Annotated in this window: 53 protein-coding genes, 1 pseudogene and 1 riboswitch (2 of these 55 only partly in view); of the genes and pseudogenes, 29 read left to right on the top strand and 25 right to left on the bottom strand. The window is 71.4% G+C overall.

Annotation, left to right across the window (positions count from 1 at the left end):
• On the bottom strand, window positions 1–95 hold the beginning of the coding sequence (locus ACH4SI_RS10270) for a TetR/AcrR family transcriptional regulator (RefSeq protein ID WP_398294749.1). Its footprint begins 559 nt before the window's first position; the window shows 95 of its 654 coding nt (coding positions 1–95); it begins with the start codon at window positions 93–95; its stop codon lies beyond the left edge, outside the window.
• Window positions 96–248: 153 nt separating this feature from the next.
• Here ACH4SI_RS10270 and ACH4SI_RS10265 point away from each other — a divergent pair, with 153 nt between their 5' ends.
• On the top strand, window positions 249–869 hold the full coding sequence (locus ACH4SI_RS10265) for a malonic semialdehyde reductase (RefSeq protein WP_398294747.1): 621 nt from the start codon (window positions 249–251) through the stop codon (window positions 867–869).
• 111 nt (window positions 870–980) lie between these two features.
• On the opposite strand, the gene ACH4SI_RS10260 is transcribed toward ACH4SI_RS10265, so the two are convergent.
• Genes ACH4SI_RS10260 through ACH4SI_RS10250 form a run of 3 tightly spaced genes read right to left on the bottom strand, consistent with a single transcriptional unit; the run spans window position 981 to window position 5,217 of the window.
• Window positions 981–1,388: a nuclear transport factor 2 family protein gene (locus ACH4SI_RS10260; RefSeq protein WP_398294745.1), complete on the bottom strand. Its 408-nt coding sequence runs from the start codon at window positions 1,386–1,388 to the stop codon at window positions 981–983.
• Between the two features lie 26 nt (window positions 1,389–1,414).
• A complete protein-coding gene (locus tag ACH4SI_RS10255; protein WP_398294743.1) occupies window positions 1,415–2,398 on the bottom strand; it encodes an NAD-dependent epimerase/dehydratase family protein in 984 nt (327 codons plus the stop codon).
• Window positions 2,395–5,217, bottom strand: coding sequence for an AMP-binding protein (locus ACH4SI_RS10250; RefSeq protein ID WP_398294741.1), 2,823 nt, complete (start codon window positions 5,215–5,217; stop codon window positions 2,395–2,397). The genes ACH4SI_RS10255 and ACH4SI_RS10250 overlap by 4 nt, the downstream gene beginning before the upstream one ends.
• A 348-nt stretch (window positions 5,218–5,565) precedes the next feature.
• On the opposite strand from ACH4SI_RS10250, the gene ACH4SI_RS10245 reads away from it, so the two are divergent.
• From ACH4SI_RS10245 to ACH4SI_RS10235, 3 genes are all read left to right on the top strand, one after another.
• Complete coding sequence (locus ACH4SI_RS10245) at window positions 5,566–6,501, top strand: DUF4097 family beta strand repeat-containing protein (protein ID WP_398294739.1); 936 nt, start codon at window positions 5,566–5,568, stop codon at window positions 6,499–6,501.
• Complete coding sequence (locus tag ACH4SI_RS10240; RefSeq protein WP_398294737.1) at window positions 6,501–7,583, top strand: helix-turn-helix transcriptional regulator; 1,083 nt, start codon at window positions 6,501–6,503, stop codon at window positions 7,581–7,583. The genes ACH4SI_RS10245 and ACH4SI_RS10240 overlap by 1 nt, the downstream gene beginning before the upstream one ends.
• Before the next feature lie 62 nt (window positions 7,584–7,645).
• Window positions 7,646–8,125 carry a TIGR03668 family PPOX class F420-dependent oxidoreductase gene (locus ACH4SI_RS10235; protein WP_398294735.1) on the top strand — a complete coding sequence of 160 codons (480 nt, stop codon included), beginning with the start codon at window positions 7,646–7,648 and terminating at the stop codon, window positions 8,123–8,125.
• Here the strand turns inward: ACH4SI_RS10235 and ACH4SI_RS10230 are convergent, their stop codons facing one another.
• From ACH4SI_RS10230 to ACH4SI_RS10220, 3 genes are all read right to left on the bottom strand, one after another.
• Complete coding sequence (locus ACH4SI_RS10230; protein ID WP_398294733.1) at window positions 8,126–10,657, bottom strand: hypothetical protein; 2,532 nt, start codon at window positions 10,655–10,657, stop codon at window positions 8,126–8,128.
• 397 nt (window positions 10,658–11,054) lie between these two features.
• A complete protein-coding gene (locus tag ACH4SI_RS10225) occupies window positions 11,055–12,017 on the bottom strand; it encodes a zinc-binding dehydrogenase (RefSeq protein WP_398294731.1) in 963 nt (320 codons plus the stop codon).
• Window positions 12,018–12,168: 151 nt separating this feature from the next.
• Window positions 12,169–13,401: an NADP-dependent malic enzyme gene (locus ACH4SI_RS10220; RefSeq protein ID WP_398294729.1), complete on the bottom strand. Its 1,233-nt coding sequence runs from the start codon at window positions 13,399–13,401 to the stop codon at window positions 12,169–12,171.
• 514 nt (window positions 13,402–13,915) lie between these two features.
• Here ACH4SI_RS10220 and ACH4SI_RS10215 point away from each other — a divergent pair.
• Genes ACH4SI_RS10215 through ACH4SI_RS10205 form a run of 3 tightly spaced genes read left to right on the top strand, consistent with a single transcriptional unit; the run spans window position 13,916 to window position 16,623 of the window.
• Complete coding sequence (locus ACH4SI_RS10215) at window positions 13,916–14,878, top strand: ABC transporter substrate-binding protein (protein WP_398294727.1); 963 nt, start codon at window positions 13,916–13,918, stop codon at window positions 14,876–14,878.
• A 48-nt stretch (window positions 14,879–14,926) separates the two neighbouring features.
• Window positions 14,927–15,865 (top strand): amino acid ABC transporter permease, encoded by a 939-nt coding sequence (locus tag ACH4SI_RS10210; RefSeq protein ID WP_398294725.1) that lies wholly within the window; start codon window positions 14,927–14,929, stop codon window positions 15,863–15,865.
• Window positions 15,862–16,623, top strand: a complete 762-nt coding sequence (locus tag ACH4SI_RS10205; RefSeq protein ID WP_123108195.1) for an amino acid ABC transporter ATP-binding protein — start codon at window positions 15,862–15,864, stop codon at window positions 16,621–16,623. Before ACH4SI_RS10210 ends, ACH4SI_RS10205 begins: the two co-directional genes overlap by 4 nt.
• Window positions 16,624–16,692: 69 nt before the next feature.
• On the opposite strand, the gene ACH4SI_RS10200 is transcribed toward ACH4SI_RS10205, so the two are convergent.
• Window positions 16,693–17,469: a class I SAM-dependent methyltransferase gene (locus ACH4SI_RS10200; RefSeq protein ID WP_398294722.1), complete on the bottom strand. Its 777-nt coding sequence runs from the start codon at window positions 17,467–17,469 to the stop codon at window positions 16,693–16,695.
• Between the two features lie 100 nt (window positions 17,470–17,569).
• On the opposite strand from ACH4SI_RS10200, the gene ACH4SI_RS10195 reads away from it, so the two are divergent.
• Window positions 17,570–18,247, top strand: a complete 678-nt coding sequence (locus tag ACH4SI_RS10195) for a CGNR zinc finger domain-containing protein (protein ID WP_398294720.1) — start codon at window positions 17,570–17,572, stop codon at window positions 18,245–18,247.
• On the opposite strand, the pseudogene sodX reads toward ACH4SI_RS10195, so the two are convergent.
• A pseudogene (sodX, locus tag ACH4SI_RS10190) lies at window positions 18,172–18,615 on the bottom strand (nickel-type superoxide dismutase maturation protease); the annotation flags it as partial. The gene ACH4SI_RS10195 and the pseudogene sodX sit on opposite strands and share 76 nt — an antisense overlap.
• 176 nt (window positions 18,616–18,791) lie before the next feature.
• On the opposite strand from sodX, the gene sodN reads away from it, so the two are divergent.
• The 3 genes from sodN to ACH4SI_RS10175 all read left to right on the top strand — a co-directional run bounded on the left by sodN (window position 18,792) and on the right by ACH4SI_RS10175 (window position 22,962).
• Window positions 18,792–19,187 carry a superoxide dismutase, Ni gene (gene sodN, locus ACH4SI_RS10185; RefSeq protein ID WP_398294718.1) on the top strand — a complete coding sequence of 132 codons (396 nt, stop codon included), beginning with the start codon at window positions 18,792–18,794 and terminating at the stop codon, window positions 19,185–19,187.
• 87 nt (window positions 19,188–19,274) lie between these two features.
• A complete protein-coding gene (locus tag ACH4SI_RS10180; protein ID WP_398295228.1) occupies window positions 19,275–21,656 on the top strand; it encodes a SpoIIE family protein phosphatase in 2,382 nt (793 codons plus the stop codon).
• A gap of 91 nt (window positions 21,657–21,747) precedes the next feature.
• Window positions 21,748–22,962, top strand: a complete 1,215-nt coding sequence (locus tag ACH4SI_RS10175; protein ID WP_398294716.1) for a serine hydrolase domain-containing protein — start codon at window positions 21,748–21,750, stop codon at window positions 22,960–22,962.
• Between the two features lie 12 nt (window positions 22,963–22,974).
• Here the strand turns inward: ACH4SI_RS10175 and ACH4SI_RS10170 are convergent, their stop codons facing one another.
• Entirely contained in the window at window positions 22,975–24,006 is a 1,032-nt protein-coding gene (locus ACH4SI_RS10170; protein ID WP_398294714.1) for a LysR family transcriptional regulator, read from the bottom strand.
• A 282-nt stretch (window positions 24,007–24,288) separates the two neighbouring features.
• Between ACH4SI_RS10170 and snpA the strand changes: the two genes are divergently transcribed.
• Window positions 24,289–24,954: a snapalysin gene (gene snpA / locus ACH4SI_RS10165; protein WP_398294712.1), complete on the top strand. Its 666-nt coding sequence runs from the start codon at window positions 24,289–24,291 to the stop codon at window positions 24,952–24,954.
• A 258-nt stretch (window positions 24,955–25,212) separates the two neighbouring features.
• Window positions 25,213–25,416, top strand: coding sequence for a hypothetical protein (locus tag ACH4SI_RS10160; RefSeq protein ID WP_398294710.1), 204 nt, complete (start codon window positions 25,213–25,215; stop codon window positions 25,414–25,416).
• A 40-nt stretch (window positions 25,417–25,456) separates the two neighbouring features.
• Here ACH4SI_RS10160 and ACH4SI_RS10155 read toward each other — a convergent pair whose 3' ends face one another.
• Complete coding sequence (locus ACH4SI_RS10155) at window positions 25,457–25,876, bottom strand: STAS domain-containing protein (RefSeq protein WP_398294708.1); 420 nt, start codon at window positions 25,874–25,876, stop codon at window positions 25,457–25,459.
• Between the two features lie 294 nt (window positions 25,877–26,170).
• Window positions 26,171–26,563 carry an STAS domain-containing protein gene (locus ACH4SI_RS10150; protein WP_398294706.1) on the bottom strand — a complete coding sequence of 131 codons (393 nt, stop codon included), beginning with the start codon at window positions 26,561–26,563 and terminating at the stop codon, window positions 26,171–26,173.
• A 472-nt stretch (window positions 26,564–27,035) separates the two neighbouring features.
• Here ACH4SI_RS10150 and ACH4SI_RS10145 point away from each other — a divergent pair, with 472 nt between their 5' ends.
• Entirely contained in the window at window positions 27,036–27,974 is a 939-nt protein-coding gene (locus tag ACH4SI_RS10145) for a beta-ketoacyl-ACP synthase III (RefSeq protein WP_398294704.1), read from the top strand.
• A 76-nt stretch (window positions 27,975–28,050) separates the two neighbouring features.
• Window positions 28,051–28,422: a VOC family protein gene (locus ACH4SI_RS10140; protein WP_398294702.1), complete on the top strand. Its 372-nt coding sequence runs from the start codon at window positions 28,051–28,053 to the stop codon at window positions 28,420–28,422.
• Here the strand turns inward: ACH4SI_RS10140 and ACH4SI_RS10135 are convergent.
• The 3 genes from ACH4SI_RS10135 to ACH4SI_RS10125 form a co-directional block, all read right to left on the bottom strand.
• Complete coding sequence (locus tag ACH4SI_RS10135; protein ID WP_398294700.1) at window positions 28,359–29,153, bottom strand: helix-turn-helix domain-containing protein; 795 nt, start codon at window positions 29,151–29,153, stop codon at window positions 28,359–28,361. The two genes, ACH4SI_RS10140 and ACH4SI_RS10135, sit on opposite strands and share 64 nt — an antisense overlap.
• Window positions 29,150–29,374, bottom strand: coding sequence for a hypothetical protein (locus ACH4SI_RS10130; protein ID WP_398294698.1), 225 nt, complete (start codon window positions 29,372–29,374; stop codon window positions 29,150–29,152). Before ACH4SI_RS10130 ends, ACH4SI_RS10135 begins: the two co-directional genes overlap by 4 nt.
• Before the next feature lie 68 nt (window positions 29,375–29,442).
• A complete protein-coding gene (locus ACH4SI_RS10125; protein WP_398294696.1) occupies window positions 29,443–30,354 on the bottom strand; it encodes a glutaminase in 912 nt (303 codons plus the stop codon).
• Between the two features lie 170 nt (window positions 30,355–30,524).
• Between ACH4SI_RS10125 and ACH4SI_RS10120 the strand changes: the two genes are divergently transcribed.
• Window positions 30,525–31,115, top strand: a complete 591-nt coding sequence (locus ACH4SI_RS10120; protein ID WP_398294694.1) for an N-acetylmuramoyl-L-alanine amidase — start codon at window positions 30,525–30,527, stop codon at window positions 31,113–31,115.
• A 38-nt stretch (window positions 31,116–31,153) separates the two neighbouring features.
• On the opposite strand, the gene ACH4SI_RS10115 is transcribed toward ACH4SI_RS10120, so the two are convergent.
• Window positions 31,154–32,764 carry a Na+/H+ antiporter gene (locus ACH4SI_RS10115; RefSeq protein WP_398294692.1) on the bottom strand — a complete coding sequence of 537 codons (1,611 nt, stop codon included), beginning with the start codon at window positions 32,762–32,764 and terminating at the stop codon, window positions 31,154–31,156.
• A 49-nt stretch (window positions 32,765–32,813) separates the two neighbouring features.
• Between ACH4SI_RS10115 and ACH4SI_RS10110 the strand changes: the two genes are divergently transcribed.
• The 4 genes from ACH4SI_RS10110 (at window position 32,814) to ACH4SI_RS10095 (ending at window position 35,304) form a co-directional block, all read left to right on the top strand.
• Window positions 32,814–33,074, top strand: coding sequence for a UBP-type zinc finger domain-containing protein (locus ACH4SI_RS10110; protein ID WP_398294690.1), 261 nt, complete (start codon window positions 32,814–32,816; stop codon window positions 33,072–33,074).
• Between the two features lie 101 nt (window positions 33,075–33,175).
• Complete coding sequence (locus tag ACH4SI_RS10105) at window positions 33,176–33,715, top strand: GNAT family N-acetyltransferase (RefSeq protein ID WP_398294688.1); 540 nt, start codon at window positions 33,176–33,178, stop codon at window positions 33,713–33,715.
• A gap of 246 nt (window positions 33,716–33,961) precedes the next feature.
• Window positions 33,962–34,375 carry an anti-sigma regulatory factor gene (locus tag ACH4SI_RS10100; protein ID WP_176180706.1) on the top strand — a complete coding sequence of 138 codons (414 nt, stop codon included), beginning with the start codon at window positions 33,962–33,964 and terminating at the stop codon, window positions 34,373–34,375.
• Window positions 34,372–35,304: an RNA polymerase sigma factor SigF gene (locus tag ACH4SI_RS10095; RefSeq protein WP_398294685.1), complete on the top strand. Its 933-nt coding sequence runs from the start codon at window positions 34,372–34,374 to the stop codon at window positions 35,302–35,304. Before ACH4SI_RS10100 ends, ACH4SI_RS10095 begins: the two co-directional genes overlap by 4 nt.
• A 37-nt stretch (window positions 35,305–35,341) precedes the next feature.
• Here the strand turns inward: ACH4SI_RS10095 and ACH4SI_RS10090 are convergent, their stop codons facing one another.
• A complete protein-coding gene (locus ACH4SI_RS10090; RefSeq protein ID WP_398294683.1) occupies window positions 35,342–35,854 on the bottom strand; it encodes a hypothetical protein in 513 nt (170 codons plus the stop codon).
• A gap of 83 nt (window positions 35,855–35,937) precedes the next feature.
• Here ACH4SI_RS10090 and ACH4SI_RS10085 point away from each other — a divergent pair, with 83 nt between their 5' ends.
• Together ACH4SI_RS10085 and ACH4SI_RS10080 are read left to right on the top strand one after the other, a co-directional pair.
• Complete coding sequence (locus tag ACH4SI_RS10085) at window positions 35,938–36,906, top strand: diacylglycerol/lipid kinase family protein (RefSeq protein WP_398294681.1); 969 nt, start codon at window positions 35,938–35,940, stop codon at window positions 36,904–36,906.
• 320 nt (window positions 36,907–37,226) lie between these two features.
• Window positions 37,227–37,484, top strand: coding sequence for a WhiB family transcriptional regulator (locus ACH4SI_RS10080; RefSeq protein WP_003953983.1), 258 nt, complete (start codon window positions 37,227–37,229; stop codon window positions 37,482–37,484).
• A gap of 150 nt (window positions 37,485–37,634) precedes the next feature.
• Here ACH4SI_RS10080 and ACH4SI_RS10075 read toward each other — a convergent pair whose 3' ends face one another.
• The 3 genes from ACH4SI_RS10075 to ACH4SI_RS10065 all read right to left on the bottom strand — a co-directional run bounded on the left by ACH4SI_RS10075 (window position 37,635) and on the right by ACH4SI_RS10065 (window position 42,101).
• Entirely contained in the window at window positions 37,635–39,107 is a 1,473-nt protein-coding gene (locus ACH4SI_RS10075) for a sensor histidine kinase (protein ID WP_398294679.1), read from the bottom strand.
• Between the two features lie 294 nt (window positions 39,108–39,401).
• Window positions 39,402–40,472 (bottom strand): SIS domain-containing protein, encoded by a 1,071-nt coding sequence (locus ACH4SI_RS10070; protein ID WP_398294677.1) that lies wholly within the window; start codon window positions 40,470–40,472, stop codon window positions 39,402–39,404.
• A 42-nt stretch (window positions 40,473–40,514) separates the two neighbouring features.
• Window positions 40,515–42,101 (bottom strand): glycoside hydrolase family 3 protein, encoded by a 1,587-nt coding sequence (locus tag ACH4SI_RS10065; RefSeq protein ID WP_398294675.1) that lies wholly within the window; start codon window positions 42,099–42,101, stop codon window positions 40,515–40,517.
• A gap of 355 nt (window positions 42,102–42,456) precedes the next feature.
• Between ACH4SI_RS10065 and ACH4SI_RS10060 the strand changes: the two genes are divergently transcribed.
• The 3 genes from ACH4SI_RS10060 to mctP all read left to right on the top strand — a co-directional run bounded on the left by ACH4SI_RS10060 (window position 42,457) and on the right by mctP (window position 45,297).
• On the top strand, window positions 42,457–43,230 hold the full coding sequence (locus ACH4SI_RS10060; protein ID WP_398295226.1) for a GntR family transcriptional regulator: 774 nt from the start codon (window positions 42,457–42,459) through the stop codon (window positions 43,228–43,230).
• A 184-nt stretch (window positions 43,231–43,414) separates the two neighbouring features.
• Window positions 43,415–43,669 carry a DUF3311 domain-containing protein gene (locus tag ACH4SI_RS10055; RefSeq protein ID WP_398294673.1) on the top strand — a complete coding sequence of 85 codons (255 nt, stop codon included), beginning with the start codon at window positions 43,415–43,417 and terminating at the stop codon, window positions 43,667–43,669.
• Window positions 43,666–45,297, top strand: coding sequence for a monocarboxylate uptake permease MctP (gene mctP, locus ACH4SI_RS10050; protein WP_398294671.1), 1,632 nt, complete (start codon window positions 43,666–43,668; stop codon window positions 45,295–45,297). The genes ACH4SI_RS10055 and mctP overlap by 4 nt, the downstream gene beginning before the upstream one ends.
• 65 nt (window positions 45,298–45,362) lie before the next feature.
• On the opposite strand, the gene ACH4SI_RS10045 is transcribed toward mctP, so the two are convergent.
• Window positions 45,363–45,677, bottom strand: coding sequence for a DMT family transporter (locus ACH4SI_RS10045; RefSeq protein ID WP_398294669.1), 315 nt, complete (start codon window positions 45,675–45,677; stop codon window positions 45,363–45,365).
• Window positions 45,678–45,708: 31 nt separating this feature from the next.
• Window positions 45,709–45,774, bottom strand: a riboswitch (guanidine-III (ykkC-III) riboswitch).
• A gap of 112 nt (window positions 45,775–45,886) precedes the next feature.
• Here ACH4SI_RS10045 and ACH4SI_RS10040 point away from each other — a divergent pair.
• Both ACH4SI_RS10040 and phsA read left to right on the top strand, forming a co-directional pair.
• Window positions 45,887–46,420: a hypothetical protein gene (locus ACH4SI_RS10040; protein WP_398294667.1), complete on the top strand. Its 534-nt coding sequence runs from the start codon at window positions 45,887–45,889 to the stop codon at window positions 46,418–46,420.
• A 362-nt stretch (window positions 46,421–46,782) separates the two neighbouring features.
• Window positions 46,783–48,669 (top strand): O-aminophenol oxidase PhsA, encoded by a 1,887-nt coding sequence (phsA, locus tag ACH4SI_RS10035; RefSeq protein WP_398294665.1) that lies wholly within the window; start codon window positions 46,783–46,785, stop codon window positions 48,667–48,669.
• Window positions 48,670–48,719: 50 nt separating this feature from the next.
• Here the strand turns inward: phsA and ACH4SI_RS10030 are convergent, their stop codons facing one another.
• The gene (locus ACH4SI_RS10030; protein ID WP_398294663.1) at window positions 48,720–49,565 is read right to left on the bottom strand and encodes an IPT/TIG domain-containing protein; all 846 of its coding nucleotides are present in this window, start codon (window positions 49,563–49,565) and stop codon (window positions 48,720–48,722) included.
• A 377-nt stretch (window positions 49,566–49,942) separates the two neighbouring features.
• Here ACH4SI_RS10030 and ACH4SI_RS10025 point away from each other — a divergent pair, with 377 nt between their 5' ends.
• Both ACH4SI_RS10025 and ACH4SI_RS10020 read left to right on the top strand, forming a co-directional pair.
• Window positions 49,943–50,230: a hypothetical protein gene (locus ACH4SI_RS10025; RefSeq protein ID WP_398294661.1), complete on the top strand. Its 288-nt coding sequence runs from the start codon at window positions 49,943–49,945 to the stop codon at window positions 50,228–50,230.
• A 228-nt stretch (window positions 50,231–50,458) separates the two neighbouring features.
• On the top strand, window positions 50,459–50,959 hold the full coding sequence (locus tag ACH4SI_RS10020) for a GNAT family N-acetyltransferase (RefSeq protein WP_398294659.1): 501 nt from the start codon (window positions 50,459–50,461) through the stop codon (window positions 50,957–50,959).
• Window positions 50,960–50,977: 18 nt separating this feature from the next.
• Here ACH4SI_RS10020 and ACH4SI_RS10015 read toward each other — a convergent pair whose 3' ends face one another.
• The 3 genes in view from ACH4SI_RS10015 to ACH4SI_RS10005 are tightly spaced (at most 47 nt apart) and all read right to left on the bottom strand, a layout consistent with a single transcriptional unit that may run on beyond the window.
• Window positions 50,978–52,456, bottom strand: coding sequence for an FGGY-family carbohydrate kinase (locus ACH4SI_RS10015; RefSeq protein WP_398294657.1), 1,479 nt, complete (start codon window positions 52,454–52,456; stop codon window positions 50,978–50,980).
• Window positions 52,457–52,503: 47 nt separating this feature from the next.
• Window positions 52,504–53,283 carry a DeoR/GlpR family DNA-binding transcription regulator gene (locus tag ACH4SI_RS10010; RefSeq protein ID WP_398294655.1) on the bottom strand — a complete coding sequence of 260 codons (780 nt, stop codon included), beginning with the start codon at window positions 53,281–53,283 and terminating at the stop codon, window positions 52,504–52,506.
• A protein-coding gene (locus tag ACH4SI_RS10005) for a histidine phosphatase family protein (RefSeq protein WP_398294653.1) crosses the window boundary here: on the bottom strand, window positions 53,280–53,658 show its 3' portion. The gene runs 254 nt beyond the window's last position; 379 of the gene's 633 nt are visible here — the last part of the coding sequence; its start codon lies beyond the right edge, outside the window; it ends in the stop codon at window positions 53,280–53,282. The genes ACH4SI_RS10010 and ACH4SI_RS10005 overlap by 4 nt, the downstream gene beginning before the upstream one ends.

Genomic DNA, 53,658 nt, shown 5'->3' with positions numbered 1-53,658 from the left:
GCGACGGCCGCCTCCAGTATCGCCTGGCGCTTGGCGGGCTGCGGGCCCGCCGGCCGTCCCGCGGCAGCGCGCCGCGGACCGTCGTCCGTCCGCAACGGTCCAACCTCCTCGCTTCGAACCGGCCTTGCCCTCGATGGACCTGTGAGTCTAGCCTTCCCTCACCACGGTGGACTAGCCCGTCCAGTCCATTTAATTCACCATCGCGTACGCGTCCACGGACCGCGTACGAGTCATGAGGAGAGAGCTCCATGAGCGCACCGGAGAACAGCGATGCCCTGCGGCACCTCACCCTCGCGCCGGAGGCGCAGAACCAGCTGTTCCTGGAGGCCCGTACGGCCAACACCTTCACCGACGAGCCGGTGACCGAGGAACAGGTCCGCGCCATCTACGAGCTGGTGAAGTACGCGCCCACCTCGATGAACCAGCAGCCGCTGCGCATCGTCATGGTGCGGTCGGAGGAGGCCCGCGGCCGGCTGGTGGCACACATGACGGGGCGTAACCAGGAGAAGACGGCGAAGGCGCCGCTGGTGGCGGTCCTCGCCGCGGACCTGGACTTCCACGACGAGTTGCCCCGGCTCGTTCCGTTCATGGAGAACGCGCGGGACGTCTTCGCGGATCCGGGCATGCGGGAGAACTCCGCGCGGTTCAACACCGCCATCCAGGTGGGCTACTTCATCATGGGCGTGCGCGCCGCCGGACTGGCCGCCGGACCGATGATCGGCTTCGATCACGCCGCCGTGTCGAAGGAGTTCTTCAGCGACGGCCGCCACCAGGCGATCTGCGTCGTCAACATCGGCAAGCCGGGCCCGGACGCCTGGATGGGCCGGCTGCCGCGGCTGGCGTACGACGAGGTCGTCACGACCGTCTGACCCGGCGTCTGACCCGGGCCGTCCCAGGACCCCCACAGGCGGGCCGCCCACCCTCGCGGGAGCGGGGGCGGGCGGCCTGGGGTCCGCGCCGATGGCGGGGGGGCTTCGGGGTCAGCTTTCGATCAGTTCGTGGAACGCCACGGTGTCGAAGATGTCCTCCATCCGCGTGGCCCTGCCGTCCCGCATCGTCCACGAGTGGACGAAGTCGAGGGTCACGGTTCTGCCGCCGCGCGACGTCACCTCACGGGTGCCGAACACCACGACCCGGTCGCCCTGCTCGATGAACTCCTCCGGCGCGAGTCTCATCCCGCCCAGCACGCTCGGGACGTGCGCCAGGAACTCCTTGATGCCCGTGTGGCCCAGCTTGGTGCCGCCGAGGCCGTACTTCGCCATCCCCTCCGGGTGGACCCACTCGACGTCCGGGTGCATGGCCGACAGGATCCCCTCGATGTCGCGGTCCCGGAATCCCGCGTAAGCGGCGCGGATGGTCTCGATGTTGCGTGATGCCACGGTCTTCATCCCTCCTCAGGTCTCCTCAGGTGTCCTCAGCGGGCGTGCTGCGGCTTGATGTGCTCGGGGTACATGGCCTGGAGCGTGCGGCGTACGCCTTCGCGCCACGGCACCCGGCAGGGCCCGGTGATCTCCCGGCGGCGCGTGGGGGAGAACTGGTACGTCTCCCTCGTCACCTCACTCGGTACGAGCCGCGCCGCCACCCCGCTCAGCTCCTCCAGGTACCGCACCAGGTCGGTTATCCCGACCGGCTCGTCGCCGCCCCAGTTGACCAGGGTGGCGGGGGATGCCGCTGCCGCCCACAGCGCGGGCACCTGGGCGATCAGGTCGTCGGTGTACAGCAGCGAGCACCAGTTCTGGCCCTCGACGGGCACCGGGATCGGCTCGCCCGCGAGCATCCGCTTGAAGTACAGCATCGGCACCCCGCCGTAACCGCCCGGGCCGTACGCGATGTTGAGCCGGGCGATGGTGGTCGGCAGGTTCAGCACCCCGGCGAACGCCCGCGCCGCGCCCTCGGCGGCGATCTTGCCCACGGGGTAGCAGGGCAGCCAGTCGGCCACGCCGTCGATGGGGTCGTCCTCGGCGTACGGATGGTCGAGGGTCTGCCGCTTGTAGAGCGCGCCGGTCGAGACGAACAGGAACGATTCGGCGGTGCGGCAGTGGGTCATCAGCCGTCCGCAGGCGAGGGAGTTGACCTCGACGGCGGCGTTGAAGTCGCCGTCCTCGCCGCGCCGCACCGCCGAGTGGAGGACATGGGTGAAGTCGTCCGGCAGCCCCTCGTATCCCGAGGCCCCCAGGTCGTTCATGTCCCAGCGGAAGGTGGTGATGCCGCGGCCGCGCAGCTCCTCCTCGACGCCGGGGGTGCCGAACCGGCCCAGGCACCACACCTCGTTGTCCGCCGCCAGCGCTTCCGCCACCGGCCGGGCGACCTGCCCGGTGCCGCCGGTGACCAGGATCTTCTTGCCTTGCACCGTGCTCTTCTCCTCTGCCGTGCGGCGTTCTTCGGTCGTGCGGGTCATCCGTCGCCCAGCGCGCGGTCCAGCTCCTTGCGGAGGATGGCCTGGAAGGCCGCGACGTGCTGGGGGCCCATCAGGGTGTAGTGCTCACCTGGTACGTCGATGTACCGGTTCGGCTCCGTGGTGTGCTCGTCCCATCTGCGGAGTTCGTTGTTCAGCCAATCCTCCTTGGTGCCGCGCAGCGGGATGGCGTAGAAGACCGTCATGGAGCGGGTGGTGCCGCCGGGCTGGTAGGTGCGGCCCAGGCTGGTGAGCCCGTGGGCCAGCTCCGCCCAGGCGGTGAACTTCTCCATGTCCAGGTCGAGTTCGGCCAGCCGGCGCTGCGGTGCGATCCGCAGCAGATGCGCGAGCTGTTCGCGCCGGGGCAGGGCGCGCAGCTCGCCCGGGAGGTCGAGGGACTGCTTCTTGTTGATCAGGTCGAGGAAGAAGGCGAGATTGACGGCGGTCTCGATGAAGTCGAGTTCGTCCATGCGGTACTTGATGTGCGGTGGCAGGTTGAAGCTGCCGACGAAGTCGACGCGCTCGCCCTCCGCCTCCAGCGCCTTGGCGATCTCGAAGGCCACGGCGCCGCCGTACGAATACCCGGCGACCGCGTACGGGCCGTGCGGCTGCTTGGCGCGGATGGCCCGTACGTAGCAGTCCACCATCTCCTCGAAGCTCTCGAAGGGCTTCTCCCCCTCGTTGAACCCGCGGGCGCGCAGCGCGTAGAACGGCCGGTCGCCGACGAAGTACTTGGCGAGGTTGACGAAGACCAGGACCTCACCGACGCCCGGGTGCACACAGAACAGCGGGGTCTTCGCGCCGCCCGTCTGCAGCGGCACGATCGGGTCGTACGCCTCGGCGGCGGGCGTGCCGCCCCCGGTCAGCCGGGCGGCGAGCTGCCGCACCGAGGGCGCGGTGAGCACGGTGATGATCGGCAGGTCCGCCACTCCGAGCCGCCGGGTGACCTGGCGCCGCAGCCGCAGGATGTCCAGTGAGGTGCCGCCGAGGTCGAAGAAGCTCGCCGTCGCGCTGATCCGCTCCGGGGCGGTGTCGAACATCTCGGCGTAGATCTCGGCGAGGATACGTTCCGTCTCGCCCTCCGGCGGGGTGTGGCCGCCCAGCCGCCGGGTGGTCAGCTCCGCCACCCGCTCGATGACGTCGTCGAAGCCGCCGGCCTCCAGCCGGTTCCGCATCCGCCGGCGCAGCGTCTTGCCCAGGCTGGTCTTGGGGAAGGCGTCCTTGGGCAGCGGCAGGATGAGGGACGGCCGGAAGCCCCAGTGGATCACCACGGTGGAGCGCACCGCTGTGATCAGACGGTGCAGTCCGGGCTCGTCGTCGTCCGCGAGTTCGGGGTGGACGGCGATCACCAGCTGTTCGGTGTCGCTGCCCGGGCGCCGGGTGGGGAACGCCGCGACATAGCCGCCCGCCACCCCGTCGAGCTGCTCCAGCGCGGCCTCCAGCTCATGGCTGAAGTAGTTGACGCCGTTGACGATGATGCTGTCCTTGCTGCGTCCGACGAGGGTCAGCCGACCGTCGTCGATGCGGCCGAGGTCACCGCTGCGGAACCAGCCGTCAGGGGTGAAGGCCTCCTTGGTGGCGGCCTCGTCGTGGTAGTAACCGCCGGTGATCATTGGCCCGCTGAGCTGGAGTTCCCCGACCTCGCCCGGGGGCAGCGGCCGGTGGTCGTCGTCGGCGACCCGGATGCTCAGCCCCTCGACGGGGGTGCCGAGGTTGGCGAACTCCTGGCCCACGTCGGTGACGGGAAAGGCACGGTTGTAGATGGACCCGGCGCAGGTCTCGGTCATCCCGAAGGCGGGCCAGAGCGCGGAGGCCCGCAGACCGTACGGGGCGTAGTGGGCGAGGAACGCCTCGCCGGTGGCGACGACGTTGGCCTCGCCGCCGCTCACGATATGCCGCAGGGAGCTGAGGTCGAGCGCCTCGCCGCCGGCCGATATCTCCTCGGAAAGATCACGCACCGATGCATTCAGCGGGCCGAGGAGGAAATTCGGAGTGAAGGTCATCGTGACCTTGTGGCGGGAGATGATACGGAGGAAATTCAGCGGCTCCTCAAGGACGACCGGCGCCTCCGTATGCAATTGTTCGGCGCCGACGTACAGCGGCAGCATATGCGCTTCCAGTAGCGCGGCGACATGGTCGTAGGAAATCCAGTTGAAGGTGGTGTCGGCCGCCGTGAGCTGCTGCTTTTCGGCCTTTCCCGCCATGGACGCGAGAAGGTTTCCATGGGTGAGCATGACCGCTTTGGAATTCCCGGTGGAGCCGGAGGTCAGCACCAGCAGGGCAAGGTCCTCCGGTGCGGCGATGTGCACCTCGGGGGACGCCGCTCCGCCGTCCGCGCCGGGTGCGCCGCCCGCGTCCCGCAGGCGCTCCGCCGTGGCCACGGCGAGCCCGGGCACGTCGGGCAGCTCGGCGGCCATCGCCTCGGTGGTGACCAGCAGCGGGCGGTCCAACAGCTGGTTGACGTGGGAAAGCTGGGCGGCCCAGCGGGCCGGGTCACCGGGGACCGGCACCATCGGGCACGGTACATACCCGCCCAGCAGGCAGGCCCAGAAGACCGTCAGGAATTCCCGCTGGCCGTCCAGCAGCAGGGCCACATTGTCGCCCGGCCGCAGCCCGTACCCGCGCAGCGGCGCGAGGAGTCGCAGCGCGGAACTCAGAAGTTCCGGATAGGGCTGGCGTGTTGCGTCGCGCCCTGCCTCGGCGGTCACGTACCGTACCCCGGAATCGGGGTGCTGGTGCGCTGCCCGCAAGAGCAGCTGGGCAACGGAGCTCAGGTCTTGAGAATCGTTTGGTACCGAGTATTTCAAGGGTTGTGACGCCATTACCTTCACTGCCCTCTTTCTTCCCGATTCTTGAAGGCACGAAGGTAACAGCCTCGAACATTCGTACTCCATGACACTCTACCAGCGCTCTAGCGATTCTCTAGTGGAAATCCCTGGAGCAGCATTGGCTCTGGCGGCAGGCGATTTATGTCACAGGGAAACCATCGCCGCGCCGCGCTCCGGATACATACACGCGGTAAAGACATTCCGGACCCGGGCCGCCCCCGCGCGGCCCGGGTCCGGCCCGCGCACGGACCGGCGAGGGGCTTGACTCCCGTCATCCACGATATAGCGTGTGTAGTCAGACGCGATATGTTGCGTGACCGCATCCAGCCAGGGAGGCCAGGGATGTCAGCCCGGTCAGAGTGGTCGTTCGGCGAACCACAGAAGCTCACCTTCGACGAGCCCGTCTCCACGCTCCACGTACGCATCGTGGACGGCACGGTCAACGTGGTCGGAACCGACGGCGGCCCGGCCCGGCTGGAGCTGTCCGAGATCGAGGGCCCACCGCTGAAGGTGACCCTGGAGGATGGCACCCTGAGCGTCGCGTACGACGACCTCCCCTGGAAGGGCCTGCTCAAATGGCTCGACCGCAAGGGCTTCCACCGCACGGCCCATGTCACCCTCGCCGTGCCCACCGGCACCGCCGCCTCGATCGGGGTCGTCAGCGCCTCCACCGTCGCCTCCGGGCTGGGCGGCCGGACGGAACTGCGCGGTGTGTCGGGCGACGCCACCCTCGTCGGGCTGACCGGCCCGGTGCGTGCGGACACCGTCTCCGGCCGGGTCGCGGCCCAGGCCGTCACCGGCGACCTGCGCTTCAACTCCGTCTCCGGCGACCTCACCGTCATCGAGGGCTCGGGCCCGGTCGTCAAGGCCGACTCCGTCAGCGGCAACATGGTGCTCGACCTCGCCCCCACCGCGGAGCGCGCGGACATCAGCCTCACCACCGTCTCCGGTGAGATCGCCATCCGGCTGCCGCACCCCGCCGACGCCAGGATCGAGGCCAACACCGCGAGCGGATCCGTCTCCAACGCCTTCGAGGACCTGCGCGTCACCGGCCAGTGGGGCGCCAAGCGGATCACCGGGAACCTGGGCTCGGGCCGGGGCAGCCTCAAGGCCACCACCGTCTCCGGCGCGATAGCGCTCTTGCGCCGCCCGCCCGCCGACGAGGACGGCGACGGCTTCGGTGACGGACCGCCCGGCGGCGGCACCGGCACCGAAACCGACACCACGGCAGACAGCCCGGCCGGCGGCACCGGCGGCTCCCAGGGAAAGGTCCTCTGATGCCCCCCGTATTCGCCCACGGCCGACTCCGCCTGTACCTGCTCAAGCTGCTCGACGAGGCCCCACGCCACGGCTACGAGGTCATCCGGTTGCTGGAGGAGCGCTTCCAGGGGCTGTACGCGCCCTCCGCCGGCACCGTCTACCCGCGCCTGGCCAAGCTGGAGGCCGAGGGCCTGGTCACCCACGCCACCGAGGGCGGCCGCAAGGTCTACTCCATCACCGACGCCGGACGCGCCGAACTCGCCGACCGCAGTGGGGAGCTGGCCGACCTGGAGCTGGAGATCCGCGAGTCGATGGCCGAACTCGCCGCCGAGATCCGCGAGGACGTGCGCGGCTCCGCCGACGACCTGCGGCGGGAGATGCGGGAGGCCGCCCAGCAGGCCCGCACCTCCGGCACCGGCGAGGGCAAGAACGCCCCCTGGGAGGGCCCGTGGGACAACAACGAGGGCTGGCGGCAGGCGAAGGAGGAGCTGCGGCGCGCGAAGGACGAGTGGAAGGAGCAGGCCCGCCGCGCGAAGGAGGAGAGCCGCCGCGCCCGGCAGGACGCCCAGCGCGCCCGCAAGCAGGCCAAGGACGCCCAGGAGTTCGCGATCGAGGAGGTCCAGCGGGTCGCCCGGCGCGTGCAGGAGCAGACCCAGGAGCACATCCGGGCCGGCGACTGGCAGCGGGCGGTGCGGGAGGGGCTGTCCGAGGTGTCGCGCAGCATGGGCCGGATCTCCCGGCAGGACACGTCCCCGTCCGGGTGGACGGACCCGGACGACGGTACGAAGACCGCCCCTCCGCGCACAGACGTACCGGAACCGGCGCCCGGCGCCGCCCAGCCGAACGACGACGGCACCGACGGTGACAGCGGTGACGGCGGCGGTGGCGCGCCGGCCGAGCCCGCATGGGCCGGGGAATTCACCCCGTCGGGCAACCCCACCCGCGATCTGGACCGGCTGCTCGACCGCTTCCGCGACGACATCCGCGACACCGCCCGGGACCACGGGGTGACCGACGCCCAACTGGCGGACGCCCACCGCCGACTGGCGGCGACGGCGGCCCGGATCACCAGCCTGCTGCGCGGCCCGGCCAAGGAGTAGCGGGCGCGTGCGACGGCGCTTCGTCGGGGCAGGGGCCGAAGCGCCGCAGTAGCCTCGCCGGTATGCGACTGGAGACCCCCGAGGCGCGGCGGCGCTTCGCCCGCGCCCGGGTGCTGCGGCTGGCCACCACCGACGAGGCCGGCCGGCCGCATCTCGTGCCCGCCACCTTCGCGCTCACCACCCCGGACGGCGCGGACGGCGCGGACGGCGCGGACGGTATGGACACCGTGGTCACCGCCGTGGACCACAAGCCCAAGCGCCACCAGGACCTGAAGCGGCTGCGCAACATCCACACCAACCCGGCGGTCTCCCTCCTGGTCGACCACTACGACGAGGACTGGCGCCAGCTGTGGTGGGTGCGGGCCGACGGCCGGGCGCGGATCGTCCCGGCCGAGGCGGCGGCCGAACGGGCGGACCCGGTGCGACGGCTGGTCGACAAGTACCCGCAGTACGCCGACCGACCGCCGCGCGGACCGGTGATCGCGATCGAGGTCACCCGCTGGTCGGGCTGGGCGTTCGCCGAGGAGCAGGCGGACCGCTGATCAGCCGTCACCCCCTTCGTCGTCTCCCCCGTCGTCATCCTGGTCGCGCGGACAGTCGAACGCGCTCCTGGGCCCCCAGGTCTTCGCCTCGTCGCCGCTGTCGCGTATTCCGCACTCCAGCGCGATCTCCGGCGGCGCATCCCTGGTGTCGTGCAGGATGAGCAGCCGCTTGTTGACGGGCACCTTGGCGCCCTCGCCGAAGATCAGCGAACCGGTGGCCCCGCGCAGCCCCTCCGCTCCGCCCACCCCTTGTTCCAGCGCCGACTGCACCCCGCCCCGCCCGAAGGGCGCCGTGCCCGCGCTCTGGTACGCCGCGTTGATCCCCTCGGACAGCACATCGAGCGCGTCCGAGGCGAGCGGCACCCGGGCATCGTTGCTCCACAGGTCACTCCCATAGGCGGCGGCATACCTCCGGCGGAACTCGTCGCCCTTCACATTGGGCGGGCTGTCCTTCACCAGGGCCTGCGCCGCGTAGTACAGCCGGAGCTTGAGGTGCTTCTCGCTGGGGCGCTGCTGCTCGACCACCGCATTGTCGAGGTCGTTGCCGCCGAGCACGGTCGATTGGCCGTTGCAGCCCGTACGGCTGTCGAAGTCGTCGAGGAAATTCTCGAATTCATGGGCGCGGGCCGCCCAATACACCACCGTGCGCGGTTCCTCCTTGAGCCTCCGGCATATGCTGTCGGCCATCTGGGAGGTATGGGAGACCCATTCGTCCCCCTGGCCTTTGCGTTTCGGGGGTGGCGCGGCGGAGGGGCGCTGGACCGGATACCAGATGCGGTGGACGTCTCCGAATGCCTCCGCGAACCGGTCGCTCAGATTCGCGCTGTAGATGTCGGTCGGATCCCCGATCACCACCGCCTTCCTGGCGGGGGCGCAGGTCCCGGGCGCGGTCTGCACGATATTGGCGTGCCGCGCGAAGTTCGCCGCGACGCGCGCCTCCCGGTGGTTGTCGGGGGCGACCTGGCGGTACATCGGCGAGCGCTGCATCTCTTCGGCGGTCGCGGCGGTGCCGATCATGGGCAGCCCGGCCCCCGCGAGGATGTCCCGGGCGCTGAGCGTGCCCGGGCGGCTCTGGCCGAGGCCGACCACGCCCAGGAACTCCTCGCCGCCCCCGGCGCGCCCGGCGGCCCTGACCTCCTTCGCGAGTGCCCTGGCCGCCGCGGGCGCCCGTGTGAAGCCTTCGCCCGCGTCCATCAGGCGAACCCTCAGCCAGACCTTGCTGTTCTTCTGCTGGTCCGCCTGTTCGTTGATCTCCTCCTGCGCCAGGGCGATGCCGCGCACCTCGGGGATGGCGCCGCTGTACTTGGCCTCGCCCCAGTTGTCGGCGGTCACCGGCACACCCAGATAGCCGACCGTCCGGACCACGGCACCGGACCGGGCCGCCTTGTCGGCCTCCTTGTTCTGCTGGGTGATGGCCTTCACCACATCGCCGTAGACGGCCCGCGGACTCCGGTCCGGCGGGCGGCTCCGCCCGCCGCCGTCGTCACCGGCCCCGGGCGAGGCGCCGGACGACGAGGCGCTGCCACCGAGGCAGGAGGTGTCGCTGCTCGCCGTCACCACCGTCACGACGTAGCCGCCGAGCAGTCCCAGCGCGGTGACGCCCGCCACCGCCGCGACGGCGGCCTCCACTCGCGGCGCCACGTCGGAACGGCCCCGGCCGACGGCGATCTCCGGATAGCGGCTGAGCCAGCGGGCCGCGTCCTCATCGTCCGCATGCGGTTCGACGCCCACCCGGACCACCCGGGCGCCGGCCGCGCCGGTGGTCCCGATCCAGGACTTCAGCGTGATGGCGGCCTCGGCGAAGCTCTCCGTGCGCTCCCGGCCCGGGCGCACCGCGGCCACCAGCATCACCCCGGTGCACCCCGTCTGCTCGACCGCCCGGGGGAACTGCTCCAGCAGCCAACCGGTGTCGTCGTCGCCGACCGGGGGCTGCGGGAAGACGAGCACGACGCGATGGCGGCGGCGCCGCCCCCACGGCGAGAGCCGGGGGTGGCGGAAGGCACGCTCGAGGTCGGCGAGCAGCGCCCGCAGCAGCACATCCACGATCGGCTTGCGCCGCGCGGCGCCGGGCGCGCCCACGGTCAGCCGGCAGGCGTTGGCGAAGAAGTCGGTCCCGCCCTCGGGCAGTTCGGCCCAGGCGCGGTACCAGCTGCCCTTGCGGGTCATCCGGCGGCGGTGGCGCCACCCGTACCACCAGCGCGGCAGCAGGCCGAACAGCGGTCGCCGCAGCCAGTACCAAACGGCGCCCGGGACGCCCGGCGGCGACTCCTCCCCACCGCTCACGGCCTGCAGGGCGCGCAGGAAGACCGAGCGGGCGCAGTGCGCCTCGTAGCTCTTGTTGCGCAACTCCGTGGCCTGTGCGCCGGCCGGGCATCCGGCGAGGTCGGCCTCGACGATGTCGCACATCAGCCGGAACTGCGGCAGCCGGAGTCTGCCGAAGCCACCGGGCCGGTTGCGCAGCAGCTCCTCCTCGATCTTCTGGAACGTCGCCCCCACCTGCTCCCGGCGCGGGGCCTCGGCCTCGCCCGCCACCTGGGCGAACGGAACGCGGGCGCGGCCGCCCGCGCTGAAGCGCGCGCACAGGCCGTCCGCGATCCGCCCGGCCTCGGGCCCCTCGGTCAGCTGGGTGAGCAGGATCTACGGCGCCGGACCGCGGCGACCCTGCGGCAGGGTGACGAGCTGTTCGAGCGCGTCGATCAGCAACTCGATTTTCGGCAACGGCGGTACTGAAGCAGTCATGATGCATCCCCCCGGCACGATTATCCGCGCCGACTCCGGAGGGCGCCAGACCCTTCACCGAGAGTGATGGCAATCCATCACTCTCGACCGCGAAGGATCGAACAAGGGTGCAATACCCGCCAAATATGACAGCCGATCAGCCCGCCGGCCCGTCAGGCGCAGACCGCCGGACCGTGAAACCGTCAGGCCGTCAGACCGTCAGCACGACCTTGCCGAACAGATCGCCGCCCGCCATCTTCTCGAACCCCTCGCGCGCCCGGTCCAGCGGCAGCACCGAGTCGACCACCGGCCGCACTCCCCGCGCGGCGCAGAAGCTCAGCAGGTCCTCCAGCTCGTCCTTGCCGCCCATCGTCGACCCGACGACCTTCAGCTCCAGGAAGAAGATCCGGTTCAGCTCGGTGGCCTGCGGGTTGGGGCCGCTCGTGGCACCCGAGATGACCAGCGTGCCGCCCGGCTTGAGGGACTTCACCGAGTGCGACCAGGTCGCGGCGCCGACCGTCTCGATCACCGCGTCCACCCGCCGCGGCAGCCGCTCCCCCGGCTCGTACGCCCCCTCGGCACCGAGTTCGACCGCCCGCTTGCGCTTGGCCTCGTCCCGGCTGGTGGCGAGCATCCGCAGCCCGGCGGCGGCGCCCAGCACGATCGCGGCGGTGGCCACGCCACCGCCCGCGCCCTGCACCAGCACGCTGTCGCCGGGCCGTACGCCCGCGTTGGTGAACAGCATGCGGTAGGCGGTCAGCCAGGCCGTCGGGAGGCACGCGGCCTCCTCGAAGGACAGCTCCTTGGGCTTGGGCAGCAGATTCCAGGTGGGGACGGTGACCTTCTCCGCGAAGGTGCCCTGGTAGCGCTCGGTGAGGATGGTGCGGGGCTCACGCGGTCCGACGCCGTGACCGCTCTGGCCGATGACCGAGTGGAGGACGACCTCGTTGCCGTCCTCGTCGACCCCGGCGGCGTCACAGCCGAGGATCATCGGCAGCGACTCCTCGCCGAGTCCGACCCCGCGCAGCGACCACAGGTCGTGGTGGTTGAGCGAGGCGGCCTTGACGCTGACGGTCGTCCAGCCGGGGCGTGCCTCCGGCTCGGGGCGCTCGCCCAGCTCGAGGCCGTTGAGCGGCTGGTCGCGGTCGATACGTGCGGCGTAGGCAGCGAACATGATCCCGACCCTAGGCCGCGGCGCAGGGCGACGGAACCACGCCGCGATGTGAGTCACACCGCCCCGCCCGAGAAAACGGCCCGCAGGCGCACACACGCGGGGCCGGGCCGCCCCATGGACGGCCCGGCCCCGTACGCCGATCAGCGAAGGCTCAGCGGCGCGCCACGCCCTCCGCGCGGGCGGCGGCGGCCACGGCCGCGGTCACCGCCGGGGCGACCCGCTCGTCGAACGGCGACGGGATGACCTTGTCCGCGCTCAGCTCGTCGGCCACGACGGAGGCCAGCGCCTCGGCGGCGGCGAGCTTCATGCCCTCGGTGATCCGGGAGGCCCGGACCTGGAGGGCGCCGGCGAAGATGCCGGGGAACGCGAGCACGTTGTTGATCTGGTTCGGGAAGTCGCTGCGCCCGGTGGCGACCACGGCCGCGTGCTGGTGCGCGACCTCGGGGTGGATCTCCGGGTTGGGGTTGGCCATCGCGAAGATGAAGGCGCCGGGCGCCATCTTCGCCACCGCCTCCTCCGCCACCGTGCCGCCGCTGACGCCGATGAAGACGTCGGCGCCGTCCAGCGCGGTCTCCAGCGAACCGGTGAGCCCGGCCTTGTTGGTGAAGCCGGCCAGCTCGCGCTTGACCTCGGTGAGGTCGTCGCGGTCCGGGGAGACGACGCCCTTGCGGTCGCAGACCGCGACGTCTCCGATGCCCGCCTCGGTGAGGATCCGGGCGATGGCCACACCGGCGGCGCCCGCGCCGGAGATGACGGCGCGCAGCTGGCCGAGGGCCCGGTCGGTCAGCTTGGCCGCGTTGCGCAGCGCGGCCAGCGTGACGACCGCCGTACCGTGCTGGTCGTCATGGAAGATCGGGATGTCGACGCGCTCCTGGAGCTTGCGCTCGATCTCGAAGCAGCGGGGCGCGGAGATGTCCTCCAGATTGACGCCGCCGAACGAGGGCGCGAGCCGGACCACGGTCTCGACGATCTCGTCCACGTCCCGGCAGTCGAGCGCGATGGGCACCGCGTCCACACCGCCGAACTGCTTGAAGAGGATCGCCTTGCCCTCCATCACCGGCAGGGACGCCTCCGGGCCGATGTCGCCGAGCCCGAGCACCGCGCTGCCGTCCGTCACCACGGCCACGACCTGGGACTTCCAGGTGTAGTCATGGACGAGTGCGGGCTGCTCGGCGATCGCGCTGCAGACCTTCGCGACGCCCGGCGTGTAGGCGAGGGACAGGTCGTCCCGGTCGCGCACGGGCACGGTCGCCTGGACGGCCATCTTGCCGCCGCGGTGCAGCGCGAAAGCGGGATCGAAGGGCTCTCCGTCGGTCACTCCGTCGGCTCCTTCACCGCTGTCGCTTGCGTTGTCGCTGCGAGGATTCACCATCTCCGCTGCCACTTTTAGACCCCTTTGTCTGTTTTCTGTCGAGGGTAACCGCCCCAGGTTGGGAGCGGGCGGGCACCGCGTCCGGTACCGCGCGACAGATACCCGCCACGCGGAGTCAGATACGGACGCCGGACGCGTCGCACTCGCGTCGTGAGCCCCGGATGAGGGGTGTAGCCGTCTGTTCTACCGGAAGCCTGCGCCCAGAACGAACGGGTTCCGTTGCGGTGGTGTTCGGAAACTTCTCATAACACTCGAAAGCGGTCGAAGCAGCCTCGAATATGCATGCTGCTGTCACGCGTCATTCGCCGCATGATCACAATTTCGTACCGCTCCCCGCACCTGGGCTGTCCAGCCCGGTGTCCGTTTCCTGTGCACCACGGGGATCGCCCGTTATCCGATTTTGACACGGAACGCAGCCCGAGCGTGCCCGTCCGGATGGCAAGATGCCCCAATCACACGAGATCGCGGCGCCCATACATGTGTTCCCGATTCTCGGACACCCCTTCACCCTGCCGGAGGAACCAGCATGACCGCCAGCTTCACGCGCCGTCGGGTCACCACGAAGTCCCGGACGGCCGCTGTCGGCGCCGTCGCGGTCGTGGGCGCCCTGCTGCTGACGGGCTGTGGCGACCAGACCGACAAGGCGAACTCGGGAGGCTCCGGCAACGCCGCCGAGAAGGGCCCGCTCTTCAGCAAGCTGCCGAAGAAGATCCAGGACGCGGGTGTGGTCAAGGTCGGCTCCGACATCAACTACCCGCCGGTCGAGTTCAAGAAGAACGGCAAGGTCATGGGGCTCGACCCGGACCTGGCCAACGCGCTCGGCAAGGTCCTGGGAGTCGACTTCCAGTTCAACAACGCCACGTTCGACACCCTGCTGTCCGGTCTGCGCTCGAAGCGTTACGACATCGCCATGTCGGCCATGACCGACAACAAGGGCCGCCAGGACGGCGTCGACCCCGACACCGGCAAGAAGGCCGGCGAGGGCGTCGATTTCGTCGACTACCTGACCGCCGGTGTCTCGATCTACACCAAGAAGGGCGCCGACCAGGGCATCAAGACCTGGGACGACCTCTGCGGCAAGAAGGTCGTCGTGCAGCGCGGCACCGTCTCGCACGACCTGGCCAAGGCGGAGTCGAAGAAGTGCGAGAAGGGGGGCAAGCAGAAGATCGCGGTCGAGGCGTTCGGCAATGACACCGAGGCCCAGACCCGGCTGCGCGGCGGGGGCGCCGCGGCGGGGTCCAGCGACTTCCCCGTCGCCGCCTACGCGGTGAAGACCTCCGGCGGCGGCAAGGACTTCCAGCTGGTCGGCGAGCAGGTGGACGCCGCCCCGTACGGCATCGCCCTCTCCAAGGAGAACACCGAGCTGCGCGACGCCCTGCAGCAGGCGCTCGCCCTCCTCATCGCGAACGGCGAATACGACAAGATCGTCGCGAAGTGGGGCGTCAAGGACGGCGCGGTCACCAAGGCCATCGTCAACGGCGGCAAGTGACCCGGCGAACCCCGAAGCCCGCGCGCTCGCGCTGAAAGGCACTCACCCGTGACAACGAAGATCGACAAGACGGGGCCCGTCGGCACCCCGTCTCCCGCACCGGAGAACATCAAGGCCATCCCGGTGCGGCACTACGGCCGCTGGGTCTCCGCGGTCGTCGCCATCGCCCTGCTGGTGACACTCGTCTACGCCTTCGCCGAAGGCGATGTGAACTGGGCCGCCATCCCGGACTACTTCTTCGACGGCGAAGTCCTCAAGGGCGTCCGCAACACCATCTGGATCACCATCCTGTCGATGGTGCTCGGCGTGGCACTCGGCATCGTCCTGGCCGTGATGCGGCTCTCGAAGAACCCGGTGACGTCCTCCATCGCCTGGGGCTACATCTGGTTCTTCCGCGGCACCCCGGTCTATGTGCAGCTGCTGGTGTGGTTCAACCTGGGGCTGGTCTTCCACTACATCAACATCATGCCGATCTACAAGGACGAGTGGTCGGACTTCATGACCCCGTTCCTGGCCGCCCTGCTGGGCCTCGGGCTGAACGAGGCCGCGTACATGGCGGAGATCTGCCGGGCGGGCCTCCAGTCCGTCGACGAGGGCCAGACCGAGGCCGCCCAGGCGCTGGGCATGAGCCACGCCAAGACCCTGCGCCGGGTCGTGCTGCCGCAGGCCATGCGGGTGATCGTGCCGCCGACCGGCAACGAGTTCATCAACATGCTCAAGACCACCTCGCTGGTGATCGCGGTCCAGTACTGGGACCTGCTCCAGGCCACCTCGGAGGTCGGCCAGAACTCCGGTGCCACGGCGGAGATGCTCTTCCTCGCCGCCGCCTGGTACCTGATCCTCACCTCGGTGCTCAGCGTGGGCCAGTACTACCTGGAGCGCTACTACGCGCGGGGCACCTCACGGAACCTGCCCGCGACGCCGCTGCAGCGCATCCGGGTCAACCTGCTGTCCGGCTCCAACCGCCAGGGAGGCGTGAGCGCATGAACGCCATGGTGAAGGCCGAGGGCGTCCACAAGTCCTTCGGCGCCGTACAGGTCCTCAAGGGCATCGACCTGGAGGTCGCCCCGCGTGAGGTGTTCTGTCTGATCGGCCCGTCCGGCTCCGGGAAGTCCACCTTCCTGCGCTGCATCAACCACCTGGAGAAGATCAACTCCGGGCGGCTGTACGTGGACGGCGACCTGGTCGGCTACCGGCAGAAGGGCGACAGGCTCTACGAGCTGAAGGACCGCGAGGTCGCCGCGAAGCGCCGCGACATCGGCATGGTCTTCCAGCGCTTCAACCTCTTCCCGCACATGACCGCGCTGGAGAACGTGATCGAGGCGCCGGTGCAGGTCAAGCGGGAGACCAAGGCGGTCGCCCGGGAACGCGCGCTGAAGCTGCTCGACCGGGTCGGCCTCGCCGACAAGGCGGGCAACTACCCCTCGCAGCTCTCCGGCGGGCAGCAGCAGCGGGTCGCGATCGCGCGGGCCCTGGCCATGGAGCCGAAGCTGATGCTCTTCGACGAGCCGACCTCGGCGCTCGACCCGGAGCTGGTCGGGGACGTCCTCGATGTGATGCGCGGGCTCGCGGAGGACGGCATGACGATGATCGTCGTCACGCATGAGATGGGCTTCGCCCGGGAGGTCGGGGACTCGGTCGTCTTCATGGACGACGGAGTGGTCGTGGAGTCCGGACTTCCGCGCGAGGTGCTGACGAATCCGCAGCACGAGCGGACGAAGTCGTTCCTGTCGAAGGTGCTGTAAGGAAAACGAAACGAGGGCGGTACGGAGCTTGAAGCCCCGTACCGCCCTCGCGCTGTCACACGAGCGCTGTCACTTGAGCCCGAGCACCATGGCGTCCGAGACCGAGCACCACACGGGCCGCGACTCGGCGAACCCCGCCTCGCGCAGCGCGTCCGCGTGCCAGCCGGCGGACTGCACCTCGCCGTCCGCATGGTCGCCGTCCGCCGGGTTGCCGAAGATCGTGAACCGCTCGGCGACGGGCTCCGCCAGCACCGGGTCCGCCGCGGCGGCGCCCCACCAGTCCACCCAGTCCTGGGCGCCCTCGGCCTTGGCCCGGGCCTGCCGCTCCTTGCGGTACGTGCGGTCGGCGTCGTTGAGCCGGGGCGTGTCCGGGTCCGGCATGTGGTCGGCGTTCAGGAACACCCCGCCCTCCCGCACCACGCCCGCCACCTGGCCGTACAGCGTCCGGAGTTCATCGGAGCGCAGCCAGTGGAGTGCGGTGGCGGTGAGCACCGCGTCGTACGTCGGGTGCGGCAGCCGGCCCGTCCACGCCGGGTCGCGCAGGTCCACGCTGACGAAGGTGACGCGGCCGTCCCCCGCGAAGTGCCCGCGCGCGATGGCCAGCAGCGCGGGGTCCAGATCGACGCCGGTGCTGGTGGCGCGGGGGAAGCGGCGCAGGGCCCGATCCGAGATACTGCCCGTGCCGCACGCGAGGTCGAGGATTCTCGGCTCCGGGCCGACCAGCGCCTCGACCGTGTCGAGCATCGCCCGGAACCGCTCCTCACGATCGGGGAGGTACCACTCCTGCTGCCGGTCCCAGCTCCGTTGCCACGCCTGCCAGTCCGTCGCGGCGAGGGTGTCCGTCATCGTGCTCCTCCACGTCGTAGTCCGTAATACCCTTGCACCTAGAGCGCCCATTACCTGACCTGACCGAACCGACCCTAGACCGCCCCGGTAAGGACCACAAGTGGAACTGGCTTATTACTCAGATCTCGCCGTGCGTCTGGTCAACAGCGAGGAGCCCGCACGCGGCACCGACGCGCTCACCTCGGTCGACGCCGTACGCACCCTCGTCGGCGAGAGCGGGCAGTCGACCCGGCGCGCGACCGACGCCGACGTCACCCGGCTGCGGTCGGTCCGGGCCCGGCTGCGCGCGGTCTTCGAGGCGGCGGCGGACGGGGACGAGGTGTTGGCGGTGGATCTGCTCAACGCGCTGCTCATCGAGTTCCCGGTGAGCCCGCAGATCTCCGGACACAGGCTGCGGGACGAGGACGGCCGCCCCCACTGGCACATGCACATCGCCGACTACGCCGCCAACGCCGGCGCCGGGTTCGCCGCGACCGCCGCCATGGGGCTCGCGTTCCACCTCACCGAACTGGGCGCGGACCGGCTCGGCATCTGCGAGGCCCCGCCCTGTCGCAACGCCTATCTCGATACGTCGACAAATCGATCCCGACGCTACTGCTCGGACCGCTGCGCCACTCGTGCCAACGTCGCCGCCTATCGCGCCCGTAAGCGCCTCGACGCGGGCCGCCCGGCCGACTCCCCGCCCGCGACGCCCGCGACGGCCCTGGCCCGCGAGCGCGACCGCACGGGCCGCACCGCCGACACCGCCCAGGACAGCAGCCCCGCCATCGACCGCTGACCCCGGGCCCCGGTCCGCCCCGGCAGCGGCCGCACCCGCAACCACGCCCGGGCCACCACCAGCTCGTCCGGTACGACACCGAACTCCCGGCTGTCGTTCTCCACGTCCGGGTTGTCCCCCATCACCCACCAGCCGCCCTCGCGCCGCTCCACCGCGCGCTTGACGATGAGCAGGTCCTGCCGGAAGGGGTGCCGGAGCACCACCACGTCCCCCGGCCGCACGGGCACCCCGTACCGCACGACCAACTGGTCGCCCGGGTGGAGCGACGGCCGCATCGACGGGTTGTACACCTCGGCCAGCCCCATCCGCAGCAGGCCGTGCTGCTCGCGGTCCCTCTCCTGCCCGCGATCGTGCAGCTGCTCCTGCATCACGGCACCTCCGGTTCGTACTCCGCCATCCGCCCCACCATCCCAGGTCACACCGCCAGACATCCCGGAGTGTCACCGGACTTTTGACCTAAGCCCCCCGGCCCGCCCGAGAAAAGCCTTCCCGCACGGAGTAATCTCGCACCTGAGAAGACGATCACGAATGGAAGGACAGCTCTATGCTCTCCCGCCTGTTCGCCCCCAAGGTTCAGGTCAGCGCGCACTGCGACCTGCCGTGCGGCGTGTACGACCCGGCCCAGGCCCGCATCGAGGCCGAGTCCGTCAAGGCCGTCCAGGAGAAGTTCCAGGCCAACGAGGACCCGCACTTCCGTGCCCGCGCCACCGTCATCAAGGAGGAGCGCGCGGAGCTGGCGAAGCACCACGTCTCGGTGCTGTGGAGCGACTACTTCAAGCCCCCGCACTTCGAGAAGTACCCGGAGCTGCACCAGCTGGTCAACGAGACCCTGAAGGCGCTCAGCACCGCCAAGGGCTCCACCGACCCGGCCACGGGCCAGAAGGCCCTGGACTACATCGCCCAGATCGACAAGATCTTCTGGGAGACCAAGAAGGCCTGACCCGGCCCCCGGGGCCCACAGGTCCCTCCGCCGCACCCGGCCCTCCACCGCGGCCGGGTGCGGTCTTCTTTGCATATAACGCCCATACTGGAACACGTGGACGAAGCGGGCGCGGCGCGGGTCACCGTCAGCGGTGACGCCACGGTGACCGGCTGGAACGACGGTGCCCGGCGGCTGCTCGGATATCCGCCGTCGGAGGTGGTGGGACGGCCCGCCGCGGCGCTGCTCGCCGAACCGGCCGAGGGCGTGGCGGAGCGGGCCCGGGCGGTACGGGCGCCCTGGCACGGCAGGCTGGCGCTGCGCCACCGCGACGGGCGGCGGGTCGAGGTGACGCTGCTGGCCCACCGCACCGGGGACGGCTGGCTGCTGGTCGCCCCACTGCCCGCCGACGACGCCCCGGCGCCCTCCGACACGACGCTCCTGACCTGGGCGTACGCCCAGTCCCCGTGCCCCATGGCGGTCTACGACACCGATCTGCGGCTGCGCAAGGTGAACACCGAGATGGCGCGCGTCATCGGCCTGCCCGAGAGGGACCTCCACGGGCTGCGGCTCGCGGACATCGCCGGGACGCTGCGCAGCGAGGGTCTCGAGGCGCTGATGCGGCATGTGCTGCGCACCGGCGAACGGCGCCATATGGAGACGTATCCGCGCACCGGCGGCGAGGAGCGGGAGCACGCCTGGTCGGCCCACTTCGCGCCGCTGAAGACGAAGGACGGCCAGGTGCACGGCGTATGCCTGGCGGCGCACGACATCACCGAGCAGTACCGGGCCCGGCAGCGGCTGCTGCTGCTGAGCGAGGCAAGCGTACGGATCGGCAGCACCCTCGACATCGAGCGCACCGCGCAGGAGCTGGCCGAGGTGTGTGTACCGAGGCTGGCCGACTTCGTGAGCGTCGATCTGCTGGACCGGCTCGACCAGGACGAGGAATTGCCGCCCGGTCCGCTCACCGGCCCGATCGTGCTGTGCCGCGTCGCCCAACAGTCGATCTACGCGGGGGTTCCGGAGGCCGCGGTCGAGCTGGGGAAGGTGAACACCTACCCGGAGGTGTCCCCGATGGGCGAGTGCCTGGTGGCGGGGCGGCCCATCATCTACACCGCCGACGATCCCGTCATCAGGGAATGGGGCGCCCTCAAGCCGGTCCGCGCCGCCAAGATCCGGGAGTTCGGCATCCACTCGGTGATGTCCGTGCCGATCCGGGCCAGGGGGACCACCCTCGGGGTGGCCGTGTTCACCCGCCACCACCGCCCCGGAGGGTTCACCCAGGACGATGTGCTGCTGGCCGAGGAGATCACCACGCGGGCGGCGGTCTGTGTGGACAACGCGCGCCGCTTCACCCGGGAACGCGACACCGCGCTGACCCTCCAGCGCAGTCTGCTGCCGCAGGCGGTGCCCCGGCCGTCGGCGGTCGAGGTGGCCTCCCGCTATCTGCCCGCCGGGCCGCACACGGCGGCGGGCGGGGACTGGTTCGACGTGATCCCGCTGTCCGGGGCGCGGGTCGCCCTGGTGGTGGGCGATGTGGTCGGCCACGGCATCCAGGCGTCGGCCACCATGGGGCGGCTGCGCACCGCGGTGCGGACCCTCGCCGATGTGGATCTGCCGCCGGACGAACTCCTCACCCACCTCGACGACCTCGTGATCCACCTGTCCGCGGAGGCCGGGGACGAGGAGACCGCCGGGGACGTCGGCGCCACCTGCCTGTACGCGGTCTACGACCCGGTGTCGCACCACTGCTCCATGGCCGCGGCCGGGCATCCCGCACCGGCCGTGGTCACCCCCGGCGGCCCGGTGGAGTTCGTGCCCCTGCCGGTGGGTCCGCCGCTCGGGGTGGGCGGGCTGCCGTTCGAGGTGATGGACCTCGAACTGCCCGAGAACACCGTGCTCGCCCTCTACACCAACGGCCTGCTGGGCGGCTGGGACCGGGACGTGGACGAGGGGCGTGTGCTGCTGGCCGACGCGCTGGCCCACCCCGCCCCGTCGCTGGAAGGCACCTGCGACTCCGTTCTGCGTACGCTGCTGCCCGAGCACGGAGTGCTCGACGACGTCGCCCTGCTCCTGGCCCGGACCCGCGCCCTGGACACGGCGCACGTGGCCACGTGGGACGTGCCCGCCGACCCGGCCTGTGTCGCCCGGTCCCGCCGGGACGTCACCGAGCGGCTCACCGACTGGGGTCTTGACGAGGCCGTGTCCACCACCGAACTGGTCGTCAGCGAGCTGGTCACCAACGCCATCCGGCACGCGATCCCGCCCATCCAGCTGCGCCTGATCCACGACCACTCGCTGATCTGCGAGGTGTCCGACGCCAGCAACACCGCCCCGCATCTGCGCCGCGCCCGCACCTTCGACGAGGGCGGCCGCGGGCTGCTGCTGGTCGCCCAGCTCAGCCGGCGCTGGGGCAGCCGGCAGACCGCGGAGGGGAAGACGATCTGGGCGGAGCAGCGGCTGCCGGGCGCGCCGCCCGACATCGGCTGATCCCCCGCACACCGATGAGTTCCGGCTCGCCGCGCGGTCCCCCTTACCCGAGCCCTGACTGGGCACTCTCACGGACGAATGGGGACCGCACATGAGCGCCGGAGGATTCTCGACCGCGCGGCTGGGCCGGATGCACGACGTCATGGCCCGCCATGTCGACGAGGGCGAGGCGCCCGGGATCGTCACGGCGCTCAGCAGGCGCGGTGAGACGCATGTCGATGTGATCGGTACGAAGGCGGTCGGCACCGGGGATCCCCTGCGCCGGGACACCATCTTCCGGATCGCCTCGATGACGAAGCCGGTCATCGCGGTCGCGGCGATGATCCTCGTCGAGGAGTGTGTGCTGCGGCTGGACGACCCGGTGGACCGGCTGCTGCCCGAACTGGCCGACCGCCGGGTGCTCAGCCGGATCGACGCACCGCTGGAGGACACCGTTCCGGCGATCCGCCCGATCACCGTGCGCGATCTGCTGACCTTCCGGCTGGGCCTGGGCATGCTGATGGGCCCGGCGGAGGGCACGTATCCGGTGGCGCGTGCCGTCCAGGAGCTGGGGGTCGGGGTGGGGATGCCGGACCCCACCGCGGCGCCGGACCCCGATGAGTGGATGCGGCGGCTGGGCACGCTGCCGTTGATGCACCAGCCGGGCGAGAAGTGGATGTATCACACCGGCTCCCAGGTGCTGGGTGTGCTCATCGCACGGGCCACCGGCCGCCCGCTGGAGGACTTCCTGCGGGAGCGGATCTTCGAACCGCTGGGCATGGCGGACACCGGCTTCCACGTGCCGCGGGAGAAGCTCGGCCGGCTGGCCACCTCGTACCTCGCCGGTCCCGAGGCCCGAAAGCTCGAGCTGTACGACGGCGCCGAGGACAGCCGGTGGGCGGCCCCTCCCGCCTTCCCCGACGGTGGCGGGGGCCTGGTCTCCACGGTGGACGACTTCCTGGCGTTCGGCCGGATGATGCTGGACCGGGGGCGGTACGGCGGTGGCGAGCGCATCCTGTCCCGGCCGTCCGTGGAGCTGATGACGACCGATCAGCTGACGCCCGCGCAGAAGGCGGTGTCCGGCCTGTTCCCCGGGGCGTGGGACAACCTGGGCTGGGGGTTCGGGGTTTCGGTGGTCACCGGGCGGGACGGCGTCGCGGCGGTGCCGGGGCGCTTCGGCTGGGACGGCGGGCTCGGCACCTCGTGGGCCTCGGATCCCGCGGAGGAGATGGTGGCGGTCCTGCTGACCCAGCGCGCGCAGTTCCCGGCGATCTCCCCGGTGTACCTCGACTTCTGGACGCTGGCCTACCAGGCGATCGACGACTGAGGCAGCGAAGCCTCACGCGCCGTCCGACGGACCCGCGAGGCCGATGTCGGCCAGCGGGACCGGCGTACCGGCGTCGCGGATCCGTACCAGCGGGCTGTCGTTGCGCAGCAGCCACTGGCGGTAGGCGTCGCTCGCCCAGGCGATCTCCAGGTACGCGGTCTCCAGTTCGGCGAAGAGCGCGTCGATGTCGGCGGAGACGGCCGGGGCTCCCGCGTCCGGCACGCGCGAGGCCAGATACAGCCCGACCGCCAGCGGATCCCCGTGCAGCGGCCGCACCGTCATGCCCGCACGCGACCGGGCCGTGGGCTGGCACGGGGCGACCACCTCCCCGGAGGCGACCAGGTCGGCCGCGGTCAGATAGTCCCCGTACACCACCCGCGGGTTCAGCCCGGCGGCGGTGAGGACGCGGCGCAGCCCGGGCCCTTCGCCGTCGCCGGCGGGGTCGACCATCCACTGGTCGTCGGCGAGGTCCGTGAGCCGTACGACCGGTGCGGCGGCGGCCGGATGCGTCTCGGCGAGGGCCACGAACTGCGGCTCGCGGGCCAGCAGCACCCGGCGCCGCACGCCCTCGGGGACCCGCAGCGGGGCGCCCTCGACCTCGTGGACGAACGCGGCGTCGAGCGCTTGCGCGGCGACCATCTCCAGCAGGGCGTTCGCGGACACGTCGATGTGGATGGTGGTGTCGGCTTCGGGGAAGCGGGCGCGGAGCCTGCGCAGCCATCCGACCACGGCCCTGCTGCCGGTGCTGCCGATGCGCAAGGCTTCGCCCGCGGCCTGCCCCACCTCCCACCGGACCTCGCTGACCAGGGCGTTCATCTCGGCCACGATGGGCCTGGCCCGGTTCAGCAGGGACCGTCCGAGCGGGGTGGGCCGGCTGCCGGTGACCTCCCGCGAGAACAACCGGCCACCGATGGTGTTCTCGATGCGCCGGAGCTGTGTCGTCAAAGAGGGCTGGGTCATGCCCAGCTGCCGCGCCGCCTTCCGTAGGCTGCCGGTGTCGGCGATGGCGCACAGCGCACGAAGGTGCCTCACCTCGAGCTCCACGGCGGGAGCATAACGGCGCTCTCGCGCGTCACACCAGACACTGAAACCGCGCCAATTCCCCTTTCTGCGGCGCGAGTCGGCTTGTCCTAGGGCAAGTCGGCGGCGCTCACGGGGGATCGGCCGGGTCGGTGGTGGGATATGCCCTGGGCCTATCGCCGGTTGGCATCTCCGCGCCACGCCGGATCTCCTCAAGACTCTGCGGCACCAAGAGTGCATCCCAGGGCTCCCACCGCCGCACCCCACACGGCGGCCGGGGCCCGAGGACGATGAGGAGCCCCCCACGTGACACTTCCCAAGTTGGCGCTGTCCGCGACCCTCGGCCTCGGTCTGGCGGCGAGCCTCGCCGCCGTGCCCGCGTCGGCGGCCACGCCCGAACACCACCGGTCCGCCACGACCGCGTCCGCCGGGTACGTCCCCGGCGCCGAGGACAAGGCCGACACCGACGCCTTCATCAAGGCCGTGATGAAGTCGGCGCTGGCCAAGCGGGCGAAGGCGCCCAGCGCGACCGCCGCGGTCACCGTCACCTACAGCGCGAGTTCGGCGCCGACCTACACGTCGGTGATAGCGAGAAGCACCCAGATATGGAACGCGGCGGTGACCAATGTGAAACTGCGGGAGGGCAGCAGCCCGGACTTCACCTACCGCGAGGGCAACAGCTCGCAGGGTTCGTACGCGAGCACCGACGGACACGGCCGCGGCTACGTCTTCATCGACTACGCACAGAGCCGGCAGTACGACCAGACGCGGATCGTCGCACACGAGACCGGCCATGTGCTCGGTCTGCCGGACCACTACTCGGGCCCGTGCAGCGAGCTGATGTCCGGGGGCGGCCCGGGGACGTCCTGCAAGAACTCGCAGCCCAACCAGGCCGAGATCAACCGCGTGAACCAGCTGTGGGTCAACGGCCTGGCCGCCCTGCGGAAGAAGGAGCTCACCAAGGCCCACTGAGCACCCGAGCCGGCAATGAAGCCACCCATGAGCCCCTGAGCCACTGATCAGGGCACGCCGCCCGCACTCGCGCCCCCCGACGCCGGTGCGGGCGGCCGGTGTTTCCCGGACGCGCCCCCGGCGTCCTCCCCGCCGATCGACCGCCGCACGCGGGGCGCCCCCGCTTACGGGCGGAGGTACGGTGTATTCACCGAGGTTTCGCGCATTTCGGCCGGAATTCCCTCCAGGCCGGGGCCCGGCCCCAGGGGAGTGAACACCATGGAGACCGTCATCACCGTGGCCGTGATCCTGGCGATGATCGCCGTGGGCGTGCTGCTGATCCACCGGGTCAACGCCCAGACCGGCAACAAGATCGCGCCCGATCGCCACAGCGATGTCCCGGCCCGCCACCACCCCCGCCGCCACGGCTGGGGCCGCGGGCGGTCGCACAAGGGCCACGGGGTGGCGCCGCCGCGCGTCTGAAGGTGTCACTCCTCGCCCGGCGCACTCCTCCCCCGCCGCGTCACTCCTCGCCGACCGCGTCCTCCAGCGTGGCCACCGGGTCCAGCTCGTCGAGCAGCCCGCCCACCCGCAGGGTGCGCAGGATCAGCGGGTCGTCGCACACCAGCCGCAGCCGGCCGCCGCGCTCGGCGACCCGCCGCTGGGCGCGGCACAGCAGCCCCAGACCGGAGCAGTCGAAGAACGTCGTCGGGGTCAGATCGACCACGACCTCGGGCGCCAGGGCCCCCGTGGCGGCGTCCAGCGCCGGGCCGACGCCCGCCAGCCCGGCGATGTCGATCTCGCCGTGCAGCGCCACGACCGTGCAGCCGCCGACCCGGGACGTACGGGCGTACGGCGCCGGGTCCGGGTGGTCCGGCAGGCGGCATAAGTCACCGGCGCCCGCGTCGGAACCCGGCGCGGCGTCCGGCGTCGCGTGTGACACCCCCTGCGGCATCGGTGCGCCACGGGGAGCGCCTTGCTGCGACATCACGAATTCCCCTCGGAACGGCACACTGCCCCCTTTCACCGTCCTCGGACTCCCGGAAGCGGGCAGAGTGGAGCATCGAGTGCAGATCCGCCGGGCCCTGGGTGACGTGCAGGCGAGCGTAAGGGGGTGACCGTCGGTTACAGAGAGAGGGACGCGCCATTCCTCACAGGAAAAACCCTCGTTCGAGTGAAGTTCTTTTCTTCCTATTGACGTCTGATCAGTTCGATCAGGGGGATGACGAGGCGTTTCTCAGGCGAGGAGGTCGCCGCCCCCACCCGCCGCCGCGTTCCCCGCGCCCGCGACCGCCGGTGTCAGATCCTCCAGCACCTCGAAGGCGTCCTCCAGCCGGACCATCCGCAGCAGTCGCAGGAACCGCGGATCGACGATGACCAGCCGCAGCCGGCCCTCCCGTTCCAGCACGCGGTTGCGCAGTCGGCACAGTAAGGACACTCCGGCGCAGTCCAGGAAGGTGACCGCCCGCAGATCCAGCACCAGATCCGGACATCCCGTACGGGCCAGGGAATCGAGCCGTGCGGAGATCCGTCCCGCGGCGAAGATGTCCAGCTCTCCCGCGATCTCAGCGACCGTGACACCGCCCAGCACACGCACACGGACGCCGAAGGCGGGCCGATCATCGAACATGCAAGCCTCCTCGGCAGAATGGAGGCGCGCGACACCGGAGCTCTGGGGTGACACCACGTCCGGGCGGGGTGCGTGCACCGCCGGGGTCCAGGTCGGCCCTTCAGTACATGACATACCCATCTATCAGCTGACCAGTCAAAGAACGGCACAGCACGTGTCGTTGGCCTATTCGCGGCACGGGAGGCACCACCCCGTGCCAATCATTACTCATCAGTAAACGCAGCCGTCTTCTCATGTCCACCGTCGAACGTGAGACCTGGAGACGGTGGGCTACCCGGTGGCCGGGCTGTACGTGCGCGGCCTCCCCGACCTCTTCCCCGAGGTCGGCGCGTACAAGACGGCCAAGCGCGTGGCGGCCCCCGCCGGAAGGCCGCCACCGGCACCTGGGAAGGCCGAAAGCTCCAGATCTCGGCGCAGAACCTTGGCAGGTGCCCGCGCCCCGGACGAGCCCGTTTCCCCCAAGACTGGACCGATGACCGGTTCACGCGTACGGGCGCTCGGCCACTACCAGCCCGCGAAGGTGCTCACCAACGACGACCTCGCCGCCATGGTCGACACCAGCGACGAGTGGATCCAGTCCCGGGTCGGGATCCGCACCCGCCATGTGGCACGCCCCGACGAGACGGTGGACGACATGGCCGCGGCGGCCGCCGCCAAGGCCCTCGCCCACAGCGGCCTCGCCCCCACCGACATCGACATGGTGCTGGTCGCCACGTCCACCGCCATCGACCGCAGCCCCAACATGGCCGCCCGCGTCGCCGCCAAGCTGGGCCTGGCCTGCCCCGCCGCCATGGACATCAACGTGGTGTGCGCCGGGTTCACCCACGCCCTGGCCACCGCCGACCACGCGATACGGGCCGGATCGGCCACCGCGGCGCTGGTCATCGGCGCGGACAAGTTCACCGAGGCCGCCGACTGGACCGACCGCTCCTCCTGCGTCCTGCTGGGCGACGGCGCGGGCGCGGCCGTGGTGACGGCGGCCGAGGAGCCGGGCATCGGGCCGGTGGTGTGGGGTTCGGTGCCCGAGATGGGCAACGCCGTCCGTATCGAGGGCACCCCGCCGCGCTTCGCGCAGGAGGGCCAGTCCGTGTACCGCTGGGCCACCACGCAACTGCCGCCCATAGCCCGCCAGGTGTGCGCCCGGGCCGGGGTCGAACCGGCGGACCTGGCCGGGGTGGTGCTCCACCAGGCCAACCTGCGGATCATCGAACCGGTCGCCCGCAAGCTCGGCGCGGTCAACGCGGTGATCGCGCGCGACGTCGTGGACTCCGGGAACACCTCGGCGGCCAGCATCCCCCTCGCCCTGTCCAAGCTGGTCGAACGCGGCGAGATACCCTCCGGCAGCCCGGTGCTGCTGTTCGGCTTCGGCGGCAACCTGAGTTACGGCGGCCAGGTCATCAGCTGCCCGTAGGGCGGGTCCGCGGGGCATACCGGCGGTGTCCGATTCATTCAAGACCGGCGGGTCGCGGGCTGCCTACGCTCCCCGCATGACACCACGATTCGACGCGATCGGCCTCGCCGTCGCGGACATGGCCGCCTCCCTCGCCTTCTACCGCATCCTCGGCCTGGACATCCCCGCCGAGGCCGACACCCAGCCGCACGCCGAGGCCGCCCTGCCGGGCGGGCTGCGCCTGATGTGGGACGCGGCCGAAACCCCGCCGGCCGGCGAGCCGGGACGGCTGGTGCCGGCCTTCCTGTGCGACAACCCGGCGGAGGTGGACGCGCTGTACGAGAAGCTCACGGAGGCGGGCGTACGGGGCTTCAAGGAGCCCTGGGACGCCTTCTGGGGGCAGCGCTACGCGACCGTCCTGGACCCGGACGGCAACAACGTCGGCCTGTTCGCCCCGCTGACCGGCTGACGGCACCGCCGGGGCGTGCCGCCGGACAGGACCCACCCCAGCAGTCCGCCCAGCGGTACGCCCGCCAGCCCCCGTACCTCCCGCGCCAGATGCGCCTGGTCCGCGTACCCGGCCACCGCCGCCACCTCGGCGAACGGCACCCCGCCGCGCGCCAGCTCCAGCGCCCGGTTCAGCCGCAGCACCCGCCCCAGCGTCTTGGGCCCGTATCCGAAGGCCGCCAGCGACCGGCGGCGCAACTGCCGGGCGCCCAGGCCCGCCACCCGGGCCACCTCCGCCACGCTCCGCCCGCCCGCGAGCCCCGCCACGACCGCGCCCACCACCGGATCGGCGGGCTCCGCGTCCCGCAGCCGGGCCAGCGCCACGGCCTCCAGCGCCTGCCCCACCCGCGCCTCCGCGGCTCGCTCCGCCAGCCGTCGCACCTCGGCCGCCGGCCAGAGCGCGGCCAACGGCACCCGCTGATCACGCAGTTCACAGGCCGGTACGCCCAGCACCGCGGGCCCCGTACCCGGGGCGAAGCGCAGCCCCACGGCGCTCGTCCCGGCGGGCCCAGCGGCCAGATGGGCGTGGGTGTCGGGCCCGGCGACCAGCAGCCTGCCGTCGGCCCAGATCAGGTCCGTACAGCCGTCGGGCAGCACCCGCCGCGGCCCGGCCCCCACGGTGCGGGACCACACCACCGCGCCGCCGCCGAGCCGCGACGGCCGCTCCCGGTAGTCGCTCCGGCCGTCGCTCAAGGGACCTCGCGCAGATACATCGCCCCGCAGGAGTGGCAGAACGGCCCGGAGTCGTCCGTGGCCCACAGATCCGCCGCCTGCGTCTCGGCGTCCGGGGCCAGCTCGCGGCCGCACATCGCGGTCGTGCCGTTGCCCCGGACCATGTGCCAGATCTTGACCGGCGCGCCCGCCACCCGCCCGGAGCTGCCTTCCTCGTACTCCGCGCGCATCTCGTGCTGCATGCCGCCACACCTCCTGCTACACCACCATGCTCCCGCCGCCACCGGCCCGGCGCCACCCTGGCGGCGTCCTAGAACACCGACCACCCGGTCACCGTCGTGAAGTGGTCCAGCGCCGCCACCCCGGCCACCGAGTTGCCGCGGGCGTCCAGGCCGGGGCTCCAGACGCACAGCGTGCACCGCCCCGGGATCACGGCGACGATCCCGCCGCCCACGCCGCTCTTGCCGGGCAGCCCGACGCGGTACGCGAAGTCGCCCGCCGCGTCGTACGTCCCGCAGGTGAGCATGACCGCGTTGACCCGCTTCGCCTCGCGCCGCGACAACAGCCGGGAGCCGTCCGCGCGCAGTCCGTGGCGGGCCAGGAAGCCGCCCGCGAGCGCCAGGTCGCGGCAGCTCATCTCGATCGAGCACTGCCAGAAGTAGTGTTCGAGGACGGTCGGTACGGGGTTGTCGAGGTTGCCGTAGCTCGCCATGAAGTGCGCGAGGGCGGCGTTGCGGTCGCCATGGCCGGACTCGGACTCGGCGACGACCGGGTCGAAGGCCAGCTCGGGGTTGCCGCTCTCGGCGCGCAGGAAGTCCAGCATCGTGGTGCTGGCGTCGCCGGTGAGGCTGTGCAGCCGGTCGGTGACGACCAGCGCGCCGGCGTTGATGAACGGATTGCGCGGGATGCCGTTCTCGTGCTCCAGCTGCACCAGGGAGTTGAAGGGGTTGCCCGAGGGCTCCCGGCCGACCCGCCGCCACAGCTTCTCCCCGTCCTGCGCGAGGACGAGCGCGAGGCCGAACGCCTTGGAGATCGACTGCACGGAGAAGGGGCGCTCCCAGTCGCCGACGCCGGTGACATTGCCGTCGACGTCCGCGAGGGCGATGCCGAAGCGGTCCGGGTCGACCGCCGCGAGCGCGGGGATGTACTGGGCCACCCGGCCCCGGCCGATATGGGGCGCCACATGGGCCGCGACCTCGTCGAGTACGTCCTGGTAGTGCATGGTGCGGTGGTTCTCCTGCGCGTCGTCGAGCGGATCAGACGCACCATAACGGCCGCTCTCAACCGCCCCTCAACCAGGACTCAATGACCCACTGTGTTTTTGGGTAAGCATACGGTGATACGAGCGGGCCGCGACCGGCCGCCCGCCGCACGATCAGAACGGAGGCGGTCATGGCAGCACCCATGTCCGCGGGGGACTTCCTGGCGGCGTTGAAGAACGAGGGCCTGCGCGTGACGCAGGTCGGCGACTGGCGGAACCACAACCGCAACCACAAGGGGCCATGGGGCGGAGTGCACGGTGTGATGATCCACCACACCGTCACCTCCGGCACCGACCTCACCGTCGAGATCTGCCGCGACGGCTACGAGGAGCTGCCCGGCCCGCTGTGCCACGGCGTGATCGCCAAGGACGGCGGGGTGCATCTCGTCGGCTACGGCCGCGCCAACCACGCGGGGCTCGGCGACGACGAGGTCCTGCGCGCCGTGATCGCCGAAAAGGCGCTCCCGCCCGACAACGAGGCCAACACGGACGGCAATCGCGCGTTCTACGGCTTCGAATGCGAAAACCTCGGCGACGGGCAGGACCCGTGGCCCGAGGCCCAACTGGACGCGATCGCCAGGGCGGCGGCGGCCGTCTGCCGCCGTCACGGCTGGACCGAGCGGTCGGTGATCGGCCACCTCGAATGGCAGCCGGGCAAGATCGATCCCCGGGGGTTCACGATGGCCTCGATGCGCGCGCGCATCCGTGAGCTGCTGAAGTAGGAGCCATCCGCGGTGGGCGGGGCCCGGCCCGGAGACGGTCAGGTCCCGCCCTCCGCGGTCCCCTCGCGGTAGGCCGCCGCCTCCTCCAGGTCCAGTCGGCGCAGCAGCGTACGGAGCATCTCGTCGTCGATCCGCCGCGCGTCCCGCAGCTTCACGAACACCTCGCGCTCGCTGCCGATCACCTCGCGCGCCAGCCTGCGGTAGGTGTCGTCCGCCGACTCCCCCGTCACCTCGTTGACCGTGCCGAGCCGTTCCCACACCGCGTTGCGGCGCCGCTCCAGCACCAGGCGCAGCCGGTCGGCCAGCGGCGGCGGCAGCGCGTTGCGCTCGTCGGCGAGGAGTTCGGCCAGCCGGTCCTCGGCGGCCCGCGACGCCTGTGCCTGCGCCTGCGCCTCGGCGAGCGTCTCGGCCCGGACGTCGCGCCCCGGCATGCCCAGCGACCGGATCAGGGCGGGCAGGGTGAGGCCCTGGAGGACCAGGGTCCCGATGACGGTGGTGAAGGCCAGGAAGAGGATCAGGGTGCGGGCCGGGAAGCCGCCTCCGCCGTGCACGGTCTCCGGGATCGAGAAGGCGATGGCCAGCGACACCACGCCGCGCATCCCGGCCCAGCCGACGATGATGGGCGCCCGCCAGTCGACGCCGGGCTCCCGCTCCCGGATCCTGCGGGAGAGCTTGCGCGGCAGGAAGGTCGCCGGGAAGACCCAGACGAACCGTACGGCCACCACGGCCAGGAAGACGGCGGCCGCGTACCAGGCCGCCTCGACCGCCCCGTACTCCCCCAGGCCGCCCACCACGAACCGCAGTTGCAGCCCGATCAGCGCGAACACGGCCGACTCCAGGATGAAGGCGATCATCTTCCAGACGGCCGCCTCCTGGAGCCGGGTCGCGAAGTCGACCTGCCAGGAGTGGTGTCCGAGGTAGAGCGCGACCACCACGACCGCCAGCACGCCCGACGCGTGGACCTGTTCGGCGGCCGCGTAGGCGGTGAAGGGGATCAGCAGCGAGAGGGTGTTCTGCAACAGCGGATCGCGCAGCCGGGTGCGCAGCCAGTGCAGCGGCACCATGAGGGCCAGGCCGACGCCGACGCCGCCCACCGCCGCGAGCAGGAACTCCCCGGCGGCATGCGTCCAGGTGGCGCCTTCCCCCACCGCCGCGGCGAGCGCCACCCGATAGGCGGTGATCGCGGTCGCGTCGTTGGCCAGGGACTCGCCCTGGAGGATCGTCGTCAGGCGGGAGGGCAGGCCGACCCGGCGGGCGATGGCGGTGGCGGCCACCGCGTCGGGCGGGGCGATGACGGCGCCCAGCACCAGGGCGGCGGTCAGTGGCAGACCGGGCACCAGCAGGTAGGCGATCCAGCCGACGGCGAGGGTGGCGAACAGGACGTAGCCGAACGACAGCAGCGCCACCGGCCGCAGATTGGCGCGCAGGTCCAGGTAGGAGCTGTCGAGCGCGGCGGAGTGCAGCAGCGGCGGCAGCACCAGGGGGAGCACGATCTCCGGCTCCAGGGTGTAGTCCGGCACCCCCGGCAGATACGAGACCACCAGCCCGACCGCGACCAGCAGCAGTGGCGCGGGCACCGGGGTCCGCCGGGCCGCGCCCGCGATCGCCGCGCTGCCCGCCACCAGCATCAACAGCGGAGTTACGTCCATGCCCCGGCCCGTCCCCATTCGTCGGCTCGCCCGGTTTAGTCTGGCAATCATGAGGGAGTGCCCGCATATTCCGGCCCTGCCGCGCCCCGAACCGGAGCCGCAGGCCACCACCTGTCCGGAGTGCCTGACGCTCGGCAGCCATCCGGTGCAACTGCGGATCTGTCTGGAGTGCGGCTATGTCGGGTGCTGCGATTCATCGACCTATCGACACTCCACCGGGCACTTCGAGAAGACCGGGCATCCGGTGATGCGCAGCTTCGAACCGGGCGAGGACTGGCGCTGGTGCTACGTGGACCAGCTGATTGTCTAGCCGCCCCCGGCGCCCCGGAACGGGCGGGCGCGGGCCGCGGGACCTGCCGCGCGGAGGAATCCGCTGCCGTGTTGTCGGTGCGGCGAGCTAGCCTTCACCACATGATCCGATCAGCACAGCCGTCCGACGTCCCGGCCATCCTCGCGATGATCCGCGAGCTGGCCGAGTACGAGCGGGCACCGCAGGAGGCCAGGGCCACCGAGGAGCAGCTGCACACGGCGCTGTTCGGGGAGCATCCGGCGGTGTTCGCGCTGATCGCCGAGGAGATCGGCGGCGCAGCGGCCGGGCCGGTCGGGTTCGCCCTGTGGTTCCGTAACTTCTCCACCTGGACGGGCACCCACGGGGTGTATCTGGAGGATCTGTACGTCACGCCGCGGGCCCGCGGCGGCGGCCACGGCAAGGCGCTGCTGGCCGAGCTGGCACGGATCTGCGTGGAGCGGGGTTATGCCCGCTTCGAATGGTCGGTGCTGGACTGGAACGAACCCGCGATCGGCTTCTACGCGTCCATCGGCGCGGAGCCGATGGACGAATGGACCGTGCGAAGGCTGTCGGGAGAGCCGCTGCGGGCGCTGGCCGCCCAGGCGCCGGGCATAGCTTCGACCAGCGGTTCGTTGAGTGAGGCGACATCTCTTTCGAATTGAGACCGCAGACCCCTAGCCACGCTGCGTACTCATATGCTTACTATGAGTGATATCGGGAATGTTCATCTCGGGGGTTCACCCGTGACGGGGGCCGTGCTTCGTCCGGGCGACACCGAGTGGCAGATCGCGATAGCGTCGCAGCCGAACCACACATCGCGCCGGTCCGTTATCCCTCCACCATAAGGGCATATGGCCGACGCTCCAATCAGCTCAGCTCAAACAGCTTGTGTCACCTTGGAGGTGAGGGTGTCCCAGATCGCAGGCGAGCCCGGGACCCAGGACTTCGTGGAAGTCCGGCTGCCCGCTGCGGGGGCCTATCTGTCGGTGCTGCGTACGGCGACCGCCGGCCTGGCAGCCCGCTTGGACTTCACCCTCGACGAAATCGAGGATCTGCGCATCGCGGTCGACGAGGCCTGCGCGATCCTGCTGCAGCAAGCCGTCCCCGGCAGTGTGCTGAGCTGCGTCTTCCGACTGATCGACGACGCATTGCAGGTGACCGTGTCGGCTCCGACCACCGACGGCCGCGCCCCCGAGCGCGACACCTTCGCCTGGACGGTGCTCTCCGCACTGGCGGGCAAGGTGGATTCCACCGTCGCCGAGGACCGCACGGTCAGCATCAGCCTGTACAAGGAGCGCGGCGCCGGCCCCGGACAGCCGTGACGGACAAAGGGGGCTCCGTGAGCACTGCATCATCGCGGGGAGTACACACCCCGGCCATCCCGCACCCGCCGGCCCGACCGCACCCCGCGGACTCGGAGGCGGCAGGAGACCGACCAGAGCGGGCGGACCACATGGATCAGCACGAGCAGGAGCAGGTGCATCAGCAGCACGATCCGCACGACCGGAGCGGCGCGCGGGCGATGTTCGTCGAGCTGCGGGGACTCCCCGACGGCTCCGCGGAGCGGGCCGAGCTGCGCAACAACCTCGTGCGCATGCACCTGCCCCTGGTCGAGCACCTGGCCCGGCGCTTCCGCAACCGCGGCGAGCCGCTGGACGACCTGACCCAGGTGGCCACCATCGGACTGATCAAGTCCGTGGACCGGTTCGACCCGGACCGCGGTGTGGAGTTCTCGACCTACGCGACCCCCACGGTCGTCGGCGAGATCAAGCGGCACTTCCGTGACAAGGGCTGGGCGGTGCGGGTGCCGCGCCGACTCCAGGAGCTGCGGCTCTCGCTGACCACGGCCACCGCCGAGCTGTCCCAGCGGCACGGACGCGCGCCGACCGTCCATGAGCTGGCCGAGCATCTGGCCATCTCCGAGGAGGAGGTACTGGAGGGCCTGGAGTCCGCCAACGCGTACAGCACGCTGTCGCTGGACGTACCGGACACGGACGACGAGTCCCCGGCGGTGGCGGACACCCTCGGCGCGGAGGACGAGGCGCTGGAGGGCGTCGAGTACCGCGAATCCCTCAAGCCACTGCTGGAGGATCTGCCGCCGCGCGAGAAGAAGATCCTGCTGCTGCGCTTCTTCGGGAACATGACGCAGTCGCAGATCGCGCAGGAGGTCGGCATCTCCCAGATGCACGTCTCACGGCTGCTGGCGCGCACCCTCGCCCAGCTGCGGGACCGGCTGCTGGTCGAGGAGTAGCGAGCGGTGCCCGGGGTGAGCCCCGGGCACGACTCTTCTAGGCGTCGCGCGGGCCGATGCCCAGCGCCTCGGTCGCGGTCGGGTTGATCAGCAGGGCCAGCACGGTGAGGGCCGCCACGGCGGTCAGCGCGCCGGCGGCGATCAGCCCGCCGCCGTTCTGCACCAGCGTCCAGGCCACCGGCAGCGCCATCAGCTGGGTGATCATCGCGGGGCCGCGGCTCCACCGGCGCCGCAGCCACAGCCCGCGGGCCGCCAGCAGCGGCAGCAGGGCCAGGGCGAGCACGGTGATGCCCAGCGTCTCCGCCTGCTCCGGGCTCTCCGGGTTCCCGGCGAGGCCCATGATGAGGACGTAGACGCCGAACCCCACGAGCACCAGCCCCTCGACGGCGGCGAGCGCCGCGGCCACGGTCAGCCGGGCCGGACGGGGCCCCGCGGGCGCCGCGTCGGCGGCCTGGTCGTCGGCGGCGGCCTTCGCGGCGGGCTTGGCAGCCTTCGCCGCCGAAGTGGCGGTCCTGGCCGTCTTGGCGGGGGCGGGCTTCTTCCTGCTCACGCCAGCAGCGTAGCCGCCGCCCGGTGCCGGTGGGCGGGCCCGGGGGTCGGGGAGTGGGCCGGCGGGTCGGTAGGCTGGCGCCCATGCGCGCACTCCTCGTGGTCAATCCGGCAGCAACCACCACCAGTGCCCGCACCCGTGACGTTCTGATCCACGCGCTCGCCAGCGATCTGAAGCTCGACGTGGCGACCACGGAGTACCGGGGGCATGCACGCGATCTGGCCCGTCGCGCGGTGGACGGCGGCACCCATGAGCTGGTCGTGGCGCTGGGCGGCGACGGCACCGTCAACGAGGTCGTCAACGGGCTGCTGCACAACGGCCCCGCGCCGGGCGAGTTGCCCCGCCTCGCGGTGGTCCCCGGCGGCTCCACCAATGTGTTCGCCCGCGCCCTCGGCCTGCCCAACCACCCCGTCGAGGCGACCGGCGCCCTGCTGGACGCCCTGCGGGACGGCACCGAGCGCACCGTGGGCCTCGGTCTCGCGGCCGGCACTCCCGGCACCGCGGACGAGTCGGTGCCCGCCCGGTGGTTCACCTTCTGCGCGGGCTTCGGCTTCGACGCGAGCGTGATCGGCCGGGTCGAGCAGCAGCGCGAACGCGGCAAGCGTTCGACCCACGCTCTCTACATACGGCAGGTGATGCGCCAGTTCTTCGGGGAGCCGAACCGGCGGCAGGGCACCATCACCCTCGGGCGGCCCGACCAGGACCCGATCAAGGAACTGGCGCTGTCCATAGTCTGCAACACCTCCCCGTGGACCTTCCTGGGCAACCGCCCGGTCTACGCGGCGCCGCGCGCGTCCTTCGACACCGCCCTTGACGTGCTGGGACTCGCCAAGCTGTCGGCGCCGGCGATGACCCGCTACGCGACCCAGCTGCTGATGTCGACGCCCGAGCGGGGACCCCACGGCAAGCATGTGGTGGGGCTCCACGATCTGACGCACTTCACCTTGCAATCCCAGGCGCCACTGCCGTTCCAGATGGACGGAGACCATCTGGGACTGCGTACGAGCGTGACGTTCACAGGCGTACGCCGTGCACTGCGTGTGATTGTGTGAGTCAGACCCCATAAAGTCCTTCCACTCGAACGTTTAGGCTGGGATCCACCCCCCGGAAGTACGGCTGTGATACAGCCGACACCAAGGAATCAAAAAAAACTTTCCGGAAGGGGTTGTATCCGCCGCCGAGGTTTGCGAATCTCTTCTTGGCGATCGGGACGGCCTGACGGAAGGCCCCCATGAGAGCCCGAACCCCCTCCTCAAACCCAAGGCACCGCACCAGTTTCCGGACTGGCAGCGACCCTGTCCTTGTCGAGGGATTCGTGAAAGCGTTCACATTCACAAGCAACAAGCCCGTAATACGAGGAGATGGAGCAGCCATGGACTGGCGTCACAACGCCGTTTGCCGCGAGGAAGACCCCGAGCTGTTCTTCCCCATCGGCAACACCGGTCCCGCGCTGCTGCAGATCGAGGAAGCCAAGGCCGTCTGCCGCCGCTGCCCCGTGATGGAGCAGTGCCTGCAGTGGGCGCTTGAGTCCGGCCAGGACTCCGGCGTCTGGGGTGGACTCAGCGAGGACGAGCGCCGCGCCATGAAGCGCCGTGCCGCTCGGAACCGGGCGCGGAACGCCAGCGCCTGACCCTGATACGCCCCATGGCCCCCGAGCCGCAGCGCGCAGTAGCCCCGATGCGCACAGCAACGTGAGCTTTTGAGCCCCGGACCAACCCGGTCCGGGGCTCAGTGCGTTGCCCGCCCTCACTCACCCCCGGTGAAGGGTCCGTGAAGATACTCAGGTCTTCTCGGCACCCACCGATATGTCGAGGACCACACGCGTGCCGCGCTCCGGAGCGGGCACCATGTCGAAGGTGCCGCCCAGTTCGCCCTCCACCAGGGTGCGGACGATCTGGAGGCCGAGGTTTCCGGCGCGCTGGGGGTCGAACCCCTCGGGCAGCCCGCGCCCGTCGTCCTGGACGGTCACCATCAGCCGGCCCTCCTCGCCGGTGCCGCCGCGCACCGCGGAGACCTCGACCGTGCCCTGCTCCCCCGGCCCGAAGCCGTGCTCCAGCGCGTTCTGCAGTACCTCGGTGAGGACCATGGACAGCGGGGTGGCCACCTCGGCGTCGAGGATTCCGAACCGTCCGGTGCGGCGGCCGGTGACCTTGCCGGGCGATATCTCGGCCACCATCGCCAGCACCCGGTCGGCTATGTCGTCGAACTCGACCCGCTCATCGAGCGTCTGGGACAGGGTCTCGTGGACGATCGCGATCGAACCGACCCGGCGCACCGCCTCGTTGAGCGCCTCCCGCCCCTGGGCGGAGTCCATCCGGCGGGCCTGTAGCCGCAGCAGCGCGGCCACCGTCTGCAGGTTGTTCTTCACCCGGTGGTGGATCTCCCGGATGGTGGCGTCCTTGGTGATCAGCTCCCGCTCGCGGCGGCGCAGTTCGGTGACGTCCCGCAGCAGGACGAGCGAGCCGATGTGCACCCCCTTGGGCTTGAGCGGGATGGCCCGGAGCTGGATGACGCCGTTCTCGCCGCTCTCGACCTCGAACTCGCGGGGCGCCCAGCCGCTGGCGAGTTTGACCAGCGCCTCGTCCACCGGTCCGCGCGCCGGGGCCAGTTCGGCGGTGGTCTCGCCCAGGTGGTGGCCGACGAGGTCGGCGGCGAGCCCGAGCCGGTGGTAGGCGGAGAGGGCGTTGGGGCTGGCGTACTGGACCACACCCTCCGCGTCGAGCCTGATCAGCCCGTCGCCGACGCGCGGCGAGGCGTCCATGTCGACCTGCTGGCCGGGGAAGGGAAACGCTCCGGCGGCGATCATCTGGGCCAGGTCGGACGCGCTCTGGAGATAGGTCAGCTCCAGCCGGCTGGGGGTCCGTACGGTCAGCAGATTGGTGTTGCGGGCGATGACGCCCAGGACCCGGCTCTCCCGGCGGACCGGGATGGACTCCACCCGGACCGGGACCTCCTCGCGCCACTCGGGATCGCCCTCGCGGACGATGCGGCCCTCGTCATGCGCCGCGTCGAGCATGGGACGGCGGCCACGGGGAACGAGATGGCCGACCATGTCGTCCTGATAGGAGGTGGGCCCGGTGTTGGGCCGCATCTGCGCGACCGAGACATAGCGGGTGCCGTCGCTGGTGGGCACCCACAGGACGAGATCGGCGAAGGAGAGGTCGGAGAGCAGCTGCCACTCCGATACCAGCAGGTGGAGCCACTCGAGATCGGATTCGTCGAGTGCGGTGTGCTGATGTACGAGATCGTTCATGGAGGGCACATGGCGAGCCTACCCGGACGAACGACGACCCTATTCGCACAGAAGCATGGACAGACGGCACTGGTCTAGTCCAGAATGGCCAGCGATGCGATCTTCCGCCCTCCCCGCACAGGAGGGTGGATCGGAGGCACACGGCGCGCTCTGCCCTGACCGCTCCGTACGCCTCTTGAGGTCGGCTGCTCGGCCGACGAGCTCCGGGCTGCGGTGCCGGGTGGGTTGAGGGTCCCGCCCCGGCGCCGCGGCCCGCGGGTGTTTCCGCGGGTCCTCAGCCCTTCCCCCGAGATCTCAGCGGGTCTCGGTGACCTTGGCCAGCGCGCGCGGCGCGTCCGGGTCCTGCCCCCGGGCGATGGTGACCTCGTACGCCAGCATCTGCAGCGGCAGGATCTCCAGAATCGGCTGGACCTCCTCGGCGACCCCCTCGGTGGGCAGGGCGAATCCGGCGGACGCCCGGTCCACCTCGGCCTGGCTGCCGATCACCACGAGATCCGCGCCGCGGCCGCGCAGCCGCTCCAGGACCGGCTGCAGCGCCTGGCCTCCCTTGCCCTCGGTGACGATCGCGATCACCGGCGAGATGTTGTCGACCATGGCGAGCGGGCCGTGCAGCAGATCGGCGCCGGAGTAGGAGAGGGCCGGGATGTAGCTGGTCTCCATCAGCTTCAGGGCCGCTTCCTTGGCGGTGGGGTAGCCGTAGCCCCGGGAGGTGAGGACCATCCGCTCGGCGAACCGGTAGCGGCTCGCGAGCTGCTTCACCTCGCCCTGGCGGTCCAGGATCTGCTGGGCGAGGTCGGGCAGCACCTTGGCGGCCGCGCCGTCGCCGCCGCGCAGCCCTTCGGCGAAGAGGTAGAGGGCGAGGAGTTCGGCGGTGTAGGTCTTGGTGGCGGGCAGCGCCTTCTCGGGCCCGGCCAGCACGTCGATGTGGAATTCGGCAGCCCCGGCGAGCGGGGAATCCGCGTTGTTGGTCACCGCGAGGGTGATCGCCCCGGCCGCCCGGGCGGCCTCGGTGGAGGCGACCAGGTCCGGGGAGCCGCCGGACTGGCTGACGGTGATCACCAGGACGTCGGTGAGGTCCTGCCGCGCGCCGTACGCGGTGGTGGTGGACATGGACGTCAGACCGCACGGCTTGCCGAGCAGCACTTCGAGCAGGTACTTGGCGTACAGCGCCGCGTTGTCGGAGGTGCCGCGGGCGGTGAGCAGGACGAAGCGCGGGGCGCGCGCGGCGATCCGCTCGGCGGTCTCGCGGATCTTCGGAGCGCCCTGGTCGAGAATGCGGCGCAGCACCGCGGGCTGCTCGTTCATCTCGCCGGACATGATCCGGCCCGGCTGATCGCTGCGCGGGGCCGTCGTCGTGGCGGACATACTGGGTGCCTCCAGTGGGCTGTGCCGGTTGTGCGTGAGGTATCAATGACCGGCCTCGTTGCCGGTGATATCGCCGTTGATATCGCTGGTGACGACGCCGGTGATGACTTCCGCGGCCGCCCGCCCGCAGACCCGGGCGGCGCCGTGGGTCGCGATGTGCGGGGCTCCCGCGGGCGGTGCCTGGGGCACCCCCATCTCCACGACGACCGTGTCCGGCCGGGCGGCGAGCAGGGCGTCCAGGACGCCCGCCATCCAGCCGTGGCGGTGGACGTCACGTACCACAGCGACGATCCTACGGTCCGCCGCCGCGTCGAGCACCTGTGCGACCACGGCGGACGCGCCCCGGGCCGTGTCCTCGGAGCCGTAGGCGGCGGTCGTGGTGCCGGGGAGCAGCCGGGTCAGCTCGGCGGCGACGCCCCAGGGGGTCTCGTCGCCGACGGCGATGCCGGCCACCGGGGTGAGGGCGGCGACGAAGACGGGACCGGCCGGCGGCCGGTACGCGGGGGCGCCCTCCGCCGGGGTGATCCGCAGGGCGCGGCGGGCGGCGGCGAGCCCCACCTCCGGGGCGGGCACGATGCGCCGCGCCGCGTCCGGCCCTCCGGCGGTCTTCGCCCACTCCCCCAGGGCCCGGACCCGCGCCGCGGCCTCGGCCAGCCGTGCCTCGGGGAGCCGTCCGTCCGTCACGGCCGTGACCAGCGCGTCCCGCAGCCGCAGCACGGTGTCCTCGTCGGCGAGGCCGCCGCCGACGCAGATCGCGTCGGCCCCGGCGGCGATCGCCAGCACGCTGCCCCGCTCGATGCCGTACGCGTCGGCGACGGCCCGCATCTCGATGCCGTCGGTGACGATCAGGCCGTCGAAGCCGAGCCCGCCGTCGGCGACCGGGCCGCGCAGCAGCCCGTGCAGGGCGGCGGGGCTGAGGGTGACGGGCAGGGCCGGGTCGAGCGCGGGCAGCAGGATGTGCGCGCTCATCACGGCCTTGGTGCCGGCGGCGACGGCCGCCCGGAAGGGCACCAGTTCCCGGTCGGCCAGGGTGGCGGGGTCGGCGTCGATGCGCGGCAGGGCGTGGTGGGAGTCGACGGCGGTGTCGCCGTGCCCGGGGAAGTGCTTGGCGCAGGCGGCGACCCCGGCGCCCTGCAGCCCCTCGATCCAGGCGGCGGTGTGCCGGGCGACGAGCCGGGGCGAGGCGCCGAAGGAGCGGACGCCGATGACCGGATTGTCCGGATTGGAGTTGACGTCGGCGGACGGCGCCCAGTTGAGGTTGGCGCCGCAGGCGGCGAGGCGGCGGCCGAGTTCGCGGGCGACGGCGTGGGTCAGCCCGGTGTCGTCGACCGCGCCGAGGGCGAGATTGCCGGGGAAGGAGGAGCCGCCGCGTACCTCCATCCGGGTGACGTCGCCGCCCTCCTCGTCAATCGCCACCAGCACGTCGTCGCGTTCGGCGCGCAGCTGGGCGGTGAGCGCGGCGAGCTGTTCCGGCGAGGCGACGTTGCGGCCGAACAGCCCGACGGAGGCGAGCCCCTCGCCGAGCCGGCGCAGCAGCCAGTCGGGGGCGGAGGTGCCGGTGAAACCGGGCTGGAGGACGGTGAGGGCGTCCCGGGTGAGGGTGGCCGAGGCGCGTGCGAGGGTCGTCATGGACGTGGATCTTCCCTTCACCGCGCCCGGAGCGAGCCGACCGACACCGGCATCGCCGCGACATCCGTCGCCGCCATGCGCTCACTCTTCACGGCCGCCTACTCCCCACATCGCCGAATGAGAGGTTTAATGGTTTAGACCACTTCATGCAGAGCGTGACTCTCGACCTATAGGGGTGTCAAGAGTGGACAATGCCGCTTCCGGCTCCGTTACCGGACCGACATCTCTCGACATCCGGGCAGGGCAGCCACCGCGAGTCCAGGGCGTGCCACGATGTGAGCCGCCGAAATCATCAGAGGCCGGCGACGGCAGCACACCAGACGTCGGAGAGGGCGCGATGGAGACCGAGGGGGCAATGGCGGCGACGGTCACGACGGCCACCGCCGAGAACGGCAGCAGCTCCGGCGGGACGCGCACCGCACGCGTCCCGAAGTACTACCGCCTCAAGCGCCACCTGCTGGAGATGACCGAAACCCTGCCGCCCGGCACCCCGGTCCCCCCGGAGCGCACGCTGGCCGCCGAGTTCGACACCTCCCGCACCACCGTGCGGCAGGCGCTCCAGGAGCTGGTCGTCGAGGGGCGGCTGGAGCGGATCCAGGGCAAGGGCACCTTCGTCGCCAAGCCCAAGGTCTCCCAGGCCCTGCAACTCACCTCGTACACCGAGGACATGCGCGCCCAGGGCCTCGAACCCACCTCCCAGCTGCTGGACATCGGCTACGTCACCGCCGACGACCGGCTCTCCGCACTGCTGGACATCGCGACCGGCGGCCGGGTGCTGCGCATCGAGCGGCTGCGGCTGGCCAGCGGTGAGCCGATGGCGATCGAGACCACCCATCTGTCGGCCAAGCGCTTCCCCGCGCTGCGCCGCAGCCTGGTCAAGTACACCTCGCTCTACACCGCCCTCGCCGAGGTGTACGACGTGCACCTGGCCGAGGCCGAGGAGACCATCGAGACCTCGCTCGCCACCCCGCGCGAGGCCGGGCTGCTGGGCACCGACGTCGGCCTGCCGATGCTGATGCTCTCGCGCCACTCGCTGGACGCGGCGGGCGAGCCGGTGGAGTGGGTGCGCTCGGTCTACCGCGGCGACCGCTACAAGTTCGTGGCCCGACTCCAGCGCCCGAACGGGTGACTTGAGGCGCCCGGTTCCACTTCTTTCTCATACCGATATGCGGACGGGTAGTGACGGCTGCCGGTCCCCGGGCTTAGATTTCCTGCGCATTGCACAAATGATCAGCGCTGATGCACCGCAGGGATGATCGGCGTCGACCATGTACGTCGCAGGTCATCACCCGAGGGGACGGGAGCCCGCCGCCATGTCAGACACGTCCGCAGACAGGAGACCGGTCGTCACGCCCTCGCGCGTCGTCGCCGCGCTCTGTCTCATCGCGCCCTTCGTGGCGATGCTGTGGGTCGGCTCGTACGCGAAGACCGAGCCGACTCTCATCGGCATCCCGTTCTTCTACTGGTACCAGATGCTCTGGGTGCCGATCTCGGCCGCGCTGACGACGCTCGCGTACATCCTGGTCCGCCGTGAGCAGCGGGCGCGCAGGGGAGGCGATTCCGCATGAAGGACGGCGTGAACGGCGTAGCGCTCGCCGTCTTCATCTTCTTCTTCCTCGCCGTCACGGTGATGGGCTTCCTCGCCGCCCGCTGGCGGGCCGCGGAGAACGCCGACAACCTCGACGAATGGGGTCTCGGCGGCCGCAGCTTCGGCACCTGGATCACCTGGTTCCTGCTCGGCGGCGACCTCTACACCGCGTACACCTTCGTCGCCGTCCCGGCCGCCATCTACGCGACGGGCGCGGCCGGGTTCTTCGCGGTGCCGTACACCATCCTCGTGTATCCGCTGATCTTCACCTTCCTGCCCCGGCTGTGGTCGGTGTCCCACAAGCACGGATACGTCACCACCTCGGACTTCGTCCGCGGCCGCTTCGGCTCCAAGGGGCTCTCGCTGGCCGTCGCGATCACCGGCATCCTCGCCACCATGCCGTACATCGCCCTCCAGCTCGTCGGCATCCAGGCGGTGCTGGACGTGATGGGCGTGGGCGGCGGCGAGGACACCAACTGGTTCGTCAAGGACCTGCCGCTGCTGATCGCCTTCGGTGTGCTCGCCGCGTACACCTACTCGTCCGGGCTGCGCGCCCCGGCGCTCATCGCCTTCGTCAAGGACACGCTGATCTACATCGTCATCGCGGTGGCGATCATCTACATCCCGATGAAGCTGGGCGGCTTCGACGACATCTTCGCCAAGGCGGGCCACGCGCTGTCGCAGCCGGGCCCGACCGGCGCGCCCAAGGGCGCGCTGGCCAGCGGCGACAAACAGCAGTGGGGCTACGCCACGCTCGCCCTCGGCTCGGCGCTGGCACTCTTCATGTATCCGCACTCGATCACCGCCACGCTCTCCAGCCGCAGCCGCGAGGTGATCCGCCGCAACGCCACCATCCTGCCGCTGTATTCGCTGATGCTCGGCCTGCTGGCACTGCTGGGCTTCATGGCGATCGCGGCGGGCGTGAAGGTGGACAACGGGCAGCTGGCGATCCCCCAGCTCTTCGAGAACATGTTCCCGGACTGGTTCACGGGTGTCGCCTTCGCCGCCATCGGCATCGGCGCCCTCGTCCCGGCGGCCATCATGTCCATTGCCGCGGCGAACCTGTTCACCCGCAACATCTACAAGGACTTCCTGCGGCCGGACGCCACCCCGGCGCAGGAGACCAAGGTCTCCAAGCTGGTCTCGCTGCTGGTGAAGGTCGGCGCGCTGGCCTTCGTCCTGACCATGGACAAGACCGTCGCCATCAACTTCCAGCTGCTGGGCGGCATCTGGATCCTCCAGACCTTCCCGGCCATGGTGGGCGGCCTGTTCACCCGCTGGTTCCACCGGTGGGCGCTGCTCGGCGGCTGGGCGGTCGGCATGATCTACGGCACGGTCGCGGCGTACGGCGTGGCCAGCCCCACCCAGAAGCACTTCGGCGGCAGCTCGGACGAGATTCCGGGCATCGGCGAGATCGGCTACATCGGTTTCACCGCCTTCGTCCTCAACATCGCGGTCACCGTGGTGCTCACCTTCGTCCTGCGGGCGCTGAAGGCCCCCGACGGCGTGGACGAGACGTCCCCGGCCGACTACACGGCGGACGCGGGCGACCCCGGCGTCCAGGCCGACCTGCCGCCCGCCACGGCGGGCGCGCCGGGCGGACACTGAACCCGGCCTCTTCCGTCAGCGGGCCGCCGTCTCCCTCGCGGGAGGCGGCGGCCCGTTCGTGTTGCTCAGTGCAGGAGCTTCAGCCCGACCACTCCGCTGACGATCAGGCCCAGGCAGACGATGCGCCCCGCGCTCACCGGGTCGCCGAGCGCGACCATGCCGTAGGCCGCGGTCCCCACCGCCCCGATCGCGACCCACACCGCGTAGCCGGTGCCGATGGGAATGGACCGCATCGCGTACGACAGCCCAGCCATGCTCAGCGCGGCGGCTGCGACGAACAGCAGGGCGGGGCGGAGCCGGCTGAAGCCGTGCGACGCCGAGAGGGCCGCCGCCCAGACCGTCTCCAGCAGACCGGACAGCATCAGAAGAATCCACGCCATGACAGGAACCTCGCGTAGCAACGGACAGCTGACTACGTCGTCTTGTCCTGACCGGGTACGACGCGCTCGTCCGGGGCGCGCGGGGCACCGCGTTCCAACCTACCGGACCGCCGCCGCCCCCGGGGAAAGGCTGGTTGAGGTGGCGGGGGGTGGGCACTCCTCAGGGGCGCGCTGGACGGTACGACCTCGCCCGATCCGGGAGGGTGATCATGAGCGAGCCCAGGACAGGCCCCCGCATGCTCGGCATCTACCTCAACGACCACCTGGCGGGGGCGACGGGCGGGGTGGAGCTGGCCCGCCGGATGGCCCGCGAGTACCGGCGGTCGGCCGTCGGCGCCGACCTGGAGAACCTCGCCGTACAGATCATGGAGGACCGGGAGGCGCTCCGCGCCATCATGGCCGCACTGGAGGTGCCCGTACGCCGCTACAAGCTCTGTGGCGGCTGGCTGGGCGAGAAGGCCGGGCGGCTGAAGCCCAACGGCCGGGTGGTGCGCCGTTCGGGACTCAGCACGCTCATCGAGCTGGAGGGGCTGCGGATCGGGGTCGAGGGCAAGGCGTTGCTGTGGCACACGCTGCTGGTCGCGGCCGACCATGACACACGGCTGGAGCCCGATCGGCTCACCGAGCTGCTGGACCGGGCGCGGCGGCAGCGCACGGCACTGGAGTCACTGCACGACGCCGCGGCCGCAGCGCTGTCCGCCCCCGGCCGCCCGGAGGAGCGGAAGACGGTGGTCGGCCCGTGACGGCTCCGCCGAGATCCTCTTCGTCGGCAACGCCACCCTCCGCATCCGCTACGGGGCGCTCACCCTGCTCCTGCGCCCGCGGAGAGCGCGTCACCGTGACCCCCGTAGCGGCGGCACGTACTAGGTGGACACCTGCGAACGCCGTCGCCTCGTCATGAGTTTCACCCCCGGAGACGGTCGAACTTCCCCCCTTTTTTCCCGGACGCACCGATTCCACCGACTTGTTCGAGCCAATCCGGCACAGAATGGCGCATTCCGCCAGGATTGCGGCAACTGTCGCGCGCCTGCGCTCGTCCGAATGGGTGAGAAGTGTGCCGCCACACACCGTGGCGGCACGGGGGAAACACAACGGGGGTTCGGCGATGTCCGACACGCTTGTCCACAACGATTTCGAGGAGTTCGAGGAGACCGGTCCGCAGGGGCAGGACGGTCCGGAGGGGCGGTCCGTTCCGGCCGCGCCGCCCGCGGCCGGGCTCGTGCCCTTCATGGACGCCCTGCGCATACCGCCGCGGCTGCGCCCGGACAAGGCGGAGGCGCTGGAGGGGGTCACGGTCGATCTGCGCGCCACCTGGGTGCGGCTGCACTCGCAGCTGCCGCCGAGCCGGGTGTGGGCCTACCAGGGGAACTTCCCCGGGCCCACCATCGAGGTGCGCCGCAAGCAGCGGCTGCGGGTGGCCTGGACGAACCGGCTGTCCGGCGCGTACCCGGTGACCGCGTACGAGGTTCCGATCGCCGGCCCGCCCGCGAGCAACGTCCCGGGGCATGACGAGGCGGGCGCCGAGGAGGTCAAGGGCGTCGCGGAGCTGCCGCCGTGGTCGGTGACGCATCTGCACGGCGCCCCGACCGGCGCCGCTAACGACGGGTGGGCGCAGAACGCGGTATCGCCCGGTGACGCGCAGCTCTCCGAGTACCCGAACGACTGCCGCGCGACGGCGCTCTGGTACCACGACCACGCCATGCACATCACCCGGTGGAACGTGTTCACCGGCCTGGCGGGCATGTACCTCATCCGCGACGAGGAGGAGGAAGCGCTGCGGCTGCCGCGCGACGAGTACGAGGTGCCGCTGGTCCTGATGGACCGCAACCTCGACAAGGACCCCGACGGGCGGTTGACCGGGCGGCTGCTGCACAAGGTGCAGTCCGTCGGCAAGGACGCCGAGGGGCGCAATGTCACGATCCCGTTCAACGGGCCGTACACGCTGGTCAACGGGGTCATCTGGCCGCACTTCGACGTGGAGGCGCGCTGGTACCGGTTCCGGGTGGTCAACGCGTCCAACGCGCGCTTCTACCGGCTGGCGCTGATCGACGAGGAGACTGGTCAGCAGGTGACCGGGGCGGTCAAGCAAATCGGGACGGACGGCGGGCTGCTGGACCGCCCGGTGGACCTCGACGCGCCGGTGTCCATCGCGCCGTCCGAGCGGCTCGACCTGCTGATCGACTTTTCCCGGCTGCGCGGCCGCACCCTGCGCCTGGTCAACACCCCGGACGGGAAGAACCCGGGCGAGGCCGATGAGGCGGGCGGCGTACCGTACCCGCAGGTGATGCAGTTCCGGGTGGACGGCGAACCGGTCCGCGACCGCTTCGTCCTGCCGAAGGTGCTCTCCTCGTTCCAACGGATCACCCACGCCAACGCCCCGGCCCACGGGCACCGGATCATCGCCCTCACCCCGCCCGGCACGGTCGGCGGCAACGGCCACCCGGAGATCTGGGAGCTGCGGCAGGTCGCCGAGGCCGATGTGACGATCCCGGGTGACGGGGTCATCCAGGTCCGCAACGAGATGGGTGAGACGACCACGTACCAGCGGATCTCCCGCACCTTCGACGACGCCATGGGCATCAGCGTCGAGCTGGACTCCTGGGAGCAGTGGAGCTTCCTCAACCTGGGCGGTCCGACCCACCCGATGCACATCCACCTGATCAGCTTCCAGGCCATGAGCCGTCAGGCGTACGCGGCCGGCGGCTTCGACCCGGCGGTGGGCGGTACCGGCAAGGACGCGCCGGTCGCCTACTCCGGGGAGCTGGAAGTGCTGCCGAGCGAGCGGGGCTGGAAGGACACCATCCAGGTGCCGGGCGGCCAGATGGTCAACGTCATCGGCCGCTTCACCGGCGCGACCGGCCGCTTCATGTACCACTGCCACATCCTGGAGCACGAGGACATGGCGATGATGCGGCCGTTCCTGGTGACCCCGGGCCAGGTGCTGGCCTTCGACCACCACCGCCCGGGCGACGGCCACCACGGCGTCGCCTAGGACGCGTGGGCACCGGCAGCCGGGATGCCCGGCTGCCGGTGCCGTACGGGTCAGGTGTAGATGAAGCCGCCGGGGACGGTGGCGGTTCCGGTGGCCGTCACCAGGGTGACGGTCGCGGGGCCGACCACTCCGGGCGGAGTGACGCCGGTGACCGTGGTGGCGGTGGCGGCCACGCCGGTGGCGGGAACGCCGTTGAACAGCACGGCCAGCACACCGCCGAGGTTGGTGCCGGTGATGGTGAACGGCGTGCCGCCGGCCGATGTCCCCGTGGTGGGCGCGATGCTGGTGGCCACCGGCGGGGGCGGGGCGGGGAAGTAGGTGAAGCCGCCCGGGATGGTGACGGAGCCACCGGGGCCGGTGACGACCACGGCGGCGGTACCGGCCGAGCCCGGCGGGGTGATGCCGACCAGTTGGGTACCGGCGGGGTTCACGGCCAGGATAGTCGCGGGGACGTTGGCGAAGGTGACGCTGGTGACGGTGTTCAGGTTGGTGCCGTTGATGACGAACACCGTGCCGCCGGTGGTCGGGCCCACGGCCGGGGTGATGGAGGTGGCGGTGGGCGGGGGCGGCGCCACGTAGGTGTACGGCTGGCTGTTGCTGGTGCCGGAGGTGGTGGTGACGAGGACCTGTACGGGCCCGGCCGCGTGCGGCGGAGCGATCACCAGGACGGTGTCGTTGCCGTTCTGATTGACGATGGTGGCGGGGATGCCGCCGAAGGTCACGCTGATGACGTTGTGCAGGTTCACCCCGGTCAGCTGGACGAGGTTGCCACCGCCGGTGGGGCCCGAGTTGGGCACGACGGACAGCAGCAGCGGCGGTCCCCACGGTGCCGGTGGCCACCAGGGCCAGTTGCCCTCGGTGGATGCGGCGGCGGGCGCGAGATCGGTCGAGGTCATGGTCGGTCCTCCCGGAGAGGGGTGAGGGACGCGCACCCGTCGGCCGCCGCCGATGCGGGCCGACACCGGAAGAGAGAAATGGGGCGCGGCCGATCAGGGCGCGGAAGTGGCGCGCGGAAAGTGACGGAGAAACGGGGCGAATGCCCGGCTCCTGAAAATGGCCGACGAGGTAGGAACGGGCCCGGCGACCACGTTTCCAGTTATCCACGCACCCCCGCTTCACTCAAGACCCAGCGGCGGTCATCACTCGTTCGGCGTATGGCTCGCTGCCGCCCCTCGCGCTTGTAATGAGTGGTATCGGCAGTTGAGGTCGCCCATCCTCGGCCGGAGTCCGTCCCCCCGTCACTGGCTTGACCGAACCGGTAGGGAACGACCCCATGAGCCTGGCAGCGTTCCTCCTCGCCCTCGGCACCACCTGCCGCATCACCCGCTTCCTCACCAAGGACACCCTGGCGGCGGGGTTCCGGATGTGGATCGCCGACCGGTTCGGCGACGACTCTCCGGTCACCTATCTGGTCAACTGCGGCTGGTGCACCAGCACATGGGTGGGCGGGGCGTCCGCCGTGTACGCCGAAACGCTGCACACCACCGCGTGGTTCCACATCCCGGCCACCGCCCTGACGCTTTCCTATCTCGCCGGTGTGGCGTCGCGGTGGCTCGACTGACTCCACTCGCTTCGACTGAAGGGAAAAGCACCCATGGGCTGCAACTGTGGTGGCGGAACACCGCAAAGAACCGTCGTGTACCAATTGACGCTGCCGCCGGCACGGTCCGGCGCTATGTGACCTTCCAGGAGGCCGAGGCGGCCAACAAGCGCGCCGGTTCCACGGGAGTGATCACCGCCGTCACCCCGTGACGGTCCGGCTGTCGGTGCCCTGCGGCAGACTGCGGGTATGGATGTCACGATCAGACGCGCGCGGGACGAGGAACTGGACGAGATCGGGGAGTTCACCGCGGCCGTGTACCTCGGCGACGGGCTGCTGGACTTCGGGGCCGAGGACCCGTACATCGAGGAGCTGCGCGACGCGCGGAAGCGGGCCGCCGGGTCGGAGGTGCTGGTCGCGGCGGACGCGGAGAGCGATGCGGTGCTGGGCGCGCTGGCGTTCGCCGTGCACGGGGGGACGTACGCGGAGCTGGCCCGGCCGGACGAGAGCGAGTTCCGGATGCTCGCGGTGCGGCCCGAGGCGCGGCGTCGCGGGGCGGCGGAGGCGCTGGTGCGGGCCTGTATGGACCGTACGCGGGAGCTGGGGCTCGCGGGCATGGTCCTGTCCACCCACCCCAGGATGACCACCGCCCACCGGCTGTACGAGCGGCTGGGGTTCCGGCGCGCGCCCGAGCGGGACTGGGAGCCGGTGCCGGACGTGGCGCTGTGGGCGTTCACCGTGAAGGTGTAGGTGCCCGCCGCCCGTCGCTCACGGCAGCAGCCAGCCGCGGGCGCGCAGAGCGGCGGTGAACGTGGCGTACGAGGCGTCGAGGGCGGCGTGCTCGCGCGCGTCCGGTTCGACGTCCCGGCCGGGGCGGACCATCGCGGCGGCGCTCGCGGTGAGGTCCGGGTGGAGGGTCCCGGAGGCGGCCAGCAGGGCGGCGCCGAAGGCCGTTTCGGCGTGGTCGGCGACGCGCAGGGGGCGGCCGAGGACGGTGGCGCGGATCCGGGTCCACAGCGGGCTGCGGCTGCCGCCGCCCGCGGCCCACAGCGGGCCCTCGACCGCCACGCCCAACTCCGCGATCCGCTCCAGGGCGAGGCGTTCCAGGAAGGCCACGCCCTCCAGCGTGGCGCGGTGCCGGTCGGCGTCGTCGGCCGGAGTGCCGAGGACGAAGCCCCGGGCCGCGCCGCTGACGAACGGGAAGCGCTCGCCCTCACGGCGCAGCGGATACGCGACCACCGAAGCCGGACCGCGGTCCGCGGCGGCGCGGTCCAGTGCGGGCAGATCGCCGGACGGAGCGTGCGCGAGGGCCTCGCCGCCGGTGTTGGAGGCGCCGCCCGGCAGCCACCAGCCGTCGGGGTGGCGGTGGCTGTAGAGCGCGCCGGAGGGGTCGGCGATCAGGTCGCGGGTGACGCCCTTGAGGACGTACGTGGTGCCGAGGATCCCCACGAACTGCGTCGGCCGCACGGCCCCGGTGGCGAGTTGTCCGGCGCAGCCGTCGGTCATGCCGAGGCGGACCACGCAACCGGCCGGCAGCCCGGTCTCCGCCGCGGCTTCCGCGCACACCGTGCCGACCGGGGTGGCCGGTGCCCGGACGGACGGCAGCCACCGGGCCGGTACGCCGAGCGCGTCGAACACCTCGCCCGGCCACTCCCCGGCGCGCGCGTCGTAGCCGCTCTTGAGCGCGTGCGACCAGTCGGTCGCGACGGGCCCGCCGGTGAGCCGCCACCCGACGAGGTCGGGGGTGTGGAGGAGATGGCCCGCCGCGCCGCCGGGCGCGGCGCCCGGCCCCTCCACGCCCGCCAGCCAGGCGATGCGGCCGAGGGCGGCGGTCGGGCCGACCGACAGGCCGAGGGCCCGCCAGCGCGGGGCGCCCGCCTCCTGGGCGCGGGCGTTGAGCCCGGCGGCGCGGCGGTCGTCGTACATCAGGGCGGGGCCGAGGGGTTCGCCCCGGCCGTCCGCGAGGACGATCGTGCCGGAGGTGGCGGCGACGGCCACCGCCACGACCTCCCGGCCGCCCGCCGGAAGCGCCCCGGTGGCCTGGCGCAGGGCCGCCGCGACGGCGGGCCACCAGGCCGTGGCGTCCTGTTCGCTGCGGCCGCCCACGCCCCGGCGCGGGGGCGGGAGTTCCGCGCCGCCCCGCGCCCGTACGCGCCCGTGTGCGTCGGCGCACACCACCCGCACCGCCGCCGTGGCGATGTCGATCCCCGCGACGACCTCGGTGACGGCCTCGGCCCGGTCGGACATCACGTATCCCGTCCCTCACGCGTGGAGTTAAGTTAACACTGGCGACGTTAAAAAGAGGTGGGCGCGATCCTCACGTCCGTACGCTCCCGCCACTCCCCGACCAGCCGGGCGTCCGCCGCGCCGTCCACCACCAGATGGTCGAAGTCGGCCAGCGGGCGCAGCCGGTGCAGCGCCGTGCGCCGGGTCTTGGACGCGTCCATCAGCAGCGCCGTGCGGGCGGCGGCGGCGAGCATGGCGCGCTTGACCAGCACCACGTCCTGCTCCTGGTGGTACGTGGTCGCCGCGTCCATGGCCGAGGTGCTGACCAGCGCGAGGTCCACCGCCAGCGCCGCGATCGCGTCCGCGCACGGCACGCCGAGGAAGGAGTCATGGGTGTGCGAGTACTCCCCGCCGAGCCCGATGAGCCGGATCCGGGGCACCCCGGCGAAGACCTCGATCACCCGCCGGGCGTTGGTCACCACCGTCAGCGGGGCGGACTCCACCAGCAGCGGGGCGAGCGCGAGGACGGTCGTGGAGTCGTCCAGCATCACCGACATCCCGGGCTCGACCAGCTCCGCCGCGGTGGCGGCCACCGCCTCCTTCTCGGCCCGGTGGGCGCCCATCCGGTAGGCCAGACTGGACTCGAAGACCGACGTGGGCAGGGCCGAGACCCCGCCCCGGAACTTGCGCAGCACGCCGAGCCGGGCCAGCTCGTCCAGGTCCCGGTGCACGGTCATCAGGCTGACCCCGGTGAGGTCGGCCAGCTCCGCCGCGGTGGCGGTGGAGTGCGCGAGGACGTATTCGGTGATGGTCTGTCTGCGGGTGTCCTGGGAGCGGACCGTGGTCATGGGCGGGGACCTCCTGAAGCTCCATCGGTGGGCACGTTCAGGGAGCGCAGCGCCGTGCGGTCGCCGTCGATCCCGATCTCGGTCACCGCCCCGTTGTCCAGCCGGGGGAAGACCGTGCGGTAGCGGCCGACGGGGATGCCGAGCAGGGTGCACAGCGCGGTCCGCAGCAGGGTGTTGTGCGCCACGACCAGCACCGTGCGGTCCGGATGCGCGGCGGCCAGCCGGCGCAGGGCGGCGACCGCCCGGGCCGCGGCCTCACCGGGGCGCTCCGACCCGGGGAAGGCGCCCGCCTCGGGGTCGGCGCGGAACGCCCGGACGGCCGCCGGGTCCTCCGCCTCCATCTCGGCGAGGGTGCGGCCCTCGCCCCAGCCGAAG

It is taken from the genome of Streptomyces sp. NPDC021212 (assembly GCF_044332925.1).
In the GTDB taxonomy this organism is placed as follows: Bacteria; Actinomycetota; Actinomycetes; order Streptomycetales; family Streptomycetaceae; genus Streptomyces.
This window is presented reverse-complemented; position numbering and strand designations above follow the sequence as displayed.

Excerpts from the sequence above, each read along its gene's own strand:
- ACH4SI_RS10145 (WP_398294704.1), top strand. The coding sequence starts at position 27,036 with ATGACCGGTTCACGCGTACGGGCGCTCGGCCACTACCAGCCCGCGAAG.
- ACH4SI_RS10200 (WP_398294722.1), bottom strand. The coding sequence starts at position 17,469 with ATGACGGACACCCTCGCCGCGACGGACTGGCAGGCGTGGCAACGGAGC.
- ACH4SI_RS10175 (WP_398294716.1), top strand. The coding sequence starts at position 21,748 with ATGAGCGCCGGAGGATTCTCGACCGCGCGGCTGGGCCGGATGCACGAC.
- ACH4SI_RS10240 (WP_398294737.1), top strand. The coding sequence starts at position 6,501 with ATGCCCCCCGTATTCGCCCACGGCCGACTCCGCCTGTACCTGCTCAAG.
- ACH4SI_RS10040 (WP_398294667.1), top strand. The coding sequence starts at position 45,887 with ATGAGCGAGCCCAGGACAGGCCCCCGCATGCTCGGCATCTACCTCAAC.
- ACH4SI_RS10120 (WP_398294694.1), top strand. The coding sequence starts at position 30,525 with ATGGCAGCACCCATGTCCGCGGGGGACTTCCTGGCGGCGTTGAAGAAC.
- sodN (WP_398294718.1), top strand. The coding sequence starts at position 18,792 with ATGCTCTCCCGCCTGTTCGCCCCCAAGGTTCAGGTCAGCGCGCACTGC.
- ACH4SI_RS10125 (WP_398294696.1), bottom strand. The coding sequence starts at position 30,354 with ATGCACTACCAGGACGTACTCGACGAGGTCGCGGCCCATGTGGCGCCC.
- ACH4SI_RS10075 (WP_398294679.1), bottom strand. The coding sequence starts at position 39,107 with ATGAACGATCTCGTACATCAGCACACCGCACTCGACGAATCCGATCTC.
- ACH4SI_RS10045 (WP_398294669.1), bottom strand. The coding sequence starts at position 45,677 with ATGGCGTGGATTCTTCTGATGCTGTCCGGTCTGCTGGAGACGGTCTGG.
- ACH4SI_RS10080 (WP_003953983.1), top strand. The coding sequence starts at position 37,227 with ATGGACTGGCGTCACAACGCCGTTTGCCGCGAGGAAGACCCCGAGCTG.
- ACH4SI_RS10255 (WP_398294743.1), bottom strand. The coding sequence starts at position 2,398 with ATGACCCGCACGACCGAAGAACGCCGCACGGCAGAGGAGAAGAGCACG.
- ACH4SI_RS10105 (WP_398294688.1), top strand. The coding sequence starts at position 33,176 with ATGATCCGATCAGCACAGCCGTCCGACGTCCCGGCCATCCTCGCGATG.
- ACH4SI_RS10115 (WP_398294692.1), bottom strand. The coding sequence starts at position 32,764 with ATGGACGTAACTCCGCTGTTGATGCTGGTGGCGGGCAGCGCGGCGATC.
- ACH4SI_RS10030 (WP_398294663.1), bottom strand. The coding sequence starts at position 49,565 with ATGACCTCGACCGATCTCGCGCCCGCCGCCGCATCCACCGAGGGCAAC.
- ACH4SI_RS10060 (WP_398295226.1), top strand. The coding sequence starts at position 42,457 with ATGGCGGCGACGGTCACGACGGCCACCGCCGAGAACGGCAGCAGCTCC.
- mctP (WP_398294671.1), top strand. The coding sequence starts at position 43,666 with ATGAAGGACGGCGTGAACGGCGTAGCGCTCGCCGTCTTCATCTTCTTC.
- ACH4SI_RS10130 (WP_398294698.1), bottom strand. The coding sequence starts at position 29,374 with ATGCAGCACGAGATGCGCGCGGAGTACGAGGAAGGCAGCTCCGGGCGG.
- ACH4SI_RS10065 (WP_398294675.1), bottom strand. The coding sequence starts at position 42,101 with ATGACGACCCTCGCACGCGCCTCGGCCACCCTCACCCGGGACGCCCTC.
- ACH4SI_RS10110 (WP_398294690.1), top strand. The coding sequence starts at position 32,814 with ATGAGGGAGTGCCCGCATATTCCGGCCCTGCCGCGCCCCGAACCGGAG.
- ACH4SI_RS10225 (WP_398294731.1), bottom strand. The coding sequence starts at position 12,017 with ATGTTCGCTGCCTACGCCGCACGTATCGACCGCGACCAGCCGCTCAAC.
- phsA (WP_398294665.1), top strand. The coding sequence starts at position 46,783 with ATGTCCGACACGCTTGTCCACAACGATTTCGAGGAGTTCGAGGAGACC.
- ACH4SI_RS10020 (WP_398294659.1), top strand. The coding sequence starts at position 50,459 with ATGGATGTCACGATCAGACGCGCGCGGGACGAGGAACTGGACGAGATC.
- ACH4SI_RS10010 (WP_398294655.1), bottom strand. The coding sequence starts at position 53,283 with ATGACCACGGTCCGCTCCCAGGACACCCGCAGACAGACCATCACCGAA.
- ACH4SI_RS10260 (WP_398294745.1), bottom strand. The coding sequence starts at position 1,388 with ATGAAGACCGTGGCATCACGCAACATCGAGACCATCCGCGCCGCTTAC.
- ACH4SI_RS10150 (WP_398294706.1), bottom strand. The coding sequence starts at position 26,563 with ATGTTCGATGATCGGCCCGCCTTCGGCGTCCGTGTGCGTGTGCTGGGC.
- ACH4SI_RS10215 (WP_398294727.1), top strand. The coding sequence starts at position 13,916 with ATGACCGCCAGCTTCACGCGCCGTCGGGTCACCACGAAGTCCCGGACG.
- ACH4SI_RS10250 (WP_398294741.1), bottom strand. The coding sequence starts at position 5,217 with ATGGCGTCACAACCCTTGAAATACTCGGTACCAAACGATTCTCAAGAC.
- ACH4SI_RS10025 (WP_398294661.1), top strand. The coding sequence starts at position 49,943 with ATGAGCCTGGCAGCGTTCCTCCTCGCCCTCGGCACCACCTGCCGCATC.
- ACH4SI_RS10160 (WP_398294710.1), top strand. The coding sequence starts at position 25,213 with ATGGAGACCGTCATCACCGTGGCCGTGATCCTGGCGATGATCGCCGTG.
- ACH4SI_RS10245 (WP_398294739.1), top strand. The coding sequence starts at position 5,566 with ATGTCAGCCCGGTCAGAGTGGTCGTTCGGCGAACCACAGAAGCTCACC.
- ACH4SI_RS10015 (WP_398294657.1), bottom strand. The coding sequence starts at position 52,456 with ATGTCCGACCGGGCCGAGGCCGTCACCGAGGTCGTCGCGGGGATCGAC.
- ACH4SI_RS10055 (WP_398294673.1), top strand. The coding sequence starts at position 43,415 with ATGTCAGACACGTCCGCAGACAGGAGACCGGTCGTCACGCCCTCGCGC.
- ACH4SI_RS10205 (WP_123108195.1), top strand. The coding sequence starts at position 15,862 with ATGAACGCCATGGTGAAGGCCGAGGGCGTCCACAAGTCCTTCGGCGCC.
- ACH4SI_RS10070 (WP_398294677.1), bottom strand. The coding sequence starts at position 40,472 with ATGTCCGCCACGACGACGGCCCCGCGCAGCGATCAGCCGGGCCGGATC.
- ACH4SI_RS10265 (WP_398294747.1), top strand. The coding sequence starts at position 249 with ATGAGCGCACCGGAGAACAGCGATGCCCTGCGGCACCTCACCCTCGCG.
- ACH4SI_RS10140 (WP_398294702.1), top strand. The coding sequence starts at position 28,051 with ATGACACCACGATTCGACGCGATCGGCCTCGCCGTCGCGGACATGGCC.
- ACH4SI_RS10235 (WP_398294735.1), top strand. The coding sequence starts at position 7,646 with ATGCGACTGGAGACCCCCGAGGCGCGGCGGCGCTTCGCCCGCGCCCGG.
- ACH4SI_RS10085 (WP_398294681.1), top strand. The coding sequence starts at position 35,938 with ATGCGCGCACTCCTCGTGGTCAATCCGGCAGCAACCACCACCAGTGCC.